At 56.1% G+C, this 57,671-nt stretch carries 43 protein-coding genes and 4 pseudogenes (2 of these 47 cut by a window edge); 40 read left to right on the forward strand and 7 right to left on the reverse strand.

The window, feature by feature from the left end:
- The 10 genes from IPP35_01420 to IPP35_01465 form a co-directional block, all read left to right on the forward strand.
- Positions 1-532, forward strand: partial view of a MarC family protein gene (locus tag IPP35_01420; protein ID MBL0057796.1) — the 3' portion only. The gene continues 83 nt to the left of window position 1, outside the view; the window shows 532 of its 615 coding nt (coding positions 84-615); the start codon falls outside the window, past its left edge; the stop codon is at positions 530-532.
- Positions 533-552: 20 nt separating this feature from the next.
- Positions 553-1,728 (forward strand): ABC transporter substrate-binding protein, encoded by a 1,176-nt coding sequence (locus IPP35_01425; protein ID MBL0057797.1) that lies wholly within the window; start codon positions 553-555, stop codon positions 1,726-1,728.
- A 268-nt stretch (positions 1,729-1,996) separates the two neighbouring features.
- Positions 1,997-2,845 (forward strand): hypothetical protein, encoded by an 849-nt coding sequence (locus tag IPP35_01430; protein MBL0057798.1) that lies wholly within the window; start codon positions 1,997-1,999, stop codon positions 2,843-2,845.
- A 31-nt stretch (positions 2,846-2,876) separates the two neighbouring features.
- Complete coding sequence (locus IPP35_01435; GenBank protein MBL0057799.1) at positions 2,877-4,454, forward strand: patatin-like phospholipase family protein; 1,578 nt, start codon at positions 2,877-2,879, stop codon at positions 4,452-4,454.
- A 35-nt stretch (positions 4,455-4,489) separates the two neighbouring features.
- Positions 4,490-5,092 carry a hypothetical protein gene (locus IPP35_01440; GenBank protein MBL0057800.1) on the forward strand — a complete coding sequence of 201 codons (603 nt, stop codon included), beginning with the start codon at positions 4,490-4,492 and terminating at the stop codon, positions 5,090-5,092.
- Positions 5,093-5,108: 16 nt separating this feature from the next.
- Positions 5,109-7,829 (forward strand): glucosidase, encoded by a 2,721-nt coding sequence (locus tag IPP35_01445; protein ID MBL0057801.1) that lies wholly within the window; start codon positions 5,109-5,111, stop codon positions 7,827-7,829.
- Between the two features lie 137 nt (positions 7,830-7,966).
- Positions 7,967-9,454, forward strand: a complete 1,488-nt coding sequence (locus IPP35_01450) for an alpha-amylase (GenBank protein MBL0057802.1) — start codon at positions 7,967-7,969, stop codon at positions 9,452-9,454.
- A complete protein-coding gene (locus IPP35_01455; protein ID MBL0057803.1) occupies positions 9,451-10,500 on the forward strand; it encodes a glucose 1-dehydrogenase in 1,050 nt (349 codons plus the stop codon). Before IPP35_01450 ends, IPP35_01455 begins: the two co-directional genes overlap by 4 nt.
- A gap of 117 nt (positions 10,501-10,617) precedes the next feature.
- The gene (locus IPP35_01460) at positions 10,618-12,555 is read left to right on the forward strand and encodes a lactonase family protein (GenBank protein MBL0057804.1); all 1,938 of its coding nucleotides are present in this window, start codon (positions 10,618-10,620) and stop codon (positions 12,553-12,555) included.
- Entirely contained in the window at positions 12,552-13,331 is a 780-nt protein-coding gene (locus tag IPP35_01465) for an aquaporin (GenBank protein MBL0057805.1), read from the forward strand. The genes IPP35_01460 and IPP35_01465 overlap by 4 nt, the downstream gene beginning before the upstream one ends.
- 168 nt (positions 13,332-13,499) lie before the next feature.
- Here the strand turns inward: IPP35_01465 and IPP35_01470 are convergent, their stop codons facing one another.
- Positions 13,500-14,060 carry a hypothetical protein gene (locus IPP35_01470; GenBank protein MBL0057806.1) on the reverse strand — a complete coding sequence of 187 codons (561 nt, stop codon included), beginning with the start codon at positions 14,058-14,060 and terminating at the stop codon, positions 13,500-13,502.
- The gene (locus IPP35_01475; GenBank protein MBL0057807.1) at positions 14,057-14,194 is read right to left on the reverse strand and encodes a hypothetical protein; all 138 of its coding nucleotides are present in this window, start codon (positions 14,192-14,194) and stop codon (positions 14,057-14,059) included. The genes IPP35_01470 and IPP35_01475 overlap by 4 nt, the downstream gene beginning before the upstream one ends.
- Before the next feature lie 331 nt (positions 14,195-14,525).
- Here IPP35_01475 and IPP35_01480 point away from each other — a divergent pair.
- From IPP35_01480 to IPP35_01495, 4 genes and pseudogenes are all read left to right on the forward strand, one after another.
- Positions 14,526-15,870 (forward strand): annotated as a pseudogene (locus tag IPP35_01480) (aminotransferase class I/II-fold pyridoxal phosphate-dependent enzyme).
- A gap of 9 nt (positions 15,871-15,879) precedes the next feature.
- Positions 15,880-16,959 (forward strand): 3-phosphoserine/phosphohydroxythreonine transaminase, encoded by a 1,080-nt coding sequence (gene serC, locus IPP35_01485; GenBank protein ID MBL0057808.1) that lies wholly within the window; start codon positions 15,880-15,882, stop codon positions 16,957-16,959.
- Positions 16,960-17,074: 115 nt separating this feature from the next.
- A complete protein-coding gene (locus IPP35_01490) occupies positions 17,075-17,659 on the forward strand; it encodes a MarC family protein (protein MBL0057809.1) in 585 nt (194 codons plus the stop codon).
- 517 nt (positions 17,660-18,176) lie between these two features.
- Entirely contained in the window at positions 18,177-20,264 is a 2,088-nt protein-coding gene (locus IPP35_01495; protein ID MBL0057810.1) for a HEAT repeat domain-containing protein, read from the forward strand.
- An 82-nt stretch (positions 20,265-20,346) separates the two neighbouring features.
- Here IPP35_01495 and IPP35_01500 read toward each other — a convergent pair whose 3' ends face one another.
- Together IPP35_01500 and IPP35_01505 are read right to left on the reverse strand one after the other, a co-directional pair.
- A complete protein-coding gene (locus IPP35_01500; GenBank protein MBL0057811.1) occupies positions 20,347-21,471 on the reverse strand; it encodes an ABC transporter permease in 1,125 nt (374 codons plus the stop codon).
- Positions 21,468-21,662 carry a hypothetical protein gene (locus IPP35_01505; GenBank protein ID MBL0057812.1) on the reverse strand — a complete coding sequence of 65 codons (195 nt, stop codon included), beginning with the start codon at positions 21,660-21,662 and terminating at the stop codon, positions 21,468-21,470. Before IPP35_01505 ends, IPP35_01500 begins: the two co-directional genes overlap by 4 nt.
- Positions 21,663-21,831: 169 nt before the next feature.
- Between IPP35_01505 and pyk the strand changes: the two genes are divergently transcribed.
- The 22 genes and pseudogenes from pyk (at position 21,832) to IPP35_01615 (ending at position 46,130) form a co-directional block, all read left to right on the forward strand.
- Positions 21,832-23,247, forward strand: a complete 1,416-nt coding sequence (gene pyk / locus IPP35_01510) for a pyruvate kinase (GenBank protein MBL0057813.1) — start codon at positions 21,832-21,834, stop codon at positions 23,245-23,247.
- A 168-nt stretch (positions 23,248-23,415) separates the two neighbouring features.
- The gene (locus tag IPP35_01515; GenBank protein MBL0057814.1) at positions 23,416-23,586 is read left to right on the forward strand and encodes a hypothetical protein; all 171 of its coding nucleotides are present in this window, start codon (positions 23,416-23,418) and stop codon (positions 23,584-23,586) included.
- Positions 23,567-24,358: a hypothetical protein gene (locus tag IPP35_01520; protein ID MBL0057815.1), complete on the forward strand. Its 792-nt coding sequence runs from the start codon at positions 23,567-23,569 to the stop codon at positions 24,356-24,358. The genes IPP35_01515 and IPP35_01520 overlap by 20 nt, the downstream gene beginning before the upstream one ends.
- On the forward strand, positions 24,355-24,855 hold the full coding sequence (locus IPP35_01525; GenBank protein MBL0057816.1) for a DUF192 domain-containing protein: 501 nt from the start codon (positions 24,355-24,357) through the stop codon (positions 24,853-24,855). The genes IPP35_01520 and IPP35_01525 overlap by 4 nt, the downstream gene beginning before the upstream one ends.
- Positions 24,848-27,304: a glycogen/starch/alpha-glucan phosphorylase gene (locus tag IPP35_01530; GenBank protein ID MBL0057817.1), complete on the forward strand. Its 2,457-nt coding sequence runs from the start codon at positions 24,848-24,850 to the stop codon at positions 27,302-27,304. The genes IPP35_01525 and IPP35_01530 overlap by 8 nt, the downstream gene beginning before the upstream one ends.
- Before the next feature lie 462 nt (positions 27,305-27,766).
- On the forward strand, positions 27,767-28,309 hold the full coding sequence (locus tag IPP35_01535) for a hypothetical protein (GenBank protein ID MBL0057818.1): 543 nt from the start codon (positions 27,767-27,769) through the stop codon (positions 28,307-28,309).
- Between the two features lie 122 nt (positions 28,310-28,431).
- On the forward strand, positions 28,432-30,576 hold the full coding sequence (locus IPP35_01540) for an acyl-CoA mutase large subunit family protein (GenBank protein ID MBL0057819.1): 2,145 nt from the start codon (positions 28,432-28,434) through the stop codon (positions 30,574-30,576).
- A pseudogene (scpA, locus tag IPP35_01545) lies at positions 30,573-32,761 on the forward strand (methylmalonyl-CoA mutase). Before IPP35_01540 ends, scpA begins: the two are co-directional and overlap by 4 nt.
- The gene (meaB, locus tag IPP35_01550) at positions 32,758-33,771 is read left to right on the forward strand and encodes a methylmalonyl Co-A mutase-associated GTPase MeaB (protein ID MBL0057820.1); all 1,014 of its coding nucleotides are present in this window, start codon (positions 32,758-32,760) and stop codon (positions 33,769-33,771) included. The pseudogene scpA and the gene meaB overlap by 4 nt, the downstream one beginning before the upstream one ends.
- The gene (gene mce / locus IPP35_01555; protein ID MBL0057821.1) at positions 33,768-34,199 is read left to right on the forward strand and encodes a methylmalonyl-CoA epimerase; all 432 of its coding nucleotides are present in this window, start codon (positions 33,768-33,770) and stop codon (positions 34,197-34,199) included. The genes meaB and mce overlap by 4 nt, the downstream gene beginning before the upstream one ends.
- Positions 34,196-35,749: an acyl-CoA carboxylase subunit beta gene (locus tag IPP35_01560; GenBank protein MBL0057822.1), complete on the forward strand. Its 1,554-nt coding sequence runs from the start codon at positions 34,196-34,198 to the stop codon at positions 35,747-35,749. Before mce ends, IPP35_01560 begins: the two co-directional genes overlap by 4 nt.
- Entirely contained in the window at positions 35,749-35,952 is a 204-nt protein-coding gene (locus IPP35_01565; GenBank protein ID MBL0057823.1) for a hypothetical protein, read from the forward strand. The genes IPP35_01560 and IPP35_01565 overlap by 1 nt, the downstream gene beginning before the upstream one ends.
- Complete coding sequence (locus tag IPP35_01570) at positions 35,949-36,320, forward strand: acetyl-CoA carboxylase biotin carboxyl carrier protein subunit (protein ID MBL0057824.1); 372 nt, start codon at positions 35,949-35,951, stop codon at positions 36,318-36,320. Before IPP35_01565 ends, IPP35_01570 begins: the two co-directional genes overlap by 4 nt.
- Before the next feature lie 247 nt (positions 36,321-36,567).
- The gene (locus IPP35_01575) at positions 36,568-38,064 is read left to right on the forward strand and encodes an acetyl-CoA hydrolase/transferase family protein (protein ID MBL0057825.1); all 1,497 of its coding nucleotides are present in this window, start codon (positions 36,568-36,570) and stop codon (positions 38,062-38,064) included.
- A gap of 97 nt (positions 38,065-38,161) precedes the next feature.
- Entirely contained in the window at positions 38,162-38,644 is a 483-nt protein-coding gene (locus IPP35_01580; GenBank protein MBL0057826.1) for a tryptophan-rich sensory protein, read from the forward strand.
- A gap of 56 nt (positions 38,645-38,700) precedes the next feature.
- Positions 38,701-39,390, forward strand: coding sequence for an outer membrane beta-barrel protein (locus IPP35_01585; GenBank protein ID MBL0057827.1), 690 nt, complete (start codon positions 38,701-38,703; stop codon positions 39,388-39,390).
- Positions 39,391-39,423: 33 nt separating this feature from the next.
- Positions 39,424-40,023, forward strand: coding sequence for a hypothetical protein (locus IPP35_01590; GenBank protein ID MBL0057828.1), 600 nt, complete (start codon positions 39,424-39,426; stop codon positions 40,021-40,023).
- 204 nt (positions 40,024-40,227) lie between these two features.
- The gene (locus IPP35_01595; GenBank protein MBL0057829.1) at positions 40,228-40,632 is read left to right on the forward strand and encodes a hypothetical protein; all 405 of its coding nucleotides are present in this window, start codon (positions 40,228-40,230) and stop codon (positions 40,630-40,632) included.
- Between the two features lie 193 nt (positions 40,633-40,825).
- Complete coding sequence (locus tag IPP35_01600; protein ID MBL0057830.1) at positions 40,826-41,743, forward strand: transporter; 918 nt, start codon at positions 40,826-40,828, stop codon at positions 41,741-41,743.
- A 107-nt stretch (positions 41,744-41,850) separates the two neighbouring features.
- A complete protein-coding gene (locus IPP35_01605) occupies positions 41,851-43,683 on the forward strand; it encodes a glycerophosphoryl diester phosphodiesterase membrane domain-containing protein (GenBank protein ID MBL0057831.1) in 1,833 nt (610 codons plus the stop codon).
- A 5-nt stretch (positions 43,684-43,688) separates the two neighbouring features.
- Positions 43,689-45,073, forward strand: a pseudogene (locus IPP35_01610) (anaerobic sulfatase maturase).
- Between the two features lie 43 nt (positions 45,074-45,116).
- The gene (locus tag IPP35_01615) at positions 45,117-46,130 is read left to right on the forward strand and encodes a transposase (protein MBL0057832.1); all 1,014 of its coding nucleotides are present in this window, start codon (positions 45,117-45,119) and stop codon (positions 46,128-46,130) included.
- A 30-nt stretch (positions 46,131-46,160) separates the two neighbouring features.
- Here the strand turns inward: IPP35_01615 and IPP35_01620 are convergent, their stop codons facing one another.
- Positions 46,161-47,132: a hypothetical protein gene (locus IPP35_01620; protein MBL0057833.1), complete on the reverse strand. Its 972-nt coding sequence runs from the start codon at positions 47,130-47,132 to the stop codon at positions 46,161-46,163.
- A gap of 187 nt (positions 47,133-47,319) precedes the next feature.
- On the opposite strand from IPP35_01620, the pseudogene IPP35_01625 reads away from it, so the two are divergent.
- Positions 47,320-50,024, forward strand: a pseudogene (locus IPP35_01625) (glucosidase).
- Positions 50,025-50,227: 203 nt separating this feature from the next.
- Here IPP35_01625 and pgl read toward each other — a convergent pair.
- Together pgl and pgi are read right to left on the reverse strand one after the other, a co-directional pair.
- Complete coding sequence (pgl, locus tag IPP35_01630; GenBank protein MBL0057834.1) at positions 50,228-50,914, reverse strand: 6-phosphogluconolactonase; 687 nt, start codon at positions 50,912-50,914, stop codon at positions 50,228-50,230.
- A 9-nt stretch (positions 50,915-50,923) separates the two neighbouring features.
- On the reverse strand, positions 50,924-52,564 hold the full coding sequence (gene pgi / locus IPP35_01635) for a glucose-6-phosphate isomerase (protein ID MBL0057835.1): 1,641 nt from the start codon (positions 52,562-52,564) through the stop codon (positions 50,924-50,926).
- A gap of 312 nt (positions 52,565-52,876) precedes the next feature.
- Here pgi and IPP35_01640 point away from each other — a divergent pair, with 312 nt between their 5' ends.
- The 3 genes from IPP35_01640 to IPP35_01650 all read left to right on the forward strand — a co-directional run.
- Positions 52,877-54,409: a BamA/TamA family outer membrane protein gene (locus IPP35_01640; GenBank protein MBL0057836.1), complete on the forward strand. Its 1,533-nt coding sequence runs from the start codon at positions 52,877-52,879 to the stop codon at positions 54,407-54,409.
- Entirely contained in the window at positions 54,409-57,258 is a 2,850-nt protein-coding gene (locus IPP35_01645; GenBank protein ID MBL0057837.1) for a translocation/assembly module TamB, read from the forward strand. Before IPP35_01640 ends, IPP35_01645 begins: the two co-directional genes overlap by 1 nt.
- An 87-nt stretch (positions 57,259-57,345) precedes the next feature.
- Positions 57,346-57,671, forward strand: the 5' end (the start) of a protein-coding gene (locus tag IPP35_01650) for a hypothetical protein (GenBank protein MBL0057838.1). 526 nt of this gene lie beyond the right edge of the window; 326 of the gene's 852 nt are visible here — the first part of the coding sequence; it begins with the start codon at positions 57,346-57,348; its stop codon lies off the right edge, out of view.

A 57,671-nucleotide genomic window follows, 5' to 3' on the forward strand; every position in this document is an offset into this window, starting at 1 on the left:
ACAGGGGGCTGACCTTCGGTTTAAGCGGGCCGTGGCCGTGCGAGGGGCCTTGATTGCCTCGGCGCTATGCGCCTTTGTGGTGGTGTCGGGAATGAGCCTGTTGGGGAAGTACCGCATCCAGCTGGATGCGGTGCGGATCGCCGGCGGGGTGGTCCTCTTGATCGCGGCGCTCCGAACCATTTTCATCAAAGCTCCACCGCCGACGCCGGTTCCGGGGGCCACGCCGATCCAATTGGCGGTGTCCCCGGTGGCGGTGCCGATCATCGTGCCTCAGGCGGGTGTCGCCGCCATATTAATCTTCCTGATGCAGGAGCCGAACAGTCCGGGGATCGTCCCTCTCATTGTTCTCAGCGTGGCGATCATGATGGCGCTGGACTTCTTGGTGATGTATTTCATCGACACGGTGGTGAAAACGCCGGGTTTGGCGATCGTTCTTTCCGTTCTCGGCGCCGTGCTCGTGTTCATCCAGGCCTGTCTGGCAACGCAGATGATTTTAGTGGGGCTCAAACTTTTGAGTCCGGTGATTTTTTAAATTCAATTACGGGGGGTTTTATGGGCGACGAAAAAATCAAAGAGACAACGTTCGAAAACACGAAATTGAACACCGTTCCATTGAATTGGAAAGAGGTGTACTACACCAATTGTCCCCTGGTGTCCGCCAGCAATGTGGACCAGGAACTGGGCTGGACCAGAGAAGAATTCAAGAAGATCGGCGTCAAATACGGTTTCTTGCGTTCTGTCCGGGAGAACGATTGGTATCCCCATTATATCCATAACCTCGATAATCTCATCCGTTTTGGCGGTTTATTTCCGCCCATTCATGTTCAAGCGGACATTCGCCGGACGCGGTTATTGGGTGTCACCCATGCCCCCCACGAAGGCGGGTGCATGATGGTTCGCTCCCGGGACAACCTCTACCGGATGACTGAACTAAAAGGCAAAAAGATCGGACTCTCGAAGAGTCTGAACAGGATTAAGAACGACTGGTGGCGCATTCAGGAAGAGCAAGGCATTGAGTTGATGCTCCGGATGAACGGCATGACACGCAAGGATGTGGAGATTGTCGAGTTCCCTTACGCGGACGACTGGTACAACAATCCTGAGATGTTGGATCCCATGGACAATGCGTCCGAGTTGTGGCTCAAACGGGACCACAAACATGACCTGGCCTTTCGTCCGCTGGAAACGGCCCTGTTGAAAGGCGTGGTCGATGCGATTTACACCCAAAGCAAACCCTTCCAGCACCTGCAGGAGGCCACGGGCAAGATGAAGGCCATTGAAGACCTGTCCCGATATCCGGATTGGACCCTTCAAGTGGCCAACATTCCCGCCGCCATCACTTGCACCGATGTGATGGCCGAGAAACATCCCGAGCTGGTGGTGACGTTCATGAAAGGGATGATCAAAGTGGGGCGCTGGGCCAATGAGCACAAGCACGCGGCGGCCGCGATCCTCGACAAACAGACCTTTTACCTGGATGTGGAGGACACCTACCGAGGCATTAAGGACATCGACATGGTGCCCAACCTTTCGCCCCAGAACCTGGTCTCTGTTGAGATCGGAAAAGATTTCATGCGGAGCCATGGCTACATTAAAAACGACTTCGATGTTAACAAGTGGGCCGCGCCGGAGTTCCTGGAACAGGCGGCGAAAGAACTGGTTAATGAGCGTTGGGCGAAAGTCACCGGAGATAAGCTTCCCACGTCATCGGGGGCTCGGATGGGGTAGGTGGAAAGGGTTGGGAGAGAGGGTTCAAATGACGAATGAAGAATAGGGGTCCTTTCCGGGGCCCATGGTCCTTCTCCTTTTGGGAGAAGGTGGCCCGGAGGGCCGGATGAGGGGATGGACGATCTTATCATCAAAAAAATATTTCCCTCACCCTGCCCTCGCATCAGCGGCTCTGCCGCCCCCGGTGCCGTGAGCTCTGCGAACGGCCTCCCAAGAGGAGAGGGAAAAATACCTGAACGGTTACAAGAGGTTGGTTTAAGGAGGTTGTATGAAAATAAAATGGTTTTGTTTATTGGGGATGTTTTGTGTCCTGTATGGGCAGAACAATTTGAGTGCGGAGACCATTTCTTCAAGCTCCTGGAAAAACGACTGGACGTTCGCGGTGACCCCATATTTCTGGTTTGCCGATATCGGGGCCACGATTCAACATGGGAGCGCTGGGGGATCGAAAGAAACAAACGTCAAGATCGGAACGGATGATTACCTCGACAATTTAAAAATGGCCTTTCCCCTGGCTTTGGAAGCGCGGGAGGGGCGTTGGTTCATTCTTTCGGACTTTCTTTACATGCGGTTGGCGGATGAAAAAAGCAAAGTGGAGTCAACGGAATTTAATTCCGGCGGCCTCATCGAGGTGAGCGCTTCGTTGGATGCGGGAACCAACACCACGTTGGAGATGACTGGGTGGACTGTGCTTTCGGGGTATCAATGGATTGAATCCAATAAGGGATCCTTTGAACCGATGTTCGGGTTCCGCTATTTTGGAACACGCGCGGAAACGAACTGGAATTTGTCCGCCGCGATCAACGGTCCAGGCCCCGGGGATACATTTCAGAAATCCGGGAATGCCATTGACCGGGAGACGCTCTGGGATATATTAATCGGATTCCGAGGAAAGGCGCGATTGGGACAGACTCCATTGTCCATCCCCTATTACCTCGATCTCGGAACCGGAGAAGCTGATTTTACCTGGCAGGCGATGGCGGGGCTCACTTATGCCTTTCATTGGGGAGAAATCTCGGCCACGTATCGCCAGCTTGAATATCAGACGAGCGGATCGAGTCTTTTGCAGGACCTGAGATTCAGTGGTCCATCGGTTGGCGTTTCCTTTCAATTTTAAAAAAGCGGTTCAAAAAAAAACGAGGTGTTGTATGAAAAAGATCATCTTTTTAATCTGGGCCTTCCTGTTCGCCACGCAGGCTGGCATGACGGCTCCGGCGCCGCAAAAACTAGACAAACCCAAACGCCTTCGCATCGGACTGGTTTTGAGCGGGGGCGGCGCGCGCGGCGCGGCCCACGTGGGAGTGATCAAGGTTTTGGAGGAACTACGGATCCCCGTGGATTTCATTGCCGGAACCAGCATGGGGTCGGCAGTGGGCGGCTTGTACGCCTCTGGCCTCAATACAAAAGAGCTGGAAACGCTCTTTGCCAATTTTGATTGGAACGCGGCCTTCAATGATTCCCCGCCTCGACGCGAGCTCTCGTTTCGTCGCAAAAATGACGACCTGACCTTTTTGGTGAAAGCCCGCATCGGTGTTGGGGAAGGGGGAGCCAAACTTCCCTTGGGGTTCGTGGAGGGGCAGAACTTTGTGACGGAACTTCGAAAACTGTCCCACGTGACGGGTTCGGTGGCAAGTTTTGACGATCTTTCCATCCCGTTCCGCGCCATGGCGACGGATCTCGAAACAGGCAAATCGGTGGTGTTGGACAAAGGCGACTTGGTCAATGCCATCCGCGCCTCCATCGCCATTGCGCCCCTCTTCTCGCCCGTGGAAATCAACGGCCGGCTTTATGTGGATGGCGGCTATCTGAAAAACATTCCGGTCGATGTGGTTCAGAAAATGGGGGTGGATCGTCTCATCGTTGTGAATATCGGCACGCCTCTTTCAAAACGAAAAGACATCCACTCGGTTTTGGATGTGATTTCGCAGGTCGGTCGGCTCGGGGGCGAGGTGGCGGACGTCGAACAACTTTCCATGGTTGGAAAGGACGATTTGTTGATTCAGCCCGACTTGACGGGGCTCAGCTTTGTGGATTTCGGAAAGATCCCCGAAATCATCAAACGCGGGGAAGACGCCGCGCGGGGCATGGCCAAAAAATTGGCCCAGTTTTCTCTCTCCGCGGAAGAATATAAAAACTGGCGGGATTCTCTGGGAAAAACGCCGGAACTTCCCCGGGTGGACGGGATTGAGATCAAAAACGGAACCCGAATCTCCGACAGCGTTTTAAAACCCTTTGTGAGCCAGCCCCTGGGGGCGGCGCTGGATCCCGTCCGCATGCAGTCGGACCTGGCCCGGCTTTTCGGGCTGGGATATTTTGAGTGCATTGACTATCACTCCGAGAGCCGCGGGGACAAAAACATCGTGGTCATTGAGGCGCCTCGAAAAAGCTGGGGACCGGATTATTTAAAACTGGGTTTTAAAATGGCTGAAGATTTCAAAGGTCACGGGGACTACGGGATCACGGCTCGGTATCAACGGACAGAACTCAATGAATTAGGCGCCGAACTTCAAGTCGACGGCAACGTGGGCCTGAATTCGGGGGTTTCCGCGGAACTCTATCAGCCCATCGGAAAAGTTCCCCGCCATTTAAGTTATGGGGCCCCCTATTTTATTTTCGTGAAAGGCTGGCTTCAACAAAACAACCAAGCCATCCTCGTCAATGAAGGCAACGAGTTGCCTTTCCGCGATCAACATTCCGGCGTGGGCGGCGGCGGGGGCGGAGTTTAGGCAATTGGGGCCAAATCCGATTGGGACTCGGGTGGGTGGATCAGAATTATCACACGCCCACGGCCCCGGATTATTTACTGAAATACAGTCAAGTGGAAGGGGTCGGCCAATTATCTTTCGATACGGTGGACGACGCCAGCTTTCCTCGCCATGGATTCTTGGGAGAAATCGGCGGTCGGATGACCGGAACGTCGGTGGGGGCTCCGGCGGCCGCGTCCATGGGAAGCGTCAGCGCCATGGGGGCTTTTTCCAGCGAACGGCACACGGTCCGGCTGAAAGGGCAGTGGGCGAACAATTTCAATAACACCCAGGAAAACTCCTACCTTCAACGCTTGGGCGGGTTTCTTAACTTGGGAGGCTACAGCCAAAACAGCTTGATTGGAACAGAAAAAGCCCTGGCCCAAACTCAATATCTTTACAAGGTCGGGGAGTTGGGCGGGAAACCGTTTTACGGGGGCGCGGCCGCGGAATGGGGCGGCGTGTGGAATGACGGCAACGAATTTGACGCCATCGAAGGGCTTTTTTCGGGAACCGTGATGGTCGGTCTCGACACCGGGATCGGCCCCGCCTACCTCGGTTATTCCAAAGGGGAAGGGAAAGCCAAAAGTGTCTATCTTTACGTTGGGCAAGCGTTCTAGTCAGGGGGGGGGCCCTATGAATTTTGAACAAACGCGGTTAGAAGAAGCCCGAACCAAAAAGGCGGACTGGAAAAAGTGGGGGCCTTACCTTAGCGAACGACAGTGGGGAACGGTGCGCGAAGATTACAGCGAACACGGCGATGCCTGGAGTTATTTTCCCCATGACCACGCCCGCTCGCGCGCCTATCGCTGGGGGGAAGATGGACTGGCCGGCATTTCTGACGAGAAACAAAATCTGTGTTTTTCCTTGGTCCTTTGGAACGGGAAAGATCCCATTTTAAAGGAACGACTTTTCGGCCTCACCGGGCCCGAGGGGAACCACGGGGAAGACGTGAAGGAATATTATTTTTACGTGGACTCCACGCCCACCCATTCCTACATGAAATATCTTTACAAATATCCCCAGGCGGCCTACCCCTACGACAATCTCGTGTCCACCAACCGGGAACGCGGGCGGGGAAAACCGGAATACGAATTGCTGGACACCGGTGTGTTTGACAAAAACGCCTATTTCGATGTGTTTGTGGAATACGCCAAAGCCTCTCCCGATGACATGCTTATTCAAATCACGGTCCATAACCGGGGCGCTCAATCCGCGACGCTCGAACTTTTGCCCACCCTCTGGTTTCGCAATGACTGGTCCTGGGGGGAGCCCGTCCCGCGCCCTTCTCTTCGTCAAGTGGCGCAGGATAAAACAGGGGGCGTGGTGGCCCTCTCCCACCGGGAATTGGGGGACCGTTATTTTTTCGCGGAAGGAAACACGGAACTTCTGTTCACCGAAAACGAAACCAACACGGCGCGGCTCGTCGGAACCCCCAACGCGACGCCTTACGTGAAAGACGCCTTCGACAACTATATCGTTCACGGGAAAAAAGAGGCGGTGAACCCGGCCAAGAAGGGAACGAAAGCCGCGGCCCGTTATTCTCTCACGGTGGGCGCCGGAAAATCTCAAACAGTGCGTCTCCGGCTCACGGACCATTTGGAGAAGGACATTAAGAAATCGCTGGCGACTCAGTTTGGGAAACCGTTTGAGACCGTGTTCAGTTCTCGACTCGAGGAAGCCGACGCGTTTTACGCGGACGTGATTCCGTCGACGTTCAACCCTGACCAGGCTCTCGTCATGCGCCAAGCCTTGGCTGGCATGCTCTGGTCCAAACAATGGTTTTATTACGACGTCGGCAAGTGGCTGAAACAGCACGACATTAAACCGAACAAAGCGACCCGCAACGATCGTTGGGGCCACATGAAAAACGCCGACGTGCTTTCCATGCCGGACAAATGGGAATACCCCTGGTACGCCGCCTGGGATCTCGCGTTTCACGTCACGGCCTTGGGGCTGGTGGACGGTGATTTCGGCAAAGAGCAATTGGAGCTCATGCTCAAGAACCGCTACCTCCACCCGAGCGGCCAGATCCCGGCCTACGAGTGGAATTTCGGTGACGTGAACCCCCCGGTCCATGCCTGGTCGACGATCTTCACGTATTTGGGGGAGAAGGCCGATCAAGGGAAAGGCGACTTGGCCTTTCTCGAACGGTCTTTCCACAAACTTCTGTTAAACTTCAACTGGTGGGTGAATCGGAAAGACCGAGCCGGGAACAACGCCTTCGAAGGCGGATTTTTGGGCCTGGACAACATCGGGGTCTTTGACCGATCCTCGGCTCTTCCGACCGGCGGCTATCTGGAACAAGCCGATGGCACCGCCTGGATGGCGCTCTTTTGTCAAAACATGGTCGAGATCAGCGTGGAACTCGCGTTAAATAATCCGGCCTATCTGAACCTCGTGTCGAAATTTATCGAGCATTTCCTCATGATCGCGTCGGGGATGATTCGGTCCAAAGAGGAATTCGGCATGTGGGACGAAGAGGACGGCTTCTTCTACGACGTACTCAAGCTCCCTGACGGAAAGGCGGAGCGGCTAAAAGTACGTTCAATGGTGGGCCTCCTGCCTCTCTGCGCGGTGACGATCTTTGAACGGGACATCCGCGCGAAATATCCCGAGATGCCAAAAATCCTCGGTGATTATCTCAAAGAACGTCCGGAACTGACCGCATTTATTCACGATTTCAAGAAACCGGGAGTCAACGAGCGGGTTCTGGGATCGATCCTGAACGAAACCAACTTACGCCGGGTGCTCCAGATCATGCTCGACGAAAAAGAGTTCTTGAGCGATTATGGAATTCGAGCGATTTCCCGCATTCACAAAGACAAACCCTATGTCTATCGGGTGGGCGACCAGGAGCATCGGGTGTCGTATCTTCCCGGCGAATCGGACAACGGCATGTTCGGCGGGAATTCCAACTGGCGCGGCCCCATTTGGATGCCCGTCAACATCCTGATCCTGCGCGCACTCTTGCAATTTTACCTCTATTACGGCGATTCCTTCACCATTGAATGCCCGACAGGGTCCGGGAAAATGATGAACCTCTACGACGTGGCGAAAGAAATCGGTCGGCGGCTCACGAGCATTTTCCTCAAAGATAAAAACGGCCATCGCCCGGTGCATGGGACGGAACAGAAATTCCAGGAAGACCCTTTCTGGAAAGATTTTCCCTTGTTCTATGAATACTTCCATGGAGACACCGGTCGAGGCGTTGGCGCCAGCCACCAGACGGGTTGGACCGGAGTCATCACGGTCGTCATGCATCTCTTTGAGACCGTGGAAGCCAATCGCGTGCTGGCGGAGGGCAAATCGAAAATGGTCGGCGCCAAGCGGAGCGCACCGCGCGCCGGAAAGTGAAAACGACTCAGGTGTTTTTCCCTCTCCTCTTGGGAGAGGGAAAGGTGAGGGACTATTTTCCTGTCGAACAAGCAACTCAACCCCTCATCCGCCCCTCCGGGGCACCTTCTCCCAAGAGGAGAAGGTGCTGAGATAAAATGAGCCCACACTACCCATCTCTCTACCAAATCAACACCCGCGTCTGGCTGACGGAGCTGTCCCGGAAACTGGGACGACCCGCCACCCTGGACGACGTGCCGGACGCCGACCTAGACCACTGGAAGCAAATGGGGTTCGATTGGATCTGGTTTTTAAGCGTCTGGAAAACGGGGGCGAAGGGCCGCGACGTCTCTCGCTTGGAACCGGGATGGCGAAAAGAGTTTTTAGAAACCCTCCCCGACCTTCGCGAGGAGGACATCGGCGGGTCTGGGTTCGCCATCACCGGTTACACGGTCCATCCGGATTTGGGGGGGGGAGAGGCCCTGGCCCGGCTGAGGGAGCGTTTGCAAAAGCGCGGGTTGAAGCTGATGCTGGATTTTGTCCCCAACCACATGGGCCTCGACCACCCGTGGATCGACGAACACCCGGACTATTTTATTCCGGGGACCGAAGCGGACGTGAAGGGCGCGCCGCAAAACTTCACCCGCCTTAAAACGCGGCGGGGCGAAGAGATTTTTGCCTATGGACGGGACCCGTATTTCGCCGGTTGGCCCGACACCCTCCAATTGAATTACGCCAACCCCGCCACCCAGGACGCCATGATCGCCGAGCTGGTCAACATCGCCCGGCAATGCGATGGCGTGCGGTGCGACATGGCCATGTTGGTCCTGCCGGACATTTTCGAGCGCACCTGGGGGAGGCGTTCGCCTCCTTTTTGGACAAAGGCGACCCAAACCGTTCGGGCCCAAAATCCAACATTCTGTTTCATGGCGGAAGTGTATTGGGACATGGAATGGACGTTACAGCAACAAGGGTTCGATTACGCTTATGACAAACGCTTATACGACCGATTGCGCGAGGGACACGCGCGACCCGTGCGGGAACATCTCATGGCAGAGATCGGTTATCAAAATAAGTTGGCGCGCTTTTTGGAAAATCACGACGAACCCCGCGCCGCCGCGACCTTTGAACCGGCCCAACATCAAGCCGCGGCGATCATCACGTTTCTGTCCCCCGGCCTCCGGTTTTTCCATCAGGGGGAATTTGAAGGCCGCAAAAAACGGATCTCTCCGCACCTGGTTCGAGGGCCGGCGGAACCGATCAATGAATCGATTCGTGGATTTTATGAAAAACTGTTGGCTGTTCTACGAGACCCGGTTGTGCGCGAGGGCCAATGGCGCCTACTGGAATGTCGTTCCGCGGTGGACGGCAACGGTTCCTGGGACTCTTTTCTGGTGTTTCTCTGGGAATGGGATGGAGGAAAACGCCTCCTTGTGACGATAAATTATGCGGCCCACTCAAGCCAGTGTTTCGTTCCGCTTCCCTTGCCGGACGTGGCCCGTCACTCGGTCCGGCTGAAAGACAAAATGAGCCCCGCCTGTTACGATCGATCGGGAGGTGACCTCCTGTCTCAAGGCTTATTTCTTGACCTCCCTCCGTGGGGATATCATGTTTTTGATGTAATAAAAAAAGAGGTAAAACTATGAAAGCCATTACCGTTGAACCCAAAAAAGTCGGAAGCGCCCGGTTGGAAGAAGTCGCCGAACCGGATGCGCGTGAAGGCTCGGTGCTGGTGGAAGCCATCGCGGTGGGCGTGTGCGGGACCGACGTGGAAATTGCCGAGGGAAAATACGGCTGGGCCCCGCCGGAACAATCCCGCTTGGTGTTGGGCCATGAATCTTTGGGGCGGGTCATCGATCCCGGCCCCAGGAGCGGTCTCAAAAAAGGCGACCTGGTGGTGGGCATCGTTCGACGACCCGACCCCGTTCCTTGCCCCAATTGCGCCGTGGGCGAATGGGACATGTGCCGAAACGGGCAGTACACGGAACGGGGAATCAAACAAATTAACGGGTTCATGTCGGAACGGTGGCGGATTGAACCGGAATACACCATTAAGCTCGACCCGACGTTGGGGCTCCTCGGCGTGTTGTTAGAACCCACCACGGTGGTCACGAAAGCCTGGGAAATGGCTCTCGCCATGGGCCAGCGCTTTTTCTGGGAACCGCGGAAAGTTTTGGTGACCGGCGCCGGCCCCATTGGTCTTTTGGCCGCCATGATCGGGGTCCAGCGCGGGCTGGAGGTCCATGTGTTGGATCGTGTGAATTCCGGTCCCAAGCCAGAATTGGTCAAGGCCCTGGGGGCCACCTATCACTCCGGCTCAGCCGCCGATATCGACTTCGAAGTGGATATCGTTATTGAGTGCACCGGGGTGGGACAGGTCATTGGGGACTCCATGCTGAAATTGGGGGCCGGGGGTGTGTTTTGTTTTACGGGCGTGGGAACCGGTGGGATCCGTTCCCGAGTGAGCGTGGCCGACGCGGGGGCCCTCTGGGTTCTGAAAAACCTTGCGCTTGTGGGAAGCGTCAACGCGAATAAACGCCACTGGTACAAAGGGGGAGAAGCCCTGGCCAAAGCGGACCGCGCATGGCTGGCCAAGCTCATCACCCGATCGGAAACCCCCGCCAATTTCCAAAAAGCCTTCGACCGAAAACCCGACGACATCAAAGTCGTCATCCAATTCGCCCAAGCGTGAGCCTTTTTAGCGGTTTCCCTCTCCCGCTTGCGGCTCATCGCAGAGCTCTGGGCACCTGGGGCGCCAGGGGCGCTGATGCGGGAGAGGTGATTGTCTTGCGCAGGACGATCAAACACGTTGAATATTCTCAAAAATAATAAATTAACCAGTCTTTGGCTCTCCCTTCTGGCGTCCGCCCTTCACAGCGCGACCCCAGCCCAACAGCTGTATATTGGGACTTACTCCGGGGGCCACAGCGAGGGCATTTACAACGCCCCCTTCGACCCGGCCACGGGCGATATTGGCCCGGTGGAGCTCGCCGCCAAAACCGAGAACCCGTCATTCCTAACAACGGATGCGACCGGACGATTCCTCTACGCGGTGAACGAAACCGACACGTTCAACGGCGACCCCACCGGCGGCGTGAGCGTATTTGAGACCGGGCGAGGGTGGCGGGGCCTAAAACTCCTCCAGCAGGTGTCGTCGCTCGGCGCGGCGCCGGCGCACCTTTCCCTGGACCGCTCGGGCCGGTTCCTGCTCGTGGCAAACTATAACGGCGGTAACGTCGCTGTTTTTCCCGTGGAGGAAGACGGAAAGCTGGGCCCCGCCAGCGCGTTTGTTCAGGAGTCCGGGGTGGGCGTGGACCGGGACCGCCAAGCGGGGCCCCACGCTCATTTCATCCAGACCACCCGTGACAATCGGTTCGCCCTGAACGCGGACCTGGGGTTGGACAAAGTGTTTATCTATCGCTTCAACAGCTCCACCGGCACATTGACCGCCGGCGCCCCGCCCTTTGTCAAAATGAATCCCGGCGCTGGACCCCGGCACCTCGCCTTCGCGCCCTTTAACGGTTTCGTTTACGTCCTGAACGAGTTGTCGTCCACCGTGACTGTGATCGCCCAAAACTCTTCCCAGGGGACATGGCGCATCGTCCAGAGTCTGTCCACCCTTCCGAAGAAATTTTCGGGCGAAAACACCGCGGCAGAGATCGCGGTGGATCCCCAAGGGCGGTTCCTTTACGTGTCCAACCGGGGCCACGACAGTTTGGGGGTATTCCGCATCCGTGCGAAAGATGGCCGGGTGTCGCCCGTGGAGTGGGTCTTCAGCGGCGGCAAAACGCCTCGCCACTTCGCCATCGATCCGAGCGGTCAATGGCTGTTGGCCGCAAACCAAAACTCCGACCATGTTCAACCTTTCCGAATCAATCCAAACAACGGCCGACTGACGCGGCACGGGGATGCGTTGCCTGTGCCTACCCCTGCCTGCGTTCTCTTCGCCAACGTTCTCCTTTCGACGGAAGCCGCCGCCGCGTTGCCGTCAGCCCAGGAGGAGGTCGGAAACGACCCCACCGTCCTCCGGTCACGCTTTGAACTGGGAGATGAATATTTCAATAATTCCGGCGGTCCGGATTGGCATTTGCTCACCGCGCGCGTGGATGGGGCCCCAACTCCCAAACTCGGTTTCCGTTTAGATCTGCCTTACATGTTCCTTGTTCCCCAAGGATATCCCCACTCCATGGATCGCGGTTTGGCGGACGTGATGTTTCGCGGTTCGGCCGTGATTAAAAAGACTCCCCGGGCAGGGTTCACCGCCTATTGCGATTTGTGGTTCGATACGGCCGAGTCGGCGGATTTTGGATTGGGAAAATACAGCGCCGGTCCCGCGGTGGCTGTGGCGGGGATGAATCCTTTCAAGGACACCCTGTTGTCGGCTTCGCTCCAACACAAGTTTTCTTACGCTGGAGACTCCGCCCGCACCGACATTCGACGGACACGAGTGGAATTTATTATGGACAAATCGTTCCGAGAACGACAATGGATCGTTTTGAATCCCGTCATCTTTATGGATTGGGTCACTGACAAAAGCGCCGGCGACCTTGAATGCGAAACGGGCGTGAGGATGGGGGATCATTGGGTTCTCTGGGCTCGTCCTGGAGTTGGGTTGTGGGGCCAGGAAGTGTCCGGCGGATACAATTCCTATCTTCAGGCTGGGGCACGATACATTTTCGGTCAACCGCTCCGGGAAAAGTTTCTTGGCGATTTGAGACGCACGGGGAGTCGGGGAGCGAATAAATGAACTTGCTTAAAGGATTTCATTTTCCCTGGAAAAAGTGTTCCGCGGAACTCATAGGGACAGGGGGGCTTGTCCTGGGTGGGCTTTCGGTGGTCATTTTTATGTTTGGCACCGGCTCGCCCATGGCGGCCCTGATCCCCAGCGAGGGAATCCGGCGTTTGATCACGGGGTTCCTGTTTGGGTCAACCGGCGCCTGCATCGCGCTTTCCCCAGTGGGGAAAATCAGCGGGGCGCACATTAACCCGGTGGTCACCATGGCCTTTCGGCTCATGGGCAAACTCGATGTCCGAACGACCGTTGGTTACATCCTGGCCCAGCTGGCGGGGGCGGTCTTGGGGTGTTTGCCTTTGTTTTTGTGGGGAGCCATGGGCCGGAGCGTGGACTTCGGCGCCACCGTTCCGGGCCCGCGCTTTGCGCTCTCCACAGCGCTGGGGGGGGAAATCCTGACGACGTTCATCATGGTCTCGCTCCTCGCCGTCTTTCTCGGGTTCCGAACGATCCGCCCCTTCACCCCGGCCCTCTTCCCTCCGCTTTATTCCCTGATGGTCTGGTGGGAGTCCCCGATCTCAGGCACCAGCACCAACCCAGCCCGGACGTTTGGCCCCGCCGTCATCACTGGGATTTGGGATGGAGGGTGGATCTATTGGATCGGACCCATGGTCGGCATGTTTCTGGCCGTCCTCGCCTGTAGCGCCCTGGCCAAGCGCATCGAAGGCGCCAAACTTTATCACTTCGACAACCCGAACGACCGATTTTTCCGATCGCAGAAACGTTTGTAGGCGGCCGCAGACCGCTTCTTTTGATTTTATGGTCCTGAGAAAAAGGGGGACGGGATTGTTTCCCAACGGGGATTCCCCGGATGGATCGGGGCCATCGTCGATTGTCTTCCAAAAAGAAAAGCTCTCCCTTTCCAGACGGGGAAACCGGGGCGGCTGAGTGTTTCGAGGTTATGGGAAACAGAAAGAAAAACCCAGGAGGATTTGGTCGGTGGCGAAGGAGGCTTCGAAACGAGTGTTGGAGGTGGGGAAGAGCGGTGAATGGGTGGTGAGAAAATCGACGTCAAAGGCGACGTGGCGGTATTCCAGAAAGAAGCCGTGGGATTCCCAGGGTTGCACGGCCAGCCCGGCCGACAGATAAGGGGCCACAAGGCCGGTGGAGGATTCCCCGGTGTTCGTCCAGGGGCTAATGAAGGTGTGGCCGGTTATGCCGTTCACGCTGGCGCGAACGTCGGCGAGCAAAACCGAAAGGCCCCCGAACCCATAGATTTGCGCGCGGGCCGCGGAGTGGTTCGAGGGGATTCCCAGGGGGATTCGAAGTCCTCCGAAAACGGACGCTGGGAAAACGTTGGCGTTCAGGACGGCGCTGTTAAACTCGTAGTAGCTGATATCGCCGCCCAAGCCCGCCCACGGCGCCCTCTCAAACCAACAGAGGACCCTTCCCCCGAACACGGGCGAGGCTGAACCGTTCACGGTGAGGTGTAGGTTTTGGGGCGGAGACGTTTGATTCACGAACAAGTCCGCAGGTCGGTGCTGTGCCGTGCCCGCGTACGAATCGAGAACGACCCGGCCCGGGTCGTGACCCCGAGCATCAAGCTCAACAATACCGCCACTCCCAAGACCCGTCGGAACAAAAGCCCCGTCATGGAAAGCCCCCTGCCAAACTCACCGGGCCGCCCGCCCCGGCACGGGTGACGTCGCGACCCTTTTTCCAGTTGGGCATAGGGTATGAATTTAAACCAGGCTCCGTCCATGACCTTCGTCAGGGAATCCGTTTGGGACGGTCGGAAATTCGACGATGGAGGGCCCACTGCGCTGAAAGGTTCGAATCCGCGAGAGTTGGAGAGGCGCCCAGAAGGCTATGACGCCCAGGTCCACTTCCTTTGTTCAAGTGGTCGTTGAAAGAATAATCGATATGTTTATGGTCCGGTTTTTATAAAATATATCTTTTCCCCACTGATGAGAGGAGACTTGGTGATGAGCCACCCGTTAGCCGTTGAACTTAATGAAATAATTAAAAGCGAGGCGCCGGAAATTTTTTCCATGATGTCGGCTCTCGGGCGTGAATTTTATTTTCCCAAGGGCATTCTGACCCAGACCGCGGAGGCGCGACAGAAAGCCAAACGGTTCAACGCCACCATCGGCATCGCCAAAGAAAAAGGCGGGCCCATGTTCTTGCCCGCCGTGATGGACCTGCTCCCCAAATTCTCGCCTCAGGAAGCGTTGAACTACGCCCCGTCCTTTGGCACCCCCGAACTTCGCCAGGCTTGGAAAAAAGAACTGTTGGAAAAGAATCCGTCGTTATCAGCCGCCGCCGTGGGCACGCCGGTGGTGACTTGCGGGATCACCCATGGGTTGAGCGTTGCGGCGGATATGTTCTCCGACCCGGGTGACGTGGTGTTTGTTCCGGACCAATTGTGGGAAAATTACCATATGGTGTTCGGCCTTCGTCGGGGCGCGCGCATGGCGCGGTACCCCCTGTTCTCTAAAGCGGGCGGATTTGACGTCGACGGTTTCACCGCCGCCCTACGGGCCGTGAGGCCGGGCGAAAAGGCGCTCGTCCTCCTAAATTTTCCCAACAATCCCACGGGCTATACGCCCACGGAAACAGAGGCCGACGCCATCGCCAACGCGCTCGTGAATTTGGCCCAGGGCGGTCGTCGGTTCGTGGCCCTCTGTGACGATGCCTATTTTGGTTTGGGATATGAACCGCTGGTGGCAACAAGAATCCCTTTTCGCTAAGTTGGTTCAGCGCCATGTCAATATCCTTCCCATTAAGTTAGATGGCGCGACCAAGGAAGATTACGTGTGGGGTCTTCGCGTGGGATTTCTGACGTTTCCCGGCCCGGCGAAAGTGGCCGAGGCCCTGGAGAAAAAGGCCGCGGGGGTCGTCCGTGGGGCGATCTCCAATGTTTCCCAGTTGTCCCAAAGCGTGGTTCTGAAGGCCATGACCGCTCCCTCGTATAAAGCGGACAAACGGCAGAAATATGACGTGATGAAGGCGCGCTACGACAAGGTGAAAGACGTTCTCGCTCAGCCGGAATACGCCGACGTTTGGACACCGTACCCGTTTAACTCCGGTTATTTTTTTTCCATGAAATTAAAAGGGTTGAATGCCGAAGCCTATCGGCTTTATTTGCTGGACAAGCATGGGGTGGGCCTGATCGCCACGGCCCCGACCGACGTGCGCGTGGCCTTCTCTTGTTTGGCCGTGGGAGAAGTGGAACCCATGTTTTCCCTCATGCGGCAGGCCGCCCTGGAATTAAAGGGCGATCCCATGGCGACGGATTTGACTCGGTACGCCGAAGCGTTCAAAGAATAGGAGACGACCATGACACGAGTGAAATATAATTTTAGCGCGGGCCCGGCGGTTTTGCCGGAAGAAGTCCTTAAAGAAGCGTCCCAGTCCGTGGTGGATTGCGGCAACACCGGGCTCTCTGTTTTGTGCATGAGCCACCGTGGCGGCACCTACGAGGCCTTGCACATGGAAGCGTTGGGCAATGTGAGGAGCCTTCTCCGCGTGCCACCCGAGTTCGCCGTTTTGTTTTTGCAAGGCGGCGCCACCCAGCAATTTTCCCAGGTGGCCATGAACCTGGCGGGGGGGAAACCTGCCGACTACACCCTCACCGGCCAATGGGCCGACGGGGCGTTTAAAGAGGCGGGGAAGGTGGCCGCGGTGCGCGTGGCGGCCGACAGCCGAAAGATTCAACCCGCGCGTGTTCCCCTCGCATCGGAAATTAAAGTGTCCCCCGATGCCGCGTATTTGCATATGACCTCCAACGAAACGGTGGACGGCATTCAATGGTCGGTGTTTCCAGATTCCCCGGTGCCCCTCGTCGGCGATATGAGCTCCGATATTATGAGTCGCGAAATTCCCTGGAACCGATTCGGACTGGTGTATGCGGGCGCGCAGAAGAATCTCGGGCCCGCCGGAGTGACGGTCGTGATCGTGAGGAAAGATTTGGCGGAAAAGGCCCCTACGAGCCTGCCCGCCATGTTGCGCTACCAAACCCACGTGGAGAAAGATTCCCTTCACAACACCCCGCCCTGCTTCTCGATTTACGTGCTCGCTCTGGTGACTCGGTCGGTGAAAGCCCAGGGCGGGGTGGCGGCCATGGAAACCCGCAACCGCGCCAAAGCCGCTCAATTGTATGCCGCCATCGACGGTTCGGGTTTTTATAAAGGCACGGTCGACAAGGCCTATCGGTCCATCATGAACGTGACCTATCGTCTGCCGAACGAAGACCTGGAAAAGCTGTTCCTGAAAGAGGCCGAGGCGGCAGGTCTGTCGGGCCTAAAAGGACACCGCGCCGTGGGTGGATTGCGCGCCTCAATCTACAACGCCATGCCGGCCGCCGGCGTTGATGCCCTCATCCAATTCATGGCCGATTTCCAAAAACGGCACGGCTAAAGATCGATTTGCCATTGCCCCTGAGAGGAGGGGTCGAGTCCCTTGGGGGGCCATTCCCAGGGCGACTGGATCCGATTTAACCTAAAGAAGCGGTGTCTTTTGATATCATAGGGCCATGGAAATGTTCTGGAGCGTGTTCATTCCGCTTTTTGTGGCGATTGATATATTCGGGACGGTGCCGATTTTCCTTGGGATGATGGGGGGGGTTGAAAGATCCCGACGCAGGAAAATTACCCTTCAAGCTGTCCTCACAGCGTTTGGGATTTCCCTTTTATTCTTGGTGGCGGGACGGACGATCTTCCGACTTCTCGGTATCACGGCGGATGATTTCCGCATCGGCGGCGGCCTTGTGCTCTTGGTGCTGGCCATCTCGGACCTGCTGTTTTCGAAAAAAACAGGGCGGGACCCCGACGAAAGCGCCGGGGTGGTGCCCCTGGGAACGCCTCTCATTATCGGTCCGGCCGCTCTGACGACAATTCTCATGCTGATGGACCACCACGGGGGAACCTGGACCCTTTTGTCGTTGGGGGCCAACCTCTCCCTCGTTTGGCTCGCCCTCACTTTTGCAACGCCCCTGGCGCGGTTCTTCCATCCCGCCGGCCTCAAAGCCCTCTCCAAGGTCGTACATATTTTCCTGGCGGCCATCGCCGTCATGATGATTCGCCTGGGGGTCATCGGATTAATCGGCCTTCACCGCTAACCTAAAAACATAAAGGCACGGTTAATTTGAATCAATTTCTTTCCACAATAAATGATCTACAATTATGGTGATGTCAAAGAAAAATCTTTTCAAGTTCAAGATCACCGACGCCCTCGTTCGACACGACGGCATGGGCCGGGTTTTTCCGACTGACAAAAGACCTGCCTCCAATAACAGATGGCGATGACGGCGGATTGTTTTTCTGAGTTCAAGGCCAACAATCTCCTGATCGCTTTTGTGGCATTGTTTATTTCCTCATCTTTTTTTTGTGTGGTTTATACTTTGTCGTAGGGGGGGTGACGACCCCCCGTCGAATTTCGGGCCCCCCTCATTTTTGAAACTTGCGTTCGACATTCCATGTCTCGGCATGAGCCCTGGGTCTTTGCTCCCTCTTCCGATTCTTTCAGGAGGAAAATAGCCATTGAAAAATAGCCTTTTTGGGGTTAAATAAGGGAAATTAAAGGAGTTACGAACCGTGGAAGAATCCAGGCTCTCGGCCAGGCTCCGAGCCGCTATAATGAACCAACGACTTTACCCCACCGGAAGCCGATCGGTGGAAGAGGTCGTTGCGTTTGTTCAGGAAGAAATCAATGCCTTCCTTCAAAAAAAAGAGAATTTGACTCTTTCCCGTAACGGCCACCGGTTTTTTGTTGACAAGACGGAGGTCGTTGCCGCAAGCCTCTTGGTTCAAGTATTCGAAGAACACGGGATTCAAGGGGTGACTTTTGATGCGGGTTGCCCCGGTGATGAGATCCGGATTCTCGTGGAAGGGCTGAGCGGGAAACGATTTCCCGACCGTTCGTTCGCGGATTGGTTAGACACAAAAAAAGTAACGCACATCCATGTCACCGACACCCGGGTCATGGAAGTCTCCGGGGACGAGGCCGTTGTGGCCAAAGGCCTTTCTCAGTTTCACTCGTTGGAATCCAACCAAGAAATGCGGGCGTCGCTTAAAGCCTCGCTTGAATACATTGATACAATCCCCGAAGAAACCATGAAGGCGACCCTCCGCCAACATCTGGCTGAACGTTTGGTTCTGATGGAAGCCACCTTGTTAAAAGAACTGTTTGACGCGGATGTCGGTTTTGGGTCCGGCGGCGCGAGCGTTTTGGAAGATGTTCTGGCGGCTCTGCACCAAGGGAAACTTTTGGAGTTATTGAATGAGACCCTTCGCTGGGAACTCAAACTTCAGACGACCGGGAAAGGCAAAGAAATGGAAAGGGAGCATGAGAAACTGAAAACCATGGTCCTCAAGCTTTCGAAGTGCGCCTCGGCAAGAAAGATTCCCCGCGCTGTTTATGAAAAGTTGGCCCAGCGGGGATTGCTGGAAACCGTCCCGGAGTATGCGGCGATGGAGACGTCGCAGGATCTGCGGATGGAGGTGGACCGTTTAATAGGCTTAACGGACTCGGAATTTATAAAAGGGGGGGGGCGGGGATTGGCGGAAATGTTAGGGTCCCTTTTCGCCGCGGGCTTCCAGGATCGAGCCAAGGATGTCGTCCAACGGGTGCGGTCTATTTTGTTGGAAGGGGAAGCGACCTTGCGGGAGCGGGCCGCCCAATGGGCGCGCCGGTTTTTGCCGGTCCTCTGGACTTACCTAAGGGATGATCTCGGAGACCGGTTGAGGGATGCCTTTTTGACTGAAGCCCAGGAGGAACGCGCTGTCCCCGTTGTCCATGAAGTGTTGGGAGCACTGACGGACGATTTTATCCACAACTACCGTGCCCGGCGCACGCGAACAGCGTTGGAGGTGGCCGAAAAGCTTTGTTCTCTGAGGGGGCAAAAGGAGTCGTTGCCGAAAGAGAGGCCGGAAATATCCGGGGCGTGTTTGAAGCGAGCGTTGGAAGAACTGATGGATATTGTCGTGGAAGACATCCACTCGAAGGAAAATGAGAGACAGGAGGCTGGGCGGCGATTGTTGAGCCACGTGGGTGATTTAGCTATTCCCGCATTCGTGAAGATCGTTATCGATTCTCGGGATCGCGCTCTGCGATCTCTGGCGGCGGAACAATTGGGCCAATACGGGGTCCCCGGAGCAAAGGCGCTGGCCTCCGAATTAAATATGGGAAACACGACATATGCCCTTTTAAATGTGGTCAGTGTTTTGGGCACGGTGGGGGGAGAAGAAATTCTGGATGGGTTGGGGACGTTGATCCATTATCCAGACCCGGATTTGCGCCACGCCATCGTCCGTATTCTGGCCCGACTTCCAGGCGACAAATCTTCGGAATTGGCCGTCAAGTTCCTTGGGGACAAGAAAGAAAGCGTTCGCCGGTTGGCCGCGGATGTGCTTGGCGACCAGAGGTATAAGCCCGCGGTGATGCCGTTGCTGAGATTGTTGCGTCAGGCGTCGGTGGCGGAGGCGGAAACCGTCTGTCTGGTGCTGGGACGGTTGGGGGATCCCTCCGCCGCGGAATCGCTAGGCCGTCTTCTCAAGGAGAAGAATTACCTTTTTTCAAAAGACAAAAGCGCCCGGGAAACCGTTCGCATCCGCGCCGCCTGGGCACTGGCTCAATTGGGCGCCGCTGGCCAAGCCCAGCTTCTTCCCTACATTGGGGACAGCAACCCCAGCGTCCGCGACATAGCCCTCAAAGGAGCTTCTTGACCTGAAAGAGGGCCGGTTTCAATAGACAAGGTTCCGTCGTGTAAATTCCGAATCCCCCGTCATTTATTAATGTTGGATTTTTCTAAGCCGCCGCGGAGAGGCTTTTGCGCAGGAGGGCGAGGGCGGAGCCGAAAAAGACACAGCCGATGATGAAGAGGGCGAGAAAGCTGGGCCAGACCACCTCCAGGCCCGCGCCGCGGAAGAGGATGGCTTGGGCGAAGGCGACGAAGTGGGTGGTGGGGGCGGCTTTCATTATGAACTGCACGGCTTCCGGCATGCTTTGGTAGGGGGTGTTACCGCCGGAGAGCATTTGAAGCGGGATGATCACCAGGATCATCAAGAGGCCCATCTGGGGCATGGTGCGGGCCACCGTGCCAATCAAAATGCCCAATGCCGTCACCGAGAAGAGGTGCAGGGCCACTCCCGCCAGAAAGAGCGGGACGGAACCGGCGATGGGCATGTCCAGAACGCCCTGTACGATACATTTCAGTGATAAGGCGGTCACCACCAAAACCACCAACCCGTTGGCCCAAATTTTCGCCATCATGATTTCAAAGGGGGTCAGGGGCATCACCAACAAATGTTCCAATGTTCCGTGTTCCCGTTCCCGAATCAAGGCCGCGCCCGTCAAAATCACGGCCAACATGGTAATCTGGTTGACCAACGCTACAATGGCCCCGAACCAGACCGTTGTCTGGGTGGGGTTAAACTTGTAGCGCACCACGATGTCCACCGGCGGTTTGGGTTGGGTTTTGTGCCCCTGCAGATAGGCTCGAATTTCGTCCATGACGATGGTTTGGGTGTAGCTCGCTCCCAGGAACGCCTGGCTCATGCGGGTGGCGTCGATGTTTAACTGAATTTTCGGCTGTTTGCCCGCCTGAACATCCCGAGAGAAGTTGGGGGGAATGTCCAACACAAAGGTGTAGGTTCCCGCGTCCAGGGCAGGGTCCACTTCGTGGACTTGAATGGGAACGGCGGGTTTAAATCGCGGGGGGAAAAAGGCGTTTCCGATGCGTTGTGAAAGAGGGGATTGGTCCTGATCCAAAATAGCGATGGGAGCGTTCTTCACGTCCCCGGACGTGGCCTTGGACCCGCTGATCACGGCGAAGGTGAAGGCGTAAATGATAAAAATCACCATCACCGGGTCCCGCCAGAGACTGAGAAGTTCCTTAATTCCCAGTTGAAAAATATTGGAAAGTTTTTTCATGATTCTTGCTTTTTCAACAACATCCACGAGATCGCGGTTAATATCGGGATGGAGACCGCCAGAGCCAGGAACGGATCGACCAGATCTTTAAAGCCCAGCGCTTTATTAAACACACCCTGGGAAATCGTGATGAAATGGGCGGTGGGATAAACTTTCCCGATAATGGCCCCTGTGCCTTCCAGGGCCGACACGGGTCAACCGGCTCAAATGTGATGAAAAGATAAGTTACTCCTCCCCTCACCCTACCCTCTCCCAAGCGGAGAGGGAAATTCTCTGTTTTCCTTCCCTCTTGGGGGAAGGTGGACCGAAGGGCCGGATGAGGGGGTTAGGAAAGGAAATAAAATACGGGGGTATAAAGAAATGGCCTACGTGCTGCCTTGTAAAACGAAGATCGTCGCCACCATCGGCCCTTCGTCGGAAAGTCAAGACATGATGGAGCGATTGATTCGCGCGGGGATGTCCATCGCGCGGCTCAATTTTTCCCACGGCGATTTTTCCGGACATGGCGAACGCCTTAAAACATTGCGGGCGGCCTCGGCGGCCGTGGGACGGCCCATCGTGATTATGGCCGACCTGCCCGGTCCGAAAATGCGCATCGGCTCCATCGCCCCCGATCCGGTGAATCTGAAAGCTGGGGATCCTTTTATTTTGACGACGGACGAAGTTGCGGGCACCCCCCAACGGGTGTCCGTGAGCTTTAAGCGTCTCCCCATCGTCGTTCAAAAAGGCCGTCGATTGTATTTGAACGACGGGTTGGTTCAGCTTTTGGTGGAACGGGTGGACGTAAACGATGTTCACTGCCGGGTGGAGGTGGGGGGAGAATTGCGGTCCAAAAAAGGGCTGAACCTGCCGGGGATGGATCTGGGCATCAGCGCGTTCACGGACCACGACCGAGCCTGTTTGGAGTTCGCCATTAAAAATGGGGTCGACGCGGTCAGCCAATCGTTTGTTGAAACCGCCGCCGACCTGGAGGCCGTTCGGACTGCCGCCAAGGAACTGGGGGGGAATCCTTTCTTGATCGCTAAAATCGAACGGGCCGACGCGCTGGAACACTTTGACGACATTTTGGCCGCCGCCGACGGGGTTATGGTGGCTCGGGGTGATTTGGGCGTGGAGGTCCCTCTGGAAGGCATGGCCCTGACCCAAAAAAATCTGATCGCGCGAGCCAACCACGCCGGGAAGCCCGTGATCACCGCTACCCAGATGCTGGAGTCCATGACCGCCAGCCGCCTGCCGACCCGGGCGGAGGCCACGGACGTGGCCAACGCCGTTTTAGACGGGACGGACGCGGTGATGCTTTCCGCCGAGTCGGCGGTGGGTAAATTTCCTGAAGAGGCCGTGGCCACCCTGGCCCGCATCGCCGCGGTCACGGAGAAGGGGCGTCCCCGTGTCCGTATGGACGGCGCCCCGACCCCGGGGGCGAAACATTCCGGGGCCGACGCTCTGGCTCGGGTCGTTGAATTTACTTTGACCATGGCCACCTTCTCGGCCGTGCTGGTGCCCACCCGAACGGGAACCACGGCCCGCATGATTTCGCGGTTTAAACCGGTGGAATGGATCGTGGCCATTTCTAGGCATTCGGCGGTGTCACAAGGGTTGCAATTTTCTTATGGAATTCTCCCTCGCCAAATGGAACAGGAACCGGAATCCTGGGGCCCCTTCCTCAAAGAATCCTTGAAGGGCCATGGCGCCACGTCCGGCCTGGCCCTGTTGGTGGCCGGCCCCTCCGTGGCCCATCCCGACGCTTATCACCGGCTAGAATTCATTCCTCTTTAGCGCCCAATGAATGCCTCTCGTCCTCGGGTCCTGGTGAATTCCGATTGTTCTGTGCCTGGGCACCCGTCCATTTTTGTCATTGGAGATGCCATGCGAATGGCGGACCCAATGCCCCTTCTCCCCGGCGTCTCCCAGGTGGCGCTCCAACAGGGGCGATACGTGGGGCAAATGATAGCCGCGCGCGTGGGGAACCGCCCCGCACCGCCGCCGTTTCGCTATAAAGACAAAGGCAATAACGCCGCCATGCAAGCCCTTGGCAGTTTAAAAAATGGCAAGATGTTTTTGCTTAATGTTTATGGACCTAAAGGAGATCCCGTATATGGTGGGTTTGGTGAATAAAAAAGGAAAAGACATCGGAAGGCTTCGGGTTAAAGGGAAATTGATTGTTTTATTAATTGGAATGTTAGCGGGGGCATGGGCTCCGGCGCGTGCCCAACAATTCAACTCGGACAATTATTGGACAACGCCGAAAGGAATGAGCACCGTCATTGTGACGGTCGGCCAACGTCACACGCTGTTTTTGGATACGTTTTCCTTGTATAAACACTGGGAATTCACTTTGGGTGCAACGGCGTTCCGGGAGGATAAGGAAAACGATCGAGCGGCCTATTACCAGTTGACAGGCTATGCCAAGTATACCCTCTTCGAAAATCAGGCAAAAAATGGCGGGGCGGCTGTGAAATTCGGCACCGGGGTTCGCCCGGCCTATTATCAACTTTCTGATCTTACCAACGATTTGAAAGAATACTGGGCCGAGGCACCACTTACCGTCGCCTTTCACGGCGATGATGTCCTGTTCGATTTCATTCCCGGCGGATTGGTCAGCCAAAACTTCGGTGCAGAAAAAGAAACCGCCTTGGGTTTCACCTATTCCTCACGCCTCGCGGTCTACAAAATTATCCCACGGTGCGCCATTGTGGGCGAGTTTTTTGGTACGGAGGGCGAGGCCTATTCGCCGACTCAGTATAAAACCGGTGTGCGATGGGAGAGTCCCGCCTTCATCCTATCATTGAGCTACGGCGATGGGCTCAAGGGGAATAAGGGGGCGGGGTGGGAGATGGGCTTTATCTCTTACTGGGGCGGGCCGTCCGAATCGTTTATAGGAAAATGAGACGGGGGAAAATAGCGCTGGGCGCTCTGGGACTCATGGTCGCCGCCGCTTCCTTCCAGGGGGCGATTCCGTCGGGCTCGGAGGTGGGGGGGCGATCGTCTCTTCGTCGCGACGCTGCTGTGGAGATTTTGGTCAGCTCGAATGCGTTGCCCATTCGTCTGGACGTGGAAGTGGCAGACGAAACGTCCGAGCAGGACCGCGGGCTTATGGACCGTCGCTTGGCCGGTGATGGGGAGGGGATGCTTTTCGTTTACCCTAACGCTAAGCCCCGGATCTTTTGGATGCGCGACACCCCTGTTCCCTTGGATTTACTCTTCTTTGATTCTGACCTTCGGTTGGTGGCTCTGATCGCGAAGGCAGAACCCCTGTCGGACCGGCTTTTGAAATCGCACGTCCCGGCGCAATATGTTTTGGAAGTCCCGGGAGGGTTTTCCTCTCGTCACTCCGTCCACCTGGGTGCCGAAATAAGGATCGTTAAAGGAGGATTCATTGAATAACAAAGCCTCTCTTCCGAACGGAGGAAACGGGCTCCCACCCCTGTCGAAATTCGTTATCGATAAGATCCTCTCCCTACAAGGAAGAACGCGCCGGTTCGCCAGTTTGAACGATTTTTATATGGGATTCTCCTACGCGGTGCGCGACCGCCTTCTTCAACGTTGGGCGGATACTCTGGAGACTTATCTCGCCCAAGACGTGAAAGTGGCCTGTTACTTGTCGGCCGAGTTCTTGATGGGGCCCCAACTGGAAAACAATCTGGTCAATCTCGGCATTCAAATCGAGGCCAGGGAAGCGGCGGAAGCCCTTGGAAAGAGCCTGGATGAAATTCTCGCCCATGAAGAGGAGCCGGGGCTCGGCAACGGCGGGTTGGGCCGGTTGGCGGCGTGCTTTTTGGACTCTTTGGCTACGCTGGAACGGCCCGCGGTCGGCTACGGGATCCGATACGAGTTCGGAATTTTCGACCAGGTGATTCGGGACGGTTGGCAGGTGGAAGTGACGGACAAGTGGTTACGCTACGGGAACCCCTGGGAAATCGCCAAACCGGAGTTGGCGATCACGGTGTCCTTCGGCGGGCGCACGGAGTTTGAAAAAGACGATCGAGGGGGCCAACGCGTGCGCTGGATTCCGGGGCGTCAGGTGAAGGGCGTTCCCCACGACACGCCCATTCCGGGCTACCGGGTCGCCACCTGCAACACCCTGCGGCTCTGGTCGGCCGAGGCGGTGGAGGCTTTTGAATTCGAATCGTTCAACGCCGGGGATTACGCCAAAGCGGTCGACGCCAAAGTCGTGTCGGAAACGATCAGCAAAGTGCTCTACCCCAATGACGATTCGGAAAGGGGCAAACGCCTACGCCTCTCTCAGCAATATTTTTTTGTGGCTTGTTCGCTTCAAGATATGTTGAGGATGCACAAAGGACTGGGCCGAAGCCTCTTGGATTTTCCGAAATATTGGGCCGCCCAGCTCAACGACACCCACCCTTCCATCGCCGTTGCGGAGTTGATGCGCCTGTTGGTGGACGAAGAATCGTTAGGCTGGGACCAGGCTTGGGACGTGACGCAACGGACTTTCGGATACACGAACCATACGCTCCTCCCCGAGGCTCTCGAAACCTGGCCATTGCCGCTCTTTGCCGAACTCTTGCCTCGGCACCTCGAAATCATTTTTGAAATCAATTCCCGGTTCCTGGGCAAGGTCCGGGAATGTTTTCCTGGGGACGAGAGCCGCGTGGCCCGGCTTTCCCTCATTGCGGAAGGCTCTCCGAAACGGGTTCGCATGGCCCATTTGGCCTGCGTGGGGTCCCACGCCATCAACGGGGTGGCCGCCCTCCATTCTGATCTGCTCCGAAAAAGCGTGCTCAAGGATTTCTACGATCTGTGGCCCGAGCGGTTCAACAACAAGACCAACGGCGTCACCCCCCGTCGCTTCGTGGCGCTGGCCAATCCGGGTCTCTCGGGGTTAATCGGGCGCGCCATCGGAGACGGGTGGATCACCCGGCCGGAAGAACTGCGCCGCTTGGAGCCACGCGCCGAGGATGGGGCGTTCCAGGACGATTGGAGAAAGATCAAACTCGCCAACAAGCGCCGTTTGTCGGACTATATCCGCGCCCAAACCCACATAGATGTCGATCCCGAATGGCTTTTTGACATCCAGGTTAAACGCATTCACGAATACAAACGACAGCATTTAAACGTTCTTCACATCATCGCTTTGTATTGGCGATTGAAGGCAAATCCGTCCCTGGACATCCCGCCCCGGGCTTTCATTTTCGGAGGCAAGGCGGCGCCGGGGTACTTCATGGCGAAACGCATCATCAAGCTCGTGAACGCCGTGGGCGATGTGGTCAACGGCGACTCGGAGGTGAACCATCGCCTTCGGGTGGTTTTTGTTCCGAACTTCAATGTTCAGAATGCCGAATTAATTTATCCGGCGGCCGATCTGTCGGAACAAATTTCCACCGCCGGGAAAGAGGCCTCCGGCACCGGCAACATGAAATTCGCCATGAACGGCGCGCTCACCATCGGCACTCTGGACGGCGCCAATGTAGAAATCCGAGAGGAGGTCGGGCCTGAGAACTTTTTCCTTTTCGGTTTGAACGTGGACGAAGTCCACGGGCTGAAAGCCCGCGGATATCGGCCCTGGGAATTCGGAGCCGGCAACCCCGAATTGAAAGGGGTGTTGGACCTGCTGGGTTCGGGTCATTTTTCCGGCGGCGACCGAGAGTTGTTCCGCCCCCTCGTCGAAAGCCTTTGGGGATCGGACGAATATCTCGTCTTGGCGGATTTCGCCGCTTACGCCGCGGCCCAGGAAGCCGTTTCCTCCGCCTGGCGGGATTCCCGCCGATGGACCCGTATGTCCATCTTGAACACCGCGCGTTCCGGTAAGTTTTCTTCGGACCGGGTCATTCGGGAATACTGCGACGAGATCTGGGGCGTCCGTTCGCTTCGCTGATATTACCTGGGTTTTTGGCGTCCCGTATCGGAGGGTGGTGTGTGGCCGGCGGGTGAAGCGGGGTTCTGCGCGGGATCTGCATTTTGATGCCATCGCTTGGGTTTCAGGGGCGCTTCGAACCGTGAAACAGATGAACGGGGGGAACTTTTCTTTTGGTTTGGTTTCTAAGAAGGGATGATGAATCGTGGGAAGAGACTCCTTGTGTTTGCCCTTGTTTGTTACATCCTCATGGACTTAGGGATGCGGCTTTACGTGTTTGGTCCCTCTTTTTTCCATCGGTGGCGGTACGGTTTTACTGAAGGTGAATCCGTAACGATCACCCAGCGAGTCGCCAACGCCATGGGAAGGCCTGGGTGGATTTTGAAGGGTCAAATGAAGAGCAGGTCCGCGTCATTTCAATTACCTCCCTGGCGTCGGCTCCTTGTCCTTTGGTTTCGTTCGCTGGAGTGGCGTCTTGACTCCTTGGATCCTGGAATCCGGGACCCCGCTCTGCTGGATTTGGATCGCGCTCAGCCGAAGGTAAAAATCCGGGTGGCTCGGTTTATCGGAGAGAGGCTTTCCACAAGGAATCCTCAGCAGTTCTTCAGGGACCTTGGGGTGTTGGAAAGACTAGGTCCTTTATCCGGGGCGGCCCTCCCGCCCATTCTGGCTCATTTTTCTGAAATGGATCCCTATTCCCAATTCAGTTTGATCGGCTGGTTCGGTTCGTTAAATAATGCGGGACGTCCCGCGCTCCCCCTTTTACGGGAAGAATTGAACGGGTTGGATAAAAAGGAGATCCATTTTTTCCGGCTTTCCTGCGGAACCCCGCCCCTTCCCGAATACCTCAGTCCCGAGTTGTCCCGTGCGGCCGGCGTCATCCAGGCCATCGTGGCCATCGATCCAGGGTCGACGGATTTCGTGCTCTCCAAACTTCGGAATCTCTTGGAAACACGGCGAAAAGACCTTGAATATTTCTGCCATCGAGAAACGGGGAAAATAACCGACCCAAACCATCGCCTTTGAGGCGGAGTGCCCCCCAGGCACGCGGGGGAGATCGTCAGTGCCTTTACGGTCCGGCGCTATTTTTGTAACATGCGAGAAAATGGTTTTTCGTGCCTTGGGCGCGATTATTAAAGGACCTTTATATGGCAGTGGAAACACCCCCTCCGCATGTCCCTTTGAGGGACCCTTCACAAGCGACTTTTGCCTCCGCCACCAAAGCCGACTGGCGCGTTTTGGCGGAGGGCGAGTTGAAGGGGCAGGCTTTTGATAAGAAGCTCCTCACCAAGACCTATGAGGGGGTCGTTCTTCAACCTCTTTACACGGCCGAGGACATTGGTTTTCTCGACACTTCAAAATCTTTCCCCGGTTTTTTCCCTTACACCCGGGGGAAAGAGCCCTCCGGCCGAACCCAACGTCCTTGGAAAATCTTCCACGATTTTACGTCCCTGGGACCGGTGGAGTTCAACCGCCAGGCGCGGGCTGCTCTCCAACGGGGCTTGGACGGGCTCGTGATTTCCATTGACGACGATACCTTAGCGGGGCGGGATTCCGCCACGGTTCCCTCCGACATTGCTTCCCATCATGGGCTTCCCATATCCACCAAAGAGGATTTGCGCGTTCTCTTGGATGGCCTGGATCTGTCAACCACCCCCCTCCTTCTTTCGGCGGGTCCCTTGTCGGCGGTCATGTTCGGATTTTTGGTGGCGCTTTTTGAGGATCAGAAAGCTGATTTAGGCAAATTATCCGGTTTCTTTGATAACGATCATTTAGCCCACTGGGCCGCCAAAGGAGCCCTTCCGACCAATTTGTCCGAGTTGTACGACGGCCTCGCCGTTTTGGTGGAGCGCACCCATGCGCGATGTCCGAATTTTCAACCCATGGGAGTGTCCACGCGGGTTTGGCACGAGGCGGGGGGGGACGCGGCTCAGGAATTGGGTCTTTCCTTGGCGGCCGGGGTAGAATATTTGCGGGCCTTGTCGGAGAGAGGAATACCTTTGGACGTGGCGGCCAACAAAATACGATTCCAATTGACCCTTGGCACACAATTTTTTAAGGAGATGGCTAAAGTGCGGGCCGCCCGGTGGATTTGGGCCCGCCTCTTTGAATCCTTGGGGATTGGGGACGCGGCCAAAACCGTATCGATTCATGCGCGCACCTCCTTGTGGAACAAAACCCATTACGAACCCACGGTCAACATTCTTCGGTCCACCGTGGAAGCCTTTGCCGGGGTTTTGGGCGGTTGCGACAGCATGGAGGTGGCCCCTTACAACGGCGCCTCGGGGGTCACCGACGAACTCTCCCACCGTTTGGCGCGCAACACCCAGGTGGTTTTAAAAGAAGAATGCGATTTGACCCACGTGACGGATCCCGCGGGGGGATCGTATTATGTGGAACATCTCACCCACGCCTTGGCCGAAAAGGCTTGGGGTATTTTTCAGGATATTGAAAAGAGGGGGGGATTGGCCGCCGCCCTGCGCCAAGGGGTGCCCCAGGAATGGATCCTCCGCACGGCCAGTGAAAAACAGAAGAATATTTCTCGCCGAAGGGACGTTTTTGTTGGGATCAACCAATACGCTTCCCTCCAATCAAAGGGCGAGCCGCCCCACACCGGGTGGGACCGTTGGGCCAACCAAGTGGAGGCGGTGAACCGCTATCGAACCGTCCACCATTCGTCCCGGGCCAACCTGACTCGTCCGGCCGAGGGGGGGCGCGTTTTAGTGGAATGGGTGCTGGAGTCCATCCATGAAGGCGCATCTTCCGGCGATTTGGCCCACGCCCTTTGGAAAGATACCGTGCCCGAGCCCGTTCTTTCCCCGCTCCCGCTGGAACGGGGTCCCGCCCGCTACGAAGCGTTGCGGCGGCGGATCGACCTCTTTACGCAAAAACACAATGTTCGCCCGGCGGTATATTTGGCGGTCATGGGGCCTTTGAAACAATACAAGGCCCGCGCGGAATTTTCACGATCTTTTTTTGAAACGGCCGGGTTTCAGGTGATCTACCCCGCCGTCGGGTTTTCCCAGGCGGACCAGGCCGCCCAGGCCGCCTTGACGTCCCACGCCCCGGTGACGGTCCTGTGCTCCACAGACGAAACGTACCCGACGTTGGTGCCCGCTTTTGTCTCCGGACTCAAAAAGCGCCCTAAACATCCGCTTCTGGTCCTGGCTGGTTTACCGGAGGGACAGGAGGAAAGTCTCCGTCAGGCCGGGGTGGAGGAATTTATTCATGTGCGGGCCGATGCTTTAGACACCCTGGAACGAATCGCCCAAAAAGCTGGTGTTCTTTCATGACGACATTTCCGGATTTCACCAAAATCCCATTGTCCTCCCCCTCGGCGGGCGGCTCGGCCCAGGAGTGGAGAGCCCGTTTTGAAAAGGAGACCGGCCGCGCTTTGGAAGAGCATTTCCGTCAAACCCTGGAAGGGCTCGACGCGAAACCTCTTTATTCCGCGGAAGATACGGCCGCGCTTGAAAACCCCCGATCATTCCCGGGGCTCGCTCCCTTTATGCGGGGCCCCTACGCCACCATGTTCGTGAACCGCCCGTGGACCGTCCGTCAATACGCCGGGTTTTCCACCGCCGAGGAAAGCAACGCGTTTTATAAGCGAAACCTCGCGGCGGGGCAGACCGGCCTTTCGGTGGCCTTTGACCTGCCCACGCATCGAGGTTACGACTCCGACCATCCCCGGGCCTTTGCTGATGTGGGGAAAGCGGGCGTCGCCGTGGATTCCTTGGCCGACATGAAGGTGTTGTTTGATGGGATTCCCTTGGACAAAATTTCCGTATCCATGACCATGAACGGGGCGGTTCTACCGATCTTGGCGTTTTTCATCGTGGCCGCCGAGGAACAGGGCGTTTCCATGGCGCAGTTGACGGGGACCATTCAGAACGATATTTTGAAAGAGTATCTTGTTCGGAACACCTACATTTATCCACCGGCCCCCTCCATGCGGATCATCGCCGACATTTTCTCCTTCACCTCAAAAAACATGCCGAAATTCAACTGCATCAGTATATCGGGATACCATTTGCAGGAAGCGGGAGCGACCCTGGATTTGGAACTGGCCTACACCCTGGCCGATGGGTTGGAATATCTCCGCGCCGGCGTGAAGGCCGGAATCGACATAGACTCCTTTGCCCCTCGATTGTCGTTCTTCTGGGCCCTGGGGAAAAACTTTTTCATGGAAATCGCCAAGATGCGCGCCGCGCGGGTTCTTTGGGCGGGCATTGTTCAGGAATTCCAACCGAAAAATCCAAAATCCATGGCCCTGCGTACCCATTCCCAAACGTCGGGGTGGAGTTTAACGGAGCAAGATCCTTACAACAACGTGGTGCGCACCTGCGTGGAAGCCATGGCCGCGGTTCTGGGCCATACCCAATCCCTTCACACCAATTCCCTGGACGAAGCCATCGCTCTGCCCACGGATTTCTCCGCGCGGATTGCCCGCAACACCCAGTTGTTTTTGCAGGAAGAAACGGGTCTTTGCCAGGTGATCGATCCCTGGGGCGGCTCTTACTATGTGGAAGCCTTGACGGAATACATGATTCGGCGCGGGGCCGAGCACTTAAAAGAAATTGAGTCTTTGGGTGGAATGGCCAAAGCCATTGAGACCGGCGTGCCGAAACTGAGGATCGAAGAGGCCGCGGCCCGTCGTCAAGCTCGGATCGACTCGAAACGGGAATCCATCGTGGGGGTCAATCTTTACCGGTTGGATCAAGAAGAGCCCATGGAGGTGTTGGAAGTAGACAACACCGCCGTGCGGGACGCCCAAATTCGTCGAATTCGCGCCGTCAAGGCGAAACGGGACAATGCCCGCGTGACCGAAACGCTCAACGCTCTGACCTCTTCCGCCCAAACAGGCAAAGGAAACTTATTGGCGTTGGCCATCGATGCCGCCCGGGCCAGGGCAACCTTGGGAGAGATCTCCTTCGCCCTTGAAAAATCATTTCACCGACACGAAGCCGTGATCCGGTCCGTTTCGGGTGTTTACAACAGTGAATTCGGCGAGGACGAAACCATTTTGATGTGAGAGACAGTTCGGCCCGGTTTAAAGAAAAGGAGGGACGTCGGCCCCGGATTCTGGTGGCGAAAATCGGGCAAGACGGCCATGACCGCGGGGCGAAAGTGGTGGCCACGGCGTTTGCGGATCTGGGTTTTGACGTGGACATTGGGCCGTTATTTCAAACGCCGGAAGAAACCGCCAAGATGGCCGTTGAAAACGATGTTCACGTGGTCGGGGTCAGTTCCTTGGCCGGGGGACACAAGACCATCGTTTCTCAAATATCTTCCGAATTGGCGAAACTGGGCCGGGACGACATCTTGTTGGTGGTGGGCGGGGTGATCCCCCACCAGGATTACGACCAGTTAAGAGGGTTCGGAGCCCATTTTATTTTTGGTCCCGGCACCGCCATCCACGTGGGCGCTCGACAGATTTTGGACGAATTGCAACGCCGGGCCCCGTGGAACGCTAATTGACGGTTCTTTCCGCTGACGAATATGTGCGCGGCGTGGTGGCTGGGGACCGCACCCTTCTGGCCCGGGCCATTACCCTGGTCGAAAGCGACGCCCCTCGGGACCAGGAACTCAGCCAGGCCGTCCTGCAAGGTTTGTGGCCCCACACAGGGCGGTCGCGCCGGATCGGAATCACGGGCGCTCCCGGCGTGGGGAAAAGCACTTTCGTCGAAGCTTTCGGCTCTTTTTTGACGGGGCAGAACAAACGGGTGGCGGTTTTGGCCATTGATCCGTCCAGCCAACGCACGGGCGGAAGTATTTTGGGCGACAAAACCCGCATGAGCCGGTTGAGCCGGGACCCCCTGGCGTTCATTCGACCGTCCCCGTCGGGAGCCACCTTGGGCGGCGTGGCGCGGAAAACCCGTGAAGCCTTGTTGGTTTGCGAAGCGGCGGGCTTTGATGTGGTGATTGTGGAAACGGTGGGGGTCGGGCAGAACGAAATCGCGGTTCGATCCATGGTGGACTTTTTTTTGTTGCTCCTGTTGCCCGGGGGCGGGGATGAACTGCAGGGGATAAAAAAAGGGATTGTGGAGTTGGCCGACGCCATCTTCGTTAACAAAGCGGACGGCAAAAACGGGACGCGCGCCACTCAAACCCAGGTAGAATACCAATCGGCTTTAAAATACACGGCGCCCGCCACGCCCCAATGGCGATCCGAGGTGTTTTCCGGATCCGCCTTGGAAGAGAAAGGCATTGATACGATGTGGGGAACCATCGAACGATTTTATCGGGAACTGGGATCCAAGGACATTTTAAAAGAACGGCGGGCCCAGCAAACCCTGAATTGGTTGAACGACCTGGTGCGGGATCGGTTGAATCGATGGTTTTTTAACGATAAGGCGGTCCGTTCCCTTTTACCTCAAATGGAGGCGGAAGTCTTAGCGGGTCGGCTGACCGTCACCGCGGCGGTTGTCAATCTTTTTCGGGCATTCGACGGCGCATCGCACATTGACGATAAGGGAGTTGAGTCATGATCCAGAAAATAGACCATTTGGGCATCGCGGTGAAATCACTGAAGGAAAGCGTGCCCACCTACGAAAAAGCGCTAGGTTTGAAATGCGAGAGGATTGAGGAAGTGGCGTCTCAAAAAGTTCGAACCGCCTTTTTTTCCGTTGGAGAATGTCATTTGGAGCTCTTGGAAGCCACCGACCCGGAAAGTCCCATCGCTAAATTTATTGAAAAAAACGGGGAAGGCGTCCAGCACGTGGCCTTTGCCACGGACGACGTGGCGGCTCAACTGGCCCAAGCCTCTGGAGCGGGATGTCGTTTGATTCATGAAAAACCGTTTCCGGGAGCCGGTGGTAAATTGGTGGCGTTCCTTCATCCCAAATCCACCCATGGGGTATTGACGGAATTTTGCATGCCGGACCCCGCCGCTGTCGCGCCGGCCCACGTGTCATGACCCTTGAACCGGGCTTGATCAAGACGCTGGCCGATAAACGCGCGGAGGTAATGTCGGCCGGCGGCAAGGAAAAATACGACGAACGCCGCGCGAAGGGGCTCCTGACGGCCCGGGAACGTCTCGACGCCCTTTTTGAGCCCGGCACCTTTTCGGAAATGTTCACCCATACCCATCACGAAGGTCGTCATTTCGGCATGGCGGGGAAAAAGATGCCGGGGGACGGTGTTATCACCGGGGTGGGGATGGTGGGGGGCCGGCCCGTGGCCGCCTTCAGCCAGGACTTTACCGTGGGGGGCGGTTCTCTCGGTCGGTTTCACGCCAAGCGCATCACCCAACTCCAAGAATACGCCCTCAAGACCGGAATTCCCATCGTCGGCATCAACGACTCCGGCGGCGCCCGCATCCAAGAGGGAGTGGATTCCCTGGAAGGTTACGGCGACGTTTTTTTTCGCAATGTATTAGCCAGCGGAATTCTTCCTCAAGTGGCCATTATCTCGGGCCCCTGCGCTGGGGGGGCGGCCTATTCGCCGGCGCTCATGGACTTCATTATCATGGTGAAAAAAACCGCCAATATGTTTATTTGCGGCCCCGAGGTCATCTTCGCCGTGACCGGGGAAAAGACCACCATGGAAGACATCGGGTCGGCTGAAACCCACGCCCGCGTGAGCGGCAATATTCATTTTGTGGCGGACAACGACGCCCATGCCCTCGTCCTCTACAAAAAGTTGTTGTCTTACTTGCCATCCAATAATCTCATGGATCCGCCCCACCACCTCACCGACCGCCTGGACGTGTCCCCGGACCTCGCCATGAACGACTTGGTTCCGGCGGATCCCAAGGACCCCTTCGACGTTTTGCAGGTCATCGGGCGGCTGGTGGACGGGGGCGAATTTTTTGAAGTTCAGCGCGACTGGGCCCGCAACATCGTCGTGGGATTCGCACGCGTGCAAGGGGTGGTGGTGGGAATCATCGCCAACCAGCCCATGGTGAAGGCGGGATGCTTGGACATCGACGCGTCCGACAAGACCGCGTGTTTCATCCGTTTTTGTAACGCCTTCAATATTTCCCTGGTCACCTTGGTCGATACCCCGGGTTTTTTGCCAGGGATCGGGCAGGAGCGCGGGGGCATCATTCGACACGGGGCCAAAGTCCTTTTCGCCTACGCCGCGGCCACGGTTCCGAAAATCACCGTGTTTATGCGGAAGGCCTACGGGGGGGCCTACATCGCCATGTCGTCCCGTTCCTTGGGCGCGGACATGACCTACGCCTGGCCCTGCGCCGAGATCGCGGTGATGGGCGCCGAAGGGGCCTCGCGGATCCTTTATCGCAAGGAAATCGGCGCCGCGGCCGACCCGAAAGCGAAAGAAGCGGAGCTGGTGGCGGAATATCGGGCCAAGTTTTGCACGCCGTTCGAATCCGCCTCCAAAGCCCACATCACCGATGTCATTGAACCGTCGGAGACCCGGGCCGTGGTCGGCAAAGCCCTGCGGTACACCTTGACCAAACGGGAAACCCGCCCGCCTAAAAAGCACGGGACCATGCCGCTGTGATGGACCTACCTCCTTTGCATCGGGCGCTCCTGGAAGAAACCGTTCGGCGGGTGGCCCCCGCCGGGTCCAAGATCGTTTTTGTGAGGGAAACGCGCACGGCCTCTGTTCCTTCGGGCTGGACCCAGGACGCCCTCCACGGGTGGTCGTTCATGGGCCGCATGATGCACCACCAAACCCATTCTTTTGGAAAGGAAAAATCATGACGCAACGTTACCGAATCACCGTGGAAGGAAAAGAATACGAAGTGTTTGTGGAGACGTTGGGAGAGTCCGGAAAACCGGTGGTGGTTCCAGCTCCGCGGTCCCAACCGACCCCCACCTCCATCGAGCATGTGTCGACGGCGCCCATGGGAGCCGGGGATCTCGAGGTGCGCAGTCCGCTGGCTGGCAAGTTGACCAAGGTGTTGGTTTCAAAAGGCCAGGCCGTGAAGGAAGGTGAACAAGTGGCGGTGTTGGAGGCCATGAAAGTGTACAACCATGTCTTTGCGCCCAGGGGGGGACAGGTGAAGAACATCGTCGCCGCCGAGGGCTCCTCCTTGAAAGAAGGAGCGCTGATCCTTTCCCTGGAATAGTTCCTTCACCCACGTGCTTTGATATAGGCCATTGTTCAAAACCATTCATAAATGGGGCAAACGGAGAGCTTTTTAAGTTGGTTCTTGTTTTTTCGTTGACGACTCAGATCGGCGCCTTTCGCCCTCTCCCGCGGGCGGGAGAGGGAGGGGGAGAGGGTGGGCTTTCCGGACATTAAACCTGCCAGGGCTCAGTGTTATTGTCCTTTTTAACAATTATCTTCGGAGGGGTTCGATGATGGAAAAACTTATGGCAACATCCATTCCCGTTATGAACGCAGACGAAGCGGCGCTCTTGATTGCCAACGGAGACACCGTGGGGTTCAGCGGTTTTACACCGGCCGGAGCCGCCAAAGTGGTGCCATCCGCCGTGGCCCGGCGAGCCATTCATGAACATTCGGCTGGGAAACATTTTAAAATCCGCGTGCTCACCGGCGCGTCCACCGGCCGGTCCCTGGACGGCGCTCTCGCCAAGGCGGACGCCATCGCCTTTCGCATGCCGTATCAGTCGGACCCGGATATTCGGAAAAGCATCAATGCCGGGAAAACGGAATTCATGGACATCCACTTGTCCTTGGTTCCCCAAAACGCGCGCTATGGGTTTTTTGGAAAGGTCAACGTGGCGGTCATCGAAGCCTGCGACTTGACGCCGGACGGGCAGATCACGCTGACATCGTCTGTGGGGGCCTCCCCGACCTACGCCCGGATCGCCGATAAGATCATTGTTGAGCTGAACGCTTTTCATCCTGCGGGGCTGGCGGGGTTTCACGACATTTATGAGCCCCTGGACCCTCCTCATCGGCGGGCCATCCCCCTTTACCATCCGGCCGACCGCATCGGGTCCACGGTGCTCAAGGTCGATCCCAAGAAGATCGTGGCGGTGGTGCGTCATAACACGGCTGACGAAAATGGTTCTTTTAGCGAAGTGGCCGACACCACGCGGCGCATCGGGGAAAACGTGGCCGAGTTTTTCGCCGAAGAGATGCGCTCGGGACGCGTTCCCAAGGAATTCTTGCCGCTTCAGTCCGGTGTGGGGGACACGGCCAATGCTGTTTTAGCGGCGTTGGGAAAACATCCCGACATTCCGTCGTTTCAAATGTATACGGAAGTCATTCAAGATTCCGTGGTCACGCTGATGAGAGAAGGAAAAATATCCTTTGCTAGTGGTTGCTCCCTCACGGTGGCCCCCAACGTGTTGACGGGTATGTATCAAGACCTGGAATTTTTTCGGTCCCGCATGGTTTTGCGACCCCAGGAAATTTCTAATAACCCGGAAGTGATTCGGCGGTTAGGTGTTTTGTCGGTGAACACCGCGTTGGAAGTGGACCTGTCCGGAAACGTGAACAGCACCCACGTCTTGGGTCGGACCATGATGAACGGCATCGGTGGCTCCGGTGATTTTGCCCGCAACGCGTATCTTTCCGTGTTTACATGTCCGTCCACCGCTAAAGACGGGAAAATCAGCACCATCGTCCCCATGGTCACCCACCTGGACAACAGCGAACATTCGGTTCAGGTGATCGTAACGGAATTCGGGGTCGCGGATCTCCGCGGCAAAAGTCCAAAAGAGCGGGCCAAATTGATCATCGATCGTTGCGCTCATCCCGACTACCGGGAGCAACTCCACCGCTACTGGAATCTATCGAAGGAGTCCCACACGCCTCACATGTTGCGGGCTTCTTTCGGCATGCACCTGCAGTTTGCCGATACGGGAACCATGCGTAACGTGGATTGGAGTATCTACTAATTCGCGGCTCTTTTCATGGGTGTTCCCGGCCTTTCTTCATTTTGCATAATCCGCGGGAGGCGATGTTTTTTGTAGGGCTTCATTAGGAGAAAAAAATATGGGGAAAAGTTTGATGGGTCTCGTGGGTTGGTTGGGGCTTACCTTCGGTGCGGCTTGGGTCGGCTCCCGTTATATGCCGGGGGAATGGTATGCTTCGCTTGCCAAACCTTCGTGGAACCCTCCCAACGCCATTTTCGGGCCTGTTTGGTCGGTGCTTTACGTGCTCATGGGCGTGGCGGCCTGGCTCGTTTGGCGACGGAGCGGATTTTCCGGCGCGGGCATGGCGCTGAGTTTTTTCGTGGTCCAGCTCTTGCTCAATGCCTTTTGGTCTTACCTTTTTTTTGGGCGTTATCGGCCCGACCTGGCGTTCCTGGATATTTTGGCTCTCTGGTCCGCCATCTTAATTGTCACGGTTCTGTTTTGGAAGGTCCATCGGGGAGCGGGGGCCATGATGATTCCCTATTTGTTATGGGTGAGCTTTGCTTCCTGCTTGAATTTTGTCCTTTGGCGAATGAACGCCGGGGTTGTCGGTCCCAAATAATTCCGTTCGATTGGAAAGGGACTATTTCACGATAAAAGGAGATGGGAAAATGGACCATGAAAATAAATCTAAGGGAAGAAGAGGGGGGTGGTTTCTGTCGTTCTTTTCTTCTGTGCCATGGCCGCGACCTTCCAACCTTCTCCCGTTTTGGCTTTGGGAGAATATTTCGCGGCGGATCCCTACGGAACGGTGAAAGCTCCCACGCCTTGGAGCATGGGTTTCGCTCTCAGTTTTCCCAGGGGACGGGACCCACGGCCGACCTGCTGGACGGCGGGTTTGGGTTGGATTTTTTCGGCGGATACCATCAACCGGACCGCCTGTTGGGATTCCGGATGGACCTCATGTTTCATAACTTCAAATTGAGCGACGCGGCGCTCGCGCAATTGGACAACGCGGACGAGGGGGGCCTTCGGGTGCTCGGGGGCGGTCCCAGCCTTGTCATCAGTCCGCCTGTGGGAAAGCGGGTCCGGCCTTCGTTGTATGCCGGACCGGGATTCTATTATGAAGACGCGAGCGTGACGTGGGACGAGTCTTGCTCCCCGATCTACGGTTGTAACTCCGGGGATTACACCTCCGGAAACATGACGACCACTCGGCTCGGGTGGCAAGGCGGCGTGGGGCTGGATTTCCTCTTTGATGGGGGACTCGGAGCGATCAGTTTCAACGTCCAATACGTCACCATCAACAACACCCACGCCGATATCGAATTTATTCCGATTAATATCGGGTATAAAGTGGGGTTTTAACCTACGAAAGAAATGTTTCTAAAGGGAGATAAAATGAATAAACGAGCATGGGCAGGAATGGCGGTGGCGTTGTGGATGGGAACCCTGGGCGCGGTCGCCGCAGAAATGGCGTCTGGCATGGTCAAAGAGAAACCGGCGGCGGTGGATGCGGCCGTGGTTTCTATGACCGCCACGGTGAAGGCCATTGACTACAAAACCCGCATGGTGACGTTGGAGAAGGCCGATGGAACCACCGTTTCCATGGAAGTGGGGCCGGACGCCGTTCGTTTCAATGAAGTAAAGAAAGGCGATATCGTTGACATCGACTTCATGGTATCCGTGGCCATGGTCGTTCAATCCCCGGATGCCGGGATTTCGACGGTGGAAGGGTCCAATGTGGCCATTGTTCGAAATGAAGGCAAGAAACCCTCGGGGGTCGCGGTTGCCACCGACGTGGTAACGGCCACCGTGGTCAAGATCAACGCCAAAAAGCGCACGGCCACGTTGAAAGGCCCTGACGGAATGACCTACGACATCGACGTTGCCCCTGACGTGAAAAATATCGAAAACGTCAAAAAAGGCGACAAAGTTATGGTGAAACTGACGCGGACCCTCGCCATTGACGTCCGAAAGCCAAACTCGAATAAAAAATAGTTTCAGGGTTTCATCTCATCTTAAATCCCTCTAACGCACGGGGGCGGGAGTTGGACAACCTCCAATTCTCGCCCCTTGTGTTATGGGTCGCGCGGGGATTCCCTGGGTCATGAATCCCGGGGGATTTCTCATAGCCAGGAGTTTGAGAATCGTTCGGTTTTAAGTGGTGCCTGAAAAACGTTGTTCACCCATGGAGGCTCTCCCGTGAATCGTTTCTTTGCGTTTGTTAAAACGACACTGAAAGGGGGCCTTTGGTTTTTATTTCCCTTTGTTGTTTTGGTCATTGTCGTCGGGAAAGCCCAAGACATCACCGTAAAGTTTATCGGTCCCCTGGCGGATCGAATTCCGGTGGATACTGTTTTCGGCATGGGATTGGCCCGGATTTTGGCGGGTCTCATTCTCCTTCTGTTCTGTTTTATCGCCGGTCTTTATTCCAAAACAAAATCAGCACAAAATATCGCTACCTGGTTGGAAATTCATTTCCTAACGAAATTACCGGGTTATGATTTCCTGAAAAGCATCGGGGGCCAGTTCCTCCATTTGGAAAAAGAAGGAACCATACCGTGGTTCTCGCCCGAATTGAGGACTCATGGCAAATCGGTTATATAACGGAAGAACTGGACAACGGCCTCTTTGCCGTCTTTATTCCGGACGCCCCGATTCCCTTTTCGGGTGGGCTTTATTTCATGACGGAAGATCGATTCAAACGCTTAAATATTTCGATCCCGGAAGCCCAACAATGCATTCGCCGACTTGGCCACGGGTCCAAGGCGCTTTTAGCAGGACAAAAAGGCGTCGGTCCATGAGGCTTCGTTTGGGTTCAACGGTATTTGGTCTGGTGTTCCTGGGGCTCTCCCTCACAAGCCAGGCCAACGACATTGAACCCCGCCGGTGGGGACACCTGCCTATCGGCGGAAACTTTCTTACGGCGGGGTATGCCTACACCGAGGCCAATATTTACCTGGATCCCGTTCTTCGAATTGAAGATGTCAAAATGAAACTGGACACCTGGCTGGGAAAGTATATCCACAGCTTTTCGGTTTTTGGGAAATCGGCGCGGATTGATTTGACCCAGGGGTACCAAGAAGGACGTTGGGACGGAACCATAGACGGGGCGCCTCGGTCGGTCCAGCGAAAGGGTCCGTCCGACTCCTATATACGGTTTGCCACGAACCTCTACGGCGCTCCGCCGTTGAAGGGGAAAGACTTCGCCGCTTACCGCCGCGGTGTGAAACGGGAAACCATCGTCGGAGCGGGTCTGGTGGTCCAGCTTCCAACGGGGGATTACATGGAAGACAAACTCATCAACCTGGGTTCCAACCGATTCACCATTCGCCCCCAGCTGGGCGTGACCCATACGGTCGGCAAATGGACCGGGGAATTGACGGGGGAAGTCTATTTTTATACCGACAACGCTGAATTTTTTAACGGCAACAAATTGGAACAAGCGCCCCTGTATACGGGCCAAACCCACCTGATTTACACCCTCCGCCCCGGTCTCTGGATGAGCGGAAGTTTGGGGTATTCCGAAGGCGGCGCCTCAACCCTCAACGGAAAAACCAAAGACGACAAAAGAAACGCCACGGCCTGGGCCCTCAGCCTAGGCCTCCCACTGGCCCCCCACTGGAACGCGAAAGCCTCTTACCTAAACTCTCGCGCCCAACACCAAATCGGCCAAGACACCGACACCCTCGCCCTAGGCCTATCCTATTCCTGGTAAACAAGGGGACGTAGCATACTAATTTACTTCCTGCCGACGAATTTGAATTTAAGATGAAACCCGTCCATCTGTCAGACGCGTGTTTTAAGGAAAACATTGAGGCTAAAATGAACCATCCGAAACTGAGTCCATTGAAAACGTTGGTCATTGGCGCTTGGGATGAGGCCTGGAAATCCTTTGTCCCCCATTGGCGGACATTGGTCGGATTTCAGATTGTTTATGGCCTTGTGGTGGCATTGGCTTTCTGGCCTTTGGTCCACCTGATGCTGGGGGAATTGGTTCGGGCGTCTGGGAATTCGGCTGTTACGAATTACGATCTGACCGCTTTTTTCTTGTCCCTGAAGGGAATCGGCTTTTTAACGGTGGCGGGGTTCGCTGGATTGATCTCTTGGCGCGTCCAACAGGCGATGCTCATTTTTATGACGGCCGAAATGGGGACGTCGCCCTTAACGGCGCTACGCGGAGTGGCGGGCCGCATTCGCCCTCTTTTGGCAATGACCTTCACTCAGTTGGGAACCCTTCTTCTTTTGCACATTCCTTTGGGCGTGGTGGTTTTCCTCGTTTGGCATTTTCTGCTGGGCGAGCAGGACATTAACTATTATCTTCACACCCACCCGCCCCAATGGTTCGCGGCGCTCGGCCTGGCAGGGTTGGCGGGGGCCGTTACGCTAATCGTGGTCCTCGGTTTGTGGACCCGCTGGGCCTATGGGCTTCCTTTCGTTCTCCGTCTTAAACTTCCGGCGGTGGAATCTCTTCGGCGTAGTGTTCGTTATACCCGGGGGAATTGGGCTTTGCCACTTCTGTCGATCGGCGGGGGGTGGCTTCTTCTGACGTTCGGTTCAAATGCCCTGTCGGCCTCAGCTTTGGGGTTGGGGCGAATGGTCGTTCCTCTTTTTGGAAACCACACGGGATTGTCGGTCCTGATTGTTCTTTTGGTTTTTTCAACGGTCGGCCTCATTGGTTTGGCATCGGGAACCGTGGGAATGATCCTGCAAACCACTCTCATAAATCGGCTCTTTGAGCAGGTCGCTGGAGTTACGCCGGAGCATTTTCCTCGACCCTCGGTCAAAGACCGGCGGACTTTTCGCCGGGTTTCTATTGGAATCATGGTCGGGGCGCTCCTGGTCATGGCCGTCAGCGCCACCTGGTGGCTTCGACGATTGGATTTCTCCAGTCAGGTCCGGATTACAGCCCATCGCGGCAGTTCGGCCTCCGCCCCAGAAAACACTCTGAGTTCCTTGCGCCAGGCCATGAAAGACGGTGCCGATTTCGCAGAGATCGACGTTCAGACAACCAAGGACGGGGAGGTGGTTGTTCTCCACGACCGTGACTTAATGCGAATGGGCCGAGACCCCCGTGCCCTGGCATCCCTCATCTTGAAAGACTTGCGCACCATCGATGTGGGGATTCCTTTTGGGGAGGCTTTTCGCGGCGAACGGGTTCCGACGTTACGAGAGGCCATCGATTTGGTTCATGGCCGCATGGGGCTGAACATCGAGCTTAAATACAACATCCCCGATCCCACCCTGGGGCCCAAGGTGATTGAGATCCTGCGTGAAAAAGAGATGCTGGGCCAGTGCGTGGTCACGTCCCTGGAACTCGAGGCCCTTCGCCAAGTGGAGGAACTGGAACCCCGTCTGGTAACGGGTTTGATCGTGACCAAGGTTTTAGGAGACCCCACGAAACTGGGCGTTAATTTTCTGAGCGTGAATCAGAATGCGGTCACCCGCCGGCTGGTCTGGCAAGCGAAGCGGGTGGGCTTGGCCGTGCACGTTTGGACGGTGAACGACGCCGCCGGCTTCGAACGCATGGCCGATCGTGGGGTGGACGTTGTCATCTCCGACCACCCCGCCGACCTCGCCGCACTCCGGCGCGCGCGAGCGCCCTTTTCTCATCCCGAACGGATCGCCATCCGCCTTCAGCGGCTGTTGATGCGTTGACCGCGATGAGTCTATTTGGAGGTAAAACAGCGAAATCGGATGTTAAATTCTCGGGGCCGTTGGCGGTTCCAAAAATCGATGGTCCTCCAGGGTTTCATTTGCTGGCCAAACCCAGCGGGTCCACGTGCAATATTGACTGCCGCTACTGCTTTTTTCTTTCGAAAGAAGCGCTTTACCCCAACGACAAAAACCGTATGTCGGAAACAACGTTGGAGACCTACCTCCGACAATTGTTGGAATCCCATCGGGCGCCCGAGGTCACGGTGCCTGGCAGGGGGGGGAACCGACGCTGTTGGGGTTGGATTTTTTCAAACGATCCATGGAACTGGTTGAAAAATACCGTCGACCCGACCAAACCGTTCTCCACACTTTCCAGACCAACGGCATTCTCCTGAACGATCAATGGTGTTCTTTCTTTTAAAAACACAATTTCCTTATTGGTTTGAGCGTCGACGGCCCGAAAGAAATCCACGATGCCCACCGAGTGGATCGGGGGGGGAAAGGCACCTTTGATCGGGTCATGGGAGGATGGAAGGCCCTTCGGCGCAACGACGTTGATTTCAATATCCTTTGCACGGTCAATGCCGCGAATCAAGATCACGGGCGCGCCGTCTACCTGTTTTTTCGTGACGACCTTAAGGCGACATGGGTCCAATTCATTCCCATTGTTGAGCGCGCTACCGAAGAAACCATCGAAATCGCCAACCGGGGCTGGAGCGAGGCGCCGGGACAAAAGCGCTTGCTTTACACCCAAACCGGGAGTTTAGTCACGAATCGGTCTGTTGGGGGTCTGGCCTATGGCCGGTTTCTGGTGGACATCTTTGAAGAGTGGGTGCGCTACGACGTGGGACGAATGTATGTTCAACTGTTCGACGTGACACTGGAAGCCTATTTCGGCCGACATCTTCTATGCATTCACGCTCCCACCTGTGGTTATGGCCCGGCGCTCGAACACAATGGAGACCTCTACTCGTGCGACCATTTCGTAGAACCGAATTTCCGCCTGGGCAATATTCACGAGAAACACATGCTGGAAATGGTGGCCTCTCCCCAACAACGGAAATTCGGCCTAGACAAACGCGATACCCTCACCCCCCAATGCCGGAAGTGCGAGGTGCGCTTTCTTTGTAACGGCGGTTGTCCAAAAGATCGTTTCATCCTTTCCCGGGACGGCGACCCAAACCACAATTACCTCTGCGCGGGATTGGAACTCTTTTTCACCCACACCCGCCCGGCCATGGAGACCATGGTAAAGCTTTTGCAGGAGAACCGCCCCCCCGCCGATATTATGGCGCTCACCGCCGCCGAAGATGAAAAACGCGGCCCCTACGCCCCCTGCCCCTGCCAAAGCGGCAAGAAATTCCGTTTCTGCCATAAACAGGGGACGTAGCGTACAAATTTACTTTCCAAACCATTTTTGTTAGCGTATTTCTATGCCTCGACTCGCGCGCATTGATTTCCCAGGCCTCTTACATCACGTCATTGCCCGTGGAATTAATCGCCAGGCTGTTTTTATCGGAAAACCAGATTACGCCGATTTCCTCGAGCGGGTTGAAACTTCCAAAGAAAAAGTCCCCAATGAAATATTGGCCTGGGCACTAATGCCCAACCATTTTCATCTCCTCATTCGGTCTGGCCCGAAGGGCATGATCCCTTTCATGCGGCGTCTTATGACGGGATATGCGGGGGCCTTTAACCTTCGACACCAACGAACTGGGCATCTTTTCAGTAACCGTTACAAGTCCATCGTATGCGATGAGAATTCATATCTTCTTGAGCTTGTGCGTTACATTCATCTGAATCCTCTCCGCGCCGGGTTGGTGAAGACGGTGAAGGATTTGGAAGAATTTCCATACACGGGACACTCCGTATTGCTTAAAAAGAATAAAGCCCCCTGGCAAAGCACCGAGGTTGTCCTCCGACTTTTTAGCAAGAAATTATCGACCGCAAGAGACCTTTACCTTTCGTTTATTGGAAATGGGGCCAGCCAGGGGCATCGTGAAGATCTCGTCGGCGGGGGATTAGGGAGAAGTCTGGGGGGCGCGCCCCGCCAAGTTCCGCATGATTCGTTAAAGGATCGGCAACTTTACGATTCTCGTGTGCTGGGCAGTGGGGATTTCGTCGAATCAGTTCTCAAGGTGGTGGAAAAGGAAGAAGAAATCAAGCGATCCATTGTTCGTGAAAATCTAAGCTTGGATGAAATTGGGCAACGTGTTGCAGACAAATGTTCAATAAATGTCGAATGGCTTTATTTAAGGAACCGAACGCACAGGGTTTCCGAAGCAAAGGCTTTACTGGTTTTTTTAGCCACAGAATATTTAGGGAAAAACAATGTTGAAATGTCTCGGTTGGTTAAAATGACACCTGCGGCGGCCGGAAGAGCGCGAATGAAAGGATTTAACATTGCACGCGAAATAAATGCCGAAAGCTGGATGAAAGTAAATTAGTATGCTACGTCCCCTTTGGGGGGCCTTCGGTTAGAAGGGGATGACGCTTTTCTTGGCGACGCCCACGAGGGTGCTGATGTCGGTTAATGGGAACCATTCCGCCGGGTTTTTTATTCCTGAGGCTAATTTTCGGTGGGCGTTGGTCCATAAATAGATCGTTTTTCCTCCGCGTTTCACCATGTCGTCGTGATTCTTGACGACCCGTCCAATCTGGGTTTTTGCGTCCAAATAGGCAGACACGTTTCCGGCCACGACCCGAGAGAGCGCGTCGGCATCTTCGTATTGCCGGGAGAAGTCCTGGAGGCGAAGTCCGTCGTCTTTATCCACCACCTTCCGTAAAGATTCCGCCAATCTTTCCTTGCGATGGTGCAATGCCAAGGCCAAGCCGATGGTCCCTTCATATTCCCGATCAATCCGCGTGAGGGTTTTTTCAACCACGCCGGCTTTGGTTTTGGCGATCGCCTGAGCGAGAGCCAGATTGATTTCATTAAAACGGAGGATCAGCGGCTGGGCCGCCCGAAGGGCGGCCAACAGGTCGTCGGATTCGGCGATCTTGGCCAGAATCAATTTGTATTCTTCCCGAGTGGGAGAGCCCCGGTCTTGCCCGGTTTGAACAAACCACTCGACCAATCCGCGGAGGTATTCGTGGTAGGCTCGGGCTTGTTCTTTGTCGTTCAGCTCCGATTGGCCGAGGTTTACGATCTTGATCGAATATTCGACAATCCCTTTTAAAAACGTACGCTGAATCTTAACCAAAGACATCAATTCCTGGAGTTCGGGATCTTTCAAATCCACGTATTTTTGCACCACGGCCACATCTTCAGGTGGGAGACCGTAGTCCAATTCGGAAAGAAGCAGAAGAGTGTTTTCGGCGAAAGGGGTCATGTTGACCGACTCGCTGCCAGAAAATTTTTTCCTGAGGGTCCCGCACGCCGAAAGCCCTAAACCCAAGACGGACACCAACGTCAAATACCGAAATAATGTTAGCGTGCGCGTTTTCATTGTCTCTCCTGATCTTGAGCCCGAATCGGTCAAGCGAAATCTTGTTGCTGTATAGCGTACAATTTTTTTTTGACATTAGTTGTCCTATTCGCACCAACGTCGATGAGAACCGTGCCATCGGGGTTAGAATCTGGTAAATTGACTTCAAAGAATTCCGGGAGAAGCCGTTCTAAGGGAGTAAAAAGCGATGACCCAAGAAAAACAGCGTTTGGAGGAATTGCGTCAGGCGGGAGTGAAATGGCACCGGTGGGGTCCCTATCTGACCGAACGACAGTGGGGAACCGTGCGGGAGGATTACAGCGACTCCGGCGATGCATGGAATTACTTCACCCATGACCAGGCGAGGTCCCGGGCTTACCGTTGGGGAGAAGACGGCTTGGGAGGCGTGTCCGATGACAAGCAACGTCTTTGTTTCGCGTTGGCTCTCTGGAACGGCAAAGACCCCATTTTAAAAGAACGGTTGTTCGGCCTGACGAACTCCGAGGAAATCATGGCGAAGACGTAAAGGAATATTACTTTTATATCGACAGCACGCCCACGCATTCCTACATGAAGTACCTCTACAAATACCCTCAACGGGCTTTTCCATACGATGACTTGGTTCGCACGAATCGTAACCGTTCCAGAAACGAGCGCGAATATGAACTGTTGGACACCGGCGTTTTCGATCAGGATCGTTACTTTGATGTTTTTGTGGAATACGCCAAGGCCGGCCCCGAGGACCTCCTGATCCGCGTCACCGCCGTCAATCGAGGTCCCGAGCCCGCTGAACTCCATATCCTGCCGACGCTCTGGTATCGAAACGATTGGGCCGGGTGGATCGCGGAACCGGTCGGCGCCAAGCCATTGATCGAGCGGACGGCGGGACCGGCGGGCATTTCCCATTTGACGGCGACGCACCTGAAGATGGGCGCTTACCATTATTACGTCGAGAGCGACGCGGCGGTATTGTTTACCGATAACGAAACCAACAATGCGCGCTTATTTCCCCAATACCCTAACCCGTCGCCCTTTGTTAAAGACGGCATCAATGATTTTGTCGTCAACGGCAAACGGGAGGCGGTGAATCCGGCCGGGCGGGGAACCAAGGCGGCCTCCCATCATCGAATGACGGTACCCCCCGGGGGCTCCATTTCCCTGCGTCTTCGTCTTGGCCGATCGATTTCGGCCGCTCCCTTCGGGGACTTTGACGGTATATTTTCGGCGCGATTGGCAGAGGCGGATGCCTTCTATCGTGCGGCCACCCCGGCCGCCGTCTCTCCCGATTCGGCCAACGTCCTTCGCCAAGCCGTGGCCGGAATGCTTTGGTCGAAACAGTATTATTATTTCGACGGGGACAAGTGGTTGAAAGAACATGGGGCCCACCCCCTCGTGGCCGGGAGCCGGGCCTCGCGCAACCGGGACTGGTTCCACATGATCAATGAGGACATTATTTCCATGCCGGACAAATGGGAATATCCCTGGTACGCGGCCTGGGACCTGGCGTTTCACACCCTTCCGTTATCCATCGTGGACCCCGACTTCGCCAAAAAACAGATGGAACTCATGTTTCATGGGTTTTACATCCACCCAACAGGCCAGATACCGGCCTACGAGTGGAACTTCAGCGACGTCAATCCGCCTGTCCATGCTTGGGCAACGCTCTTTTTACATCGCACCGAACAGGCCCTGCGCGGCGAGGTTGACCTCAACTTCCTCAAATCCGCCTTCAGCAAACTTCTGCTCAACTTCACCTGGTGGGTGAACCGCAAAGACCGATCTGGGAAAAACCTGTTCGAAGGGGGATTTTTAGGGTTGGACAATATCGGCATCTTTGACCGAAGCTCGCCGCTTCCGACGGGGGGCCATCTGGAACAAGCCGACGGCACCGCCTGGATGGCTTTGTTCTCTCAAAACATGTTGGAACTGGCTGTGGAGCTGGCGGCGCACGATCCCTCTTATCAAGACATGGTGTTCAAGTTCCTGGAACATTTCCAATATATCGCCAAGGCCATGAACACGCCCGGACAAGAGGGCATGTGGGACGAAGAAGATGGGTTCTATTACGACGTCTTGCAAATTCCGGATGGGGGATCGACGCGGCTCAAAGTCCGATCCATGGTGGGCCTCCTGCCCCTCTGCGCCGCCACCGTGACGGAAAAATGGCAGAGAGACCAAGTGCCCGAAGCCCTGGCGGCCGTTGAAAAACGGCGCCGTCAGATGCCCGACCTCATGAATTATATGCACATGACCGGGCCGGGGCATTTCGGCGTGGAGGAACGGGGACTTATCGCGTTGGTGAACGAAAACCGCCTACGGCGCATCCTGGAAAAAATGCTCGACGAAAACGAGTTCCTAAGTCCTCACGGCATCCGATCTCTTTCCAAGTTCCACCAAAAGAATCCCTACGTGTTCCATGTGCACGGGGAAGAATTTCGGGTGGACTACCTACCGGCCGAATCCAATTCCGGAATGTTCGGAGGGAATTCCAACTGGCGCGGCCCGGTGTGGATGCCGGTCAACGTTCTCTTGATTCGGAGTCTCCTGCAATATTACCTGTATTACGGAGATAATTTCAAAATAGAATGCCCCACAGGCTCCGGCCACCAGATGAACCTTTTCGAGGTGGCGCGGGATCTTACCGAACGGCTCACCCGTCTCTTTCTGCGGGACGAAAAGGGCCGCCGCGCGGTCTATGGGCCCACGGAAAAATTCCAAACGGACCCCCACTGGCGGGACCTCATCCTCTTTTACGAGTATTTCGATGGGGAAACAGGCGAGGGGTTGGGCGCCAGCCACCAAACGGGGTGGACCGGCGCGGTCGCCAAATTGATTCAGCTTTTCGGACTTCTGGACCCGAAAAATTTCCTAAAAAGCGGCAAGCGAGAAGCCTTCAAGTCCGGGAGGCAGTAGGTTTAAGTCGAGCCGTATTATTTAACTGTGAAGCGCGCTAAGCTTGCGTTTCCTAAGCCCGTCACCGGGATAGGTGATTTGTTTTAGGGGCCTGGCGACGAAAGTAAATTAGTACGCTACGTCCCCTCTTTCTATTTCTCCCTTTTGGCGACATCGGCAATACCCACTGGATTACGCTCGGTTGGCGAATGTAATTTGGTTTTTCATCCTGGCATCGCGGTCTCGTCGATGACCAGCGTTGCGTTGTCTTGGCGGATGAGGCCGGCGGGAATGGCGGGGTCGGCGTTTAGGAGGCGCTTAATCATTTTGGCTTTTTCTTCCCCTGTGACGATCCATAAAATGCGGCGGGCTCGGTTCAGGATGGGGTAAGTGAGCGTGATGCGGGGGCGGCCGAAATGCGGTTCGGTGAGGGCGACGTCACGGTCTTTCGCCTCCAGGGCGGGATCGCCGGGGATGAGTGACGCGGTATGGCCGTCCACCCCAAGTCCGAGTGTCACCAAATCGAGTAGAGCCGGGGTTCCAGCCAGGGTCCTCAGGGTTTGGGCATAGAGGGCGGCCCCGGTCACCAGATCCTCGTCGTCCACGGGCATCGCGTGGATTTGAGGTTCGGTTAAGGGCGTTTGGGTGAGTAGGATTTCCCGCAGGGTGGTGAGGTTTCGATCCGGGTGGCCTTCGGGGGCGACCCGTTCGTCCACCTGAAACACATGGACATGCTCCCAGGGAACGGACTCTTTGGCCAGCGATAGAATCATCTTCCACGGGCTTTTACCACCGCTCAAAGCCAACAGAAATTGACCACGCGCGGCCACGGCGGCGCGGGACTCTTCCGCCACGATGGCCGCTCCCCGTTTGGCCACGGCCCAGGGGGTCGAAAGACTTTCAACGCGCATGGGGCCGCCTTAGGCTTTTTTCAAGGCCCGCAGGCGTCGGATCAAACCGTTGGTTGAACTGTCGTGAGAGAGGGTTGGCTCCGTTTCACTTTCCAGTTCCGGAACAATTCGTTGGGCCAGAACTTTGCCCAACTCCACTCCCCACTGATCGAAGGAATTTACATCCCAAATAACGCCCTGGGTGAAGGTCATGTGTTCGTAAAGGGCCACGAGTTTTCCCAGCAGTTCCGGCGTCATCATTTCAGCGACCAGGATATTGCTGGGGCGGTTTCCTTCGAACACTTTATGAGGGGCCAATTCCGGGGGCACCCCTTCGGCTTTGACCTCGGCCAAGGTTTTCCCGAAAGCCAGAGCCTCGGCCTGGGCGCAGACGTTGGCCAGCAGCAGGTCGTGGTGTCGGCCCATGGGGTTGAGGGATTTCGCGAAGGCGATGAAATCGCAGGGAATCAGACGGGTTCCTTGGTGGATGAGTTGGTAAAATGAATGTTGTCCGTTGGTTCCGGGCTCGCCCCAATAGATGGGGCTGGTGTCGTAGGGGACAGCCTCCCCGGCCAGGGTCACGTGTTTGCCGTTGCTCTCCATGGTCAATTGTTGGAGATAGGCGGGAAAGCGTTTCAAGTAGTTGTCGTAGGGCAGAACCGCCACCGTCTCGGCGCCCAAGAAGTTGATGTTCCAGATGGACAATAGGCCCATCAACGCCGGGAGATTTTTGTCAAAGGGCGCGGTGCGGAAATGTTCATCCATGGCACGGAACCCTTCCAAAAGGGACTGAAACGCTTGAGGTCCCAAGGCCAGCATGGTGGAGAGCCCAATGGCCGACTCCATGGAAAAACGTCCGCCTACCCAGTCCCAGAACCCAAACATGTTCTCCGGGTCGATGCCGAAGGCGCCGACGTCTTTGGCGTTGGTGGACACGGCGACGAAATGTTTGGCCACGGCTTCTTCGTCCCCCTTCAACCCTTGAACCAGCCAGTCCCGGGCTGTTTTCGCGTTGGTCATGGTTTCAACGGTGGTGAATGTTTTGGAGGACACGATAAACAGCGTTTCGGCGGGGTTCAGGTCCCGCACGGCTTCGGCGAAATCACTGCCGTCGACGTTGGAGACAAAACGGAACGTGAGCGCGCGTTCGGTGTAAAGCCGCAGGGCTTCGTAGGCCATCACCGGGCCCAAGTCGGACCCGCCGATGCCGATGTTGACGACGTTCCGAATCGCCCGGCCGGTGTGGCCCTTCCACCCCCCGTTTCGGACGCGGTTCGCGAAATCCGTCATCTTATCCAACACCGCGTGGACGGAGGGAACGACGTTCGCGCCATTAACGATGATTTTGGCACCCCGCGGCGCGCGGAGCGCCACGTGCAGGACGGCGCGTTTTTCAGTGGAATTTATTTTATCCCCCCGAAACATCGCGCCGATTTTCTTTCGGAGCCCGCATTCATTGGCCAATCCCATGAGAAGCCGAAGGGTCTCGTCCGTCACGCGATTCTTGGAATAATCAAAAAATAGGCCCAGAGCCTCCTGGGTCATGCGCTCGCCTCGTTTGGGGTCTTTGGCGAAAAGCGCCCGTAAATGAAGCGGGCTCACTTTCCGAGCGTGGGATTGGAGCGACTTCCAGGCTTTGCGGCGAGAAAGGGGGACGGTCTTTGATTTCATGGGGAACGGACCTCCTGTCCGGTGTTAAGAAGCGACATTGGTTTGGAGAATTTTATATTCGGAGTCGAAAAGCGTGTTGGTATTGTAGGACTTATGAGATAATCAGGGAATGGGGGCGCTCCTTCTATGGAGGGGGGGGCTGGACGGAGGCAGGAGGGCGGCGTTTGTTGAAAACATTCCCTCTCCCTCCCCTCTCCCGCCATCGGGCGAGGGAACTCCCTTTGAGCGGGTCGGCAAAAATAAATAGGTGGGGTGGGGAATGCGAAGGGGGTGGGTGGGGAAAGCGCTTGGTCTGGCGGCCGTTCTTGGCCTATGGGGTTCCCTTCCGTCTGTTGCGGCGGAAGGAAAGTTGATCGTCCCCGGCTGGCGGGAATTCAGGTTTCGGGAAATCAAGCCTTATCAGACGATGAAGTTCGGGCGGTTTTGGGGCTCAAGGTCGGGAAAGGGATTCCATCGCACAAGGTTCAGGAGGCCTTCGGGCGGATTCGTCCCGCTTATATCGACCGGGGGTTTTTAGATGTGCGCGTCTCCACCTCCATTTTGTCTCGGCCGCCGGAAATTGAGCTTTCCGTTACCGTGGAGGAAGGGCCGCTTTACCGGTTGAGCTCGCTAACGGTGGAAGGGAACCGCGATGTGTCCAAGGAACATATCCTCCGCGAAATCGAAATGCGGCCGGGGGACGCTTTTAGTCCCTCTCGGGTGAAGGAGGGAAACAAGCGGCTTTACGCCACGGGCTGTTTTGATTTGGTGAACTTCTCTCTTTCCACAGCCCCTTACGCCACGGTCGAGGTCAACGTCGTCGTTCGGGAACGAGGGAAACAGTTCGTCAAAGGCGGCGCCGGGTATGGGACGGAAACCAAAGAGCGATTGACCCTGGGCTACGAAGACCAAAGCTTTTTCGGCGGGGCCCGGCGGCTGGACATCCAATTCACTTACTCCGGGTTTATCACTCAACCTGAAAAATACGAAACCCAAACATTTGAATCGACGCTGATCCAACCGTTCCTTTTCGGGACGCGAATGGAGGGCCGGTTTACTCTCGAGCGATCCCGGAAATATCGCGAGGCCTACGACTCCATTGAGAACGAAATGCGTTCCAGCCTGGAACGGCGGTATCGGTCCAACCTCTCCCTTCGCCTGACCCATCGACTGCAAGGGACCTCCCTGACACGCGTCAGTCCGGAAGCGGAAACTCCATCCGAAACGAGCATTGACGCCCTGGGCGCTTCCCTCCGCTACGACAACACGGACGATCCGTTCTTGCCCAGCGTCGGATGGCGAACGCTGGGGTCCGTGGAGGAAGGACTCCAACTTTTTAAAAATGACGTTGGGTTTCATAAATTCGAAACGCGCTTGGGACGATTTGATACGGCGGAATCTGGTTGGACTTTGTTTGCTGGAGGGCAATTCGGCCTGCTACTGCCCGCCTCGGGAGAGGTCAACGAAACCATCCCCATCAACGAACGCTTTTTCTTGGGAGGCGGCAACACCGTCCGCGGCTACTCGGAACGCAGTTTAGGGCCCAAGGACGAAGAGGGGAACCCCCTGGGAGGCACCTTGTACATCGTGGGGAACTTTGAAGCCCGACACCGACTCCACAAAAAGTTGTTTGGCGTGGTCTTTGTGGACGTGGGCAATCTCTACGGGTCCAACCCGGGTGACACAAGTCCAAAGGTGGATTTGCATGACTTGGATGAACTTCGAACGAGTGGGGGATTGGGTTTTCGTTACCACAGTCCGGTGGGCGCCATCCGGTTGGAGGCGGGATATCAGTTTAATCCCCAAGGTTCAACCCATTTCAAGGACCGAACCGCCGTGCACTTCTCCATTGGGGAGGTGTTCTGATGCGACGGTGGATCGGGTTAACTTTTTTGGTTTTTCTTGTTTTAGGAGCGGCGGGTCTTTTTTCCGGCATTTTATTTTTTCCCCTTATCCGGGCCCTCGAACGGGGGGTGGGAAAAAACACCCCGTTGACGCTGACCCTGGGCGGCGTCCGGCTTTCCTTGACCGGAGATATCATTTTGAAGAGGTTGGTTCTGAAGAAGGGAGGGACTTCTCTTGTCTCGATTCCAAAAATCAGGATCGATCCGAATTGGTCCGCCTGGATGAGGGGGAATCTCCGGATGGACTCCCTCACCCTGGTTATGGGGGAGGGGGTTTTGAAGGCCACCGGGACCGTCACTTGGACCCCCCCGTCGGTGACGCTCGGGGGGACCACCGAACATTTCCCCTTGGAACGGTTCACCGGGGGATTCCCCGCTTTGCCTCCGTCCATTCACGTGGCGCATACGGGAACCTGGCGGCTGGAGGGAGATAGGAAAGGATGGGAATTAAACGTGGATGGAAACCTCGACCGGGGGCTATCGGTCGCGAAATCGAATCCCACGATTTCGGGTCGGGTCCACTTTGAGGGACCCAAAGGGGAAGTGGCTCTCGCCCTCGTTCATGAAAAATCCGAGGTGTCGGCCAATGTTCAATTGGACACGGAAAAGGAATGGGTGGAAGGCGACTTTAAAGTGAGAGCCTCTCCGTTCTCTTCTTTTGACGCTCTTTGGGCGGACCTCGAACGCACCCAAGGATCCTTCACCGCCACGGGTCATCTCGCCGGCCCTTGGAAAGCTCCGGCGGGATCCATCCGGGTTCGAGCGGATGGGTTGCGTTATAAGGGATTTGGGATCCAATCCCTCGAGGCCCATCTTGAACGAAAAACGGGCGGGCCTCGCCCCCTCTCTTTGCGTGTATCGGGGTCCTCGCTGACGTGGGTCACGGAGGCGGGGCTGACTCAGGAGCTTCCCCACGCCGGGATTTCCTGGGAGGGTACCCCCACCCAAGGCACCCTTCAATGGGAATTGAAATGGCGGGATGGGACCTCCGCCAAAGGACGCGGGGAGGCGCTTCGAAAAGACCCGGTGTTCACCTGGACCTGGGATCAACTCGGTTTGATATTTCCCCGGGGGGATGAAATGTCGGCGCTTCCGGGAGGAACCGTGGCGATGAACCCCTCGGCCGGGACGATCGACGTTCATCGTCTTCAATGGGGGAAGGAGGGCCATTGGCTCCGCGTTCCACGGTTTTCCTATGGAAACGGAAATCTTGTTTTAGAGGGGACCGCCGAAGACTTCCTTTTGGATCTTCCCAGCTCCCTCACGGGTCGGGATCCCCTGGGCGGACATGTCCAAGGGTCCGTGTCTTTGAAGGGGCCGGTCCGCCATCCGCAAGGTCCGTTCGAGGTGCGTATTTCCAGCGGGTTTTACGGAACCGTCTCTCCTCTTTCGGGTTTGATCAAGGGAACCGTCGAAAACGATCGCGTTATCATTTCAGAAGCGGCGGCGGGAAGCGGCGCTCTGCCGTCCATTCGGCTTCATGGAATTCTCCCATGGGCGTGGATCCTTTCCGAAGAGTCCGATCAGCCGATGGACCTCTATTTGGAGACCGGTCGGCTTGATCCCGCTCTCCTTTTGAAGGGAAATCCCGACCTGAAGCTGGGGGCGGGGGGATTCCTTCAAGCGGAGGGGCGCGTCTTCGGGAAGAAAGGAGCGATTTCCCTGCAAGGGAACCTTTCGGCATTCCTCCCTTCTTTCGGAATGCCCTTGGTCGGCGTGGAAGCTCGAGATACCCATATCGACATCGAACTGAAAGACCGCCATCTGCTCGTTCGAAAAGCCGAAACGAAATTGGGGAAAGGGATGTTGAAGGTTTCAGGAGAGAGCGAACTTCCGGCCCTTCAGCTGGAAGCGGTGGGAACAAAAATATCCATCAAGGCGCGTCGTGAATTGGAAATGACGGCCAACTTGAATTGGCAATTGAGCGGGACCGTGACGTCTCCAGTTTTGTCGGGCACTCTGGCCCTTTTGGAGGGGACCTATGAAGCCGGTAAAAAGAAAAAAGGCGAGGGTAAAACCGTGGAAGTTAATCCAGCTCTGCGCGCCGCGTGGGATTCGGCGCAAATTCAATTAAACGCCACCTGGCGCAATAACGTGTGGTATCGGGAGGGGTTGACAAAGATTGAGACGAAGGCGGATTTAGAAGTCATTAAATCGCGCGGCGCGCCGATGCCCGGACTTCGAGGGGTGGTGACGGTGTTAAAAGGCAATTATGACGCCTTGGGGCGAGACTTTGTTCTTCAATCCGGCGAGCTCACGTTCACGGACCCGTCCGAATTGGATCCCCAGTTGAATTTGCAAGCCACCCATAAAATGCCCGACGCTCTGATTGAGTTGAACGTGACCGGAACCGCTCGAAAACCCGAATTGCGTTTCCAATCAACGCCTCCCTTGCCGGAGCAAGACATCCTCGCGCTGTTGGCCCTTGGAAAAATCCCCGGCCAATCCGCCTCGGAGGGGTCCCCGTCGGACAAAAAGTCGTCGGAAGCGGCGGATTTGGCGGCGAACGTGGTCAGTGATTATTTGACGCGGGAACTTCGATCGGCGGGGATGAACGTGCTGGACCTTGACGTCATCCGCGTTTCCCCTTCCGCCAAGGGAAGCGAATGGACCGTGGGCCGGTATTGGGGGTCCAAACTTTTCCTCAGTTACAGTTACAACCCGGAGGATGCCGCCAACCAGGTATTGAAGGCCGAATACAGCGTCTCTCCGCGGTGGACCTTTGTCGGGCAAACCGGGTCCCAAAGCGACAATTACCTGGACCTCACCTTCCGTCTCCCTGTGGGAAAATCCCGCAAAAACAATAAGTGACGGGGTGATCGGCGCCCCCCCACCTCTGTCCCTTAGAGTTATATAATCTCCCATAGCCTTTCGCGTCTGACGACCTTGGAGCCCTTCATGAAACTTAAATTATTCACCGGTGTGGCCATTGTTTTAGCTTGGAGCGGGGGCGCGGTCCCCTGGGCGTGGGCTGAAAGCGACCCCGCCCGTGCCGTTCCCTGGGAAACATTCAGCGTGACTTTGGGGGGAATGCTTTCGAAAACCGACAGCGTTTTTCGTGTCGGATCGGGTCTGGGTGTGGACGTTGATTTCGAAAAAACCTTGGGACTTGAAACGAAGACCACGGTTTTTCGCGCCGAGTCGGGGTGGCGGTTTACGGAGAATCGACGACACCGGTTGGATGCGTCCTGGTTTGCCTTGCACCGGGACGGGAGCCGGACCTT

It is taken from the genome of Elusimicrobiota bacterium, assembly GCA_016721625.1.
In the GTDB taxonomy this organism is placed as follows: domain Bacteria; phylum Elusimicrobiota; class Elusimicrobia; order FEN-1173; family FEN-1173; genus JADKHR01.

Excerpts from the sequence above, each read along its gene's own strand:
- IPP35_01425 (MBL0057797.1), top strand. The coding sequence starts at position 553 with ATGGGCGACGAAAAAATCAAAGAGACAACGTTCGAAAACACGAAATTG.
- IPP35_01430 (MBL0057798.1), top strand. The coding sequence starts at position 1,997 with ATGAAAATAAAATGGTTTTGTTTATTGGGGATGTTTTGTGTCCTGTAT.
- IPP35_01435 (MBL0057799.1), top strand. The coding sequence starts at position 2,877 with ATGAAAAAGATCATCTTTTTAATCTGGGCCTTCCTGTTCGCCACGCAG.
- IPP35_01445 (MBL0057801.1), top strand. The coding sequence starts at position 5,109 with ATGAATTTTGAACAAACGCGGTTAGAAGAAGCCCGAACCAAAAAGGCG.
- IPP35_01450 (MBL0057802.1), top strand. The coding sequence starts at position 7,967 with ATGAGCCCACACTACCCATCTCTCTACCAAATCAACACCCGCGTCTGG.
- IPP35_01455 (MBL0057803.1), top strand. The coding sequence starts at position 9,451 with ATGAAAGCCATTACCGTTGAACCCAAAAAAGTCGGAAGCGCCCGGTTG.
- IPP35_01465 (MBL0057805.1), top strand. The coding sequence starts at position 12,552 with ATGAACTTGCTTAAAGGATTTCATTTTCCCTGGAAAAAGTGTTCCGCG.
- IPP35_01475 (MBL0057807.1), bottom strand. The coding sequence starts at position 14,194 with ATGACGGGGCTTTTGTTCCGACGGGTCTTGGGAGTGGCGGTATTGTTG.
- serC (MBL0057808.1), top strand. The coding sequence starts at position 15,880 with ATGACACGAGTGAAATATAATTTTAGCGCGGGCCCGGCGGTTTTGCCG.
- IPP35_01490 (MBL0057809.1), top strand. The coding sequence starts at position 17,075 with ATGGAAATGTTCTGGAGCGTGTTCATTCCGCTTTTTGTGGCGATTGAT.
- IPP35_01495 (MBL0057810.1), top strand. The coding sequence starts at position 18,177 with ATGAACCAACGACTTTACCCCACCGGAAGCCGATCGGTGGAAGAGGTC.
- IPP35_01500 (MBL0057811.1), bottom strand. The coding sequence starts at position 21,471 with ATGAAAAAACTTTCCAATATTTTTCAACTGGGAATTAAGGAACTTCTC.
- pyk (MBL0057813.1), top strand. The coding sequence starts at position 21,832 with ATGGCCTACGTGCTGCCTTGTAAAACGAAGATCGTCGCCACCATCGGC.
- IPP35_01515 (MBL0057814.1), top strand. The coding sequence starts at position 23,416 with ATGATAGCCGCGCGCGTGGGGAACCGCCCCGCACCGCCGCCGTTTCGC.
- IPP35_01520 (MBL0057815.1), top strand. The coding sequence starts at position 23,567 with ATGGTGGGTTTGGTGAATAAAAAAGGAAAAGACATCGGAAGGCTTCGG.
- IPP35_01525 (MBL0057816.1), top strand. The coding sequence starts at position 24,355 with ATGAGACGGGGGAAAATAGCGCTGGGCGCTCTGGGACTCATGGTCGCC.
- IPP35_01540 (MBL0057819.1), top strand. The coding sequence starts at position 28,432 with ATGGCAGTGGAAACACCCCCTCCGCATGTCCCTTTGAGGGACCCTTCA.
- mce (MBL0057821.1), top strand. The coding sequence starts at position 33,768 with ATGATCCAGAAAATAGACCATTTGGGCATCGCGGTGAAATCACTGAAG.
- IPP35_01560 (MBL0057822.1), top strand. The coding sequence starts at position 34,196 with ATGACCCTTGAACCGGGCTTGATCAAGACGCTGGCCGATAAACGCGCG.
- IPP35_01565 (MBL0057823.1), top strand. The coding sequence starts at position 35,749 with ATGGACCTACCTCCTTTGCATCGGGCGCTCCTGGAAGAAACCGTTCGG.
- IPP35_01570 (MBL0057824.1), top strand. The coding sequence starts at position 35,949 with ATGACGCAACGTTACCGAATCACCGTGGAAGGAAAAGAATACGAAGTG.
- IPP35_01575 (MBL0057825.1), top strand. The coding sequence starts at position 36,568 with ATGGCAACATCCATTCCCGTTATGAACGCAGACGAAGCGGCGCTCTTG.
- IPP35_01580 (MBL0057826.1), top strand. The coding sequence starts at position 38,162 with ATGGGGAAAAGTTTGATGGGTCTCGTGGGTTGGTTGGGGCTTACCTTC.
- IPP35_01585 (MBL0057827.1), top strand. The coding sequence starts at position 38,701 with ATGAAAATAAATCTAAGGGAAGAAGAGGGGGGTGGTTTCTGTCGTTCT.
- IPP35_01590 (MBL0057828.1), top strand. The coding sequence starts at position 39,424 with ATGAATAAACGAGCATGGGCAGGAATGGCGGTGGCGTTGTGGATGGGA.
- IPP35_01600 (MBL0057830.1), top strand. The coding sequence starts at position 40,826 with ATGAGGCTTCGTTTGGGTTCAACGGTATTTGGTCTGGTGTTCCTGGGG.
- IPP35_01605 (MBL0057831.1), top strand. The coding sequence starts at position 41,851 with ATGAACCATCCGAAACTGAGTCCATTGAAAACGTTGGTCATTGGCGCT.
- IPP35_01615 (MBL0057832.1), top strand. The coding sequence starts at position 45,117 with ATGCCTCGACTCGCGCGCATTGATTTCCCAGGCCTCTTACATCACGTC.
- IPP35_01620 (MBL0057833.1), bottom strand. The coding sequence starts at position 47,132 with ATGAAAACGCGCACGCTAACATTATTTCGGTATTTGACGTTGGTGTCC.
- pgl (MBL0057834.1), bottom strand. The coding sequence starts at position 50,914 with ATGCGCGTTGAAAGTCTTTCGACCCCCTGGGCCGTGGCCAAACGGGGA.
- pgi (MBL0057835.1), bottom strand. The coding sequence starts at position 52,564 with ATGAAATCAAAGACCGTCCCCCTTTCTCGCCGCAAAGCCTGGAAGTCG.
- IPP35_01640 (MBL0057836.1), top strand. The coding sequence starts at position 52,877 with ATGGGGTTCCCTTCCGTCTGTTGCGGCGGAAGGAAAGTTGATCGTCCC.
- IPP35_01645 (MBL0057837.1), top strand. The coding sequence starts at position 54,409 with ATGCGACGGTGGATCGGGTTAACTTTTTTGGTTTTTCTTGTTTTAGGA.